Raw genomic sequence first — 54,967 nt, forward strand, 5'->3', positions numbered from 1 at the left:
TGTGGCTGTACGTCGAGCTGCTCCGCATCTTCGCGATCCTGCGCGGCAACAACTAGCACCACAGCAGGTCCCTGGCACAGCACCGCGGACCGGCAGCACGACGAAGGCCGCTCCCCTCGGGGAGCGGCCTTCGTCGTGTCAGCGCCGGAGCGCGAGCGGGAGGATCACTCCCACTCGATGGTGCCCGGCGGCTTGGACGTGACGTCGAGCACGACGCGGTTCACGCCGTCGACCTCGTTCGTGATGCGGTTCGAGATGCGCGCCAGCACGTCGTACGGCAGGCGGGTCCAGTCAGCGGTCATCGCGTCCTCGCTGGAGACGGGGCGCAGCACGATGGGGTGGCCGTAGGTGCGGCCGTCGCCCTGCACGCCGACCGAGCGCACATCCGCGAGCAGCACGACGGGGCACTGCCAGATCTCACTGTCGAGGCCCGCGGCGGTGAGCTCGGCGCGCGCGATGGCGTCCGCCTTGCGGAGCAGCTCGAGGCGCTCGGCCGTGACCTCGCCGACGATGCGGATGCCGAGGCCGGGCCCGGGGAACGGCTGGCGACCCACGATGACCTCGGGGAGGCCGAGCTCGCGGCCGATGGCGCGCACCTCGTCCTTGAACAGGGTGCGGAGCGGCTCGACGAGCTCGAACTTGAGGTCCTCGGGGAGGCCGCCGACGTTGTGGTGGCTCTTGATGTTCGCGGTGCCCGTGCCGCCGCCCGACTCCACCACGTCCGGGTAGAGCGTGCCCTGCACGAGGAACCGGATGGGCTCGCCGTCGGCCTTCGCCTCGAGCACGAGCGCCTCCGCGGCGCCCTCGAACGACCGGATGAACTCGCGGCCGATGATCTTGCGCTTGGCCTCAGGGTCCGTGACGCCCGCGAGTCCGTCGAGGAACTGGTCGGCCGCGTCGACCGTGACGAGGCGGACGCCCGTGGCGGCCACGTAGTCCTCCTCGACCTGGCGGCGCTCGTCCTGGCGGAGGAGGCCGTGGTCGACGAAGACGCAGGTGAGCTGGTCGCCGACCGCGCGGTGCACGATCGCCGCGGCGACCGCGGAGTCGACGCCGCCGGAGAGGCCGCAGATGACGCGGGCGTCGCCGACCTGGGCGCGGATCCGCTCGACCTGCTCGGCGATGACGTTGCCGCTGTTCCAGTCGCCGGGGATGCCGGCGGCGCGGTGCAGGAAGTTCTCGAGCACGGCCTGGCCGTGCGCGGAGTGCTTGACCTCGGGGTGCCACTGCACGCCGTAGAGGCGGCGCTCGTCGCTCGCGAAGGCGGCGACGGGCGTGGACGCGCTCGAGGCGAGGACCTCGAAGCCCTCGGGCGCCTTCGACACGGAGTCGCCGTGGCTCATCCACACGGTCTGGTCGTCGGGCTGGCCGTCGAGCAGGGTGCTGCCGGGCGTGAGCGTGACCGCGGTGGATCCGTACTCGCGCGCTCCCGTGTGCGCGACCTCGCCGCCGAGCGCGCGGGCCATGACCTGGAAGCCGTAGCAGATGCCGAGGACGGGGACGCCGAGCTCGAGGATCCCCTCGTCGAGGCCGGGCGAGCCCTCCTCGTAGACGCTGGACGGGCCGCCGCTGAGGACGATGCCGGACGGGTCCTTCGCGCGGATCTCCTCGGCCGTGATCGTGGACGGCACGATCTCCGAGTAGACGTTGGCCTCGCGGACGCGGCGGGCGATCAGCTGCGCGTACTGGGCGCCGAAGTCGACGACGAGGACGGGGCGCTGGTTCGTGGGGTTGTCGACGCTCAAGGGGTGGCCTCCGTGGTGGTGGTCGGGTCGATGGGTCGGGGGTCCGCGTCGTCGCGGTCGTCGCGGTCGTCGCGGTCGTCGCGGTCGTCGCGGTCGTCGCGGTCGTCGCGGTCGTCGGCGGACGTGCTCGCACGGCGGGGAGCCTCGAGCTTCGCGATGACCTCCCGCACCCGGCGGGCGATGCGCGCCTCGACGATGAAGGAGAGGAACGGCACGACGCCGCCCGCGGCGATGAGGATGAAGCGCGTGAACGACCAGCGCATCTTCTGCCAGAGCAGGAAGTCGCTGATGAGGTAGACCACGTAGATGTTGCCGTGGACGATCTGGATCAGGAGGCTGAGGTTGGTGCCCGTGAGCGTGTCCGCCGGGGACAGCGCGAGGAAGCCGGAGGGGCCGTTCAGCTCGAGCTCGTAGCCGGCGCCGGCCAGGTACTGCAGGGATCCGTCGACGAACTGGAAGCCGGGCAGGTACTTGATGCCCATCTCCACGACGAGGAGGAGGAGGAACGCGCCGGTGATGAACGCCATGACGCGGTAAAAGCCGAGCACCCTACGGATCTGCGGGACGTCGGAGCGCTTGAGTCCGTAGGCCATGCGTGGATCCTACCGGTCGGCGTCTGCGCGGCTCCCGCGCCCGGGAGCTCCGACGGGGTCGTCGCGGTCGCCCTCGGGGAGCGGATCCTCGTCGTCGTCCTCGTCCTCGTCCTCGCGGTAGCCCGGCTGCTCACGGGTCCAGGTGTCGCGGACGGTGCGGTACCAGATGACGATCGCGAAGATCGCGAACACCGCCCACTCCGCCGCGTAGAAGATGTTCAGCCAGTTGAGCTGCACGGCCTCGCTCGGCGGCGGCGAGTCGATCGTCGCGAGGCCTACGACCGGGGTCGACGCGACGATGAAGCCGTTGTAGACGTCGCCCACATCGCCCGGCCAGAGGTTGACGAGCGCGGCCGTGCTCAGCCGCGTCATGCGCTGGGGATCCTGGCCTTCACCCGCGGGCTCGGGCTGCTCGCTCGGGAGGAAGCGGCCGACGATCTCCTGGACCCCAGTCGGGGATCCGTCGCCCGCGTTCAGCTGCGCCGCGACGGCCGCCGCCTCCTGGTCGGTCGCGGCCCACCCGAGCGCGACCGGGACGCTGGCGGGCAGCGCGTCGGGTGCGGGATCCGCGGGGGCGCCGTCGTCCGTGATGGACAGGTGGCCGACGACCCAGGCGCCGGTGCGGCCGGCGTTGAGGCGGTCGGAGACGACGACGAAGTCGCCGGGGACGAGCGAGCCCGCGACGGTGACCATGTGCCCGGCGGACGTGTCGGTGACGTAGCCCTGCGGCTCGACCAGCGTGCCGAGCGGCAGCGCCGTCTCGGTGTCGCGCTCGATGACGACGCCCGACTCGACCGCGCGCGCCAGCTGCCACTGCCCCAGCGCGGCGAAGCCCGCGGCGATGACGAGCGCGAGCGCCAGCAGCGCGAGCGAGCGGGGGCGGCGGGCGACCTGGCCGATCGTGGGGCCGGGGGCGCCCGGCGCACCGGAGCCGCCCTGGCCGGAGACCGCGGGCTCGGAATCGGGACGCGCGGCGGCGTCGGAGCGGGGGTCGGATGCGTGCGTCATCAGTAGTCGGGTTCCCGTTCGCGGGTGGGTGGTGTCCAGGTGTCGTGGTCGGACTGCTGGCCGGCTTGCTCGGCGCGGCGGTCGGGGGCGGGACGCGGGCCCTCGGCGCCGCCGGCGTCTCCGTCGTCGTCCGCCCCGGGCCGCACGGGGCGCGCGCCATCGGCCTCGGGGCCGGTGCCCGGCGTCACGCCGCGCGCGACGGTGCCCGGGCGGGGCCCCGCCGCCGCGAGTCCGTCGTCGAAGGCGTCGCCGGGCGCCCGCTCGCCGCGCTCGGCGGCCTCGAACAGGGCGAGCGCGCCGGCGCGCTCCGCGTCGCGCCCGGCCTTCTCGGCCGCGCGCTTCGTGGCGGAGCGGTACCTCGTGGGCAGCACGGCCGTGCCGATGTGCACCGAGTTCGCGGCGAGGAGCGGCCCCATGATCGCCATCACCAGCACGTAGAGGCCCGCGAACGGCTGGATCCGCTCGTCGAGCCCCGCCGACAGCGACAGCGTCGCGAGGATGAGCGCGAACTCGCCGCGGTTCTGGAGGATGAACGCCGTGTTGATGCCGGCCTGCGCGCCGTGCCCGTTGAGCCAGGCGACGAACTGCCCGGCGATGATGTTGAGCACCACCGTCATGAGCACCGCGATGAGCACAGGGACGACCACGGTGGGGAACTCGCCCGGATCCAGCGCGAGGCCGAAGTTGAGGAAGAAGAACGCGCCGAACACGTCGCGCAGCGGGATGGCGATCTGCTCGATGCGGTTGCGCACCCGGGTCGCGCCGAGGACCAGCCCGATGAGGAAGGCGCCGATCGCGTCCGTGACGCCGAGCACCTCGCCGATGCCGCCGAACAGGATCGCGAGCCCGAAGAACAGGACGGTGAACAGCTCGACGTCGCGCGTGCGCATGAACCGCGACAGGAACGCGCCGCCCTTGCGCGCGACCGTGAACATGACGACGAGGAAGGCGAACGACACCGCCAGCTGGCCGACCACCGCCCACGGCTCGGTCTGCCCGCTCAGCACGACCGACACGATGGCGAGGTAGACGGCGATGAAGATGTCCTCGACCACGGTGACGCCCAGGATCATGGGCGTCTCGTCGTTGGCCAGGCGGTTCAGCTCGATGAGCAGCTTGGTGACGATGGCGCTCGAGGACGTCGCCGTCATGCCCGCGATGATGAGCGCCTCGCGGGTGCCCCAGCCGAGCGCGAACCCGAACGCGAACCCGACGCCCATGTTGATGAGCACGTACGAGCCGCCCGAGATGATGAGCTTGCCGGCGTTGCCGAAGAACTCGTCCTGGTCGAATTCCAGCCCGAGGTTGAACAGCAGGAGGATCAGGCCGAACACGGCGATCAGCTCGATGTCGCCCGAGGCGAAGTCGAGCGGGAACCAGTCGACGCTCGGGCTCGCGAGGAGCCCGACGAGCATGTAGATGGGGATCGCGGGCAGGCCGATGCGCTTGCCGAGCTGACCGAACGCGTAGGCGAGGACGAACAGCAGGCCGAGGACGATGAGGTCGAGGCCGTGGTGCACCCGCTACCCTCCGTCCGGCGCGGAGCCGGGCGCGGGGCGGTGCGGGAACTCGCCCGTCCGGTAGAACGCGAAGGCCTTGGCGACCTTCTCGGGGGAACCGGCGACGACGAGCGTGTCGCCCGGGTAGACGGTGAAGTCGTCGGATGGCGCCGGGTTGGCGGACTCCCCGCGGACGACCGCCACGACCGTGAGCCCGACGACGCCGCGCGACGCGAGGTTGCCGAGCGCCTGGCCGGCGATGTGGTCGTCGTAGTCGACCGTGAACCAGTCGATGCTGAGGCCGGGGATCTGGTCGAGCTTGTCGAGGGACTCCGTGATGCGCGTGCCGCCGAGCAGCTCGGCGAGCGTGTGCGCCTCGTCCTCGCTCAGGCGGAGCGAGACCTTCTGCGTGTCGGGACCGTCCTGCTCCTCGGAGAAGGTGATCAGGTCGCTGTGGCCGGAGCGGTGGGCGATGACGCCGACCTTGCCCCCGTCGTCGGTGATGAAGGTGTGCAGCACGCCGACACCCGGCAGCTTGACGCGACGGACCTCCGCCATGCGCGCACCTCCCTCTTCCTATGGTTCACAACGCGGGCCGCGCCCCGCATGTTCCCGGACCGCTCGACGCGGGACGGGCCCGGCCTGGAGGCCGGCGCGGACTACTTGCCGTACGGCGCGACGACGACCTCGACGCGCTGGAACTCCTTGAGGTCGGAGTAGCCGGTGGTCGCCATCGCCCGACGCAGCGCGCCGACGAGGTTGGCGCTGCCGTCGGCCGTGGTGGACGGGCCGTAGAGGATCTGCTCGAGCGGCGCGACCTGGTCGACCCGCACGCGGTGGCCGCGGGGCAGCTCGGAGTGGTGCGCCTCGGCGCCCCAGTGGAAGCCCTGGCCGGGCGCGTCGGTGGCGCGCGCGAGCGTGGATCCGAGCATGACCGCGTCGGCGCCGACGGCGATGGCCTTGACGATGTCGCCCGAGCTGCCGAGGCCGCCGTCGGCGATGACGTGCACGTAGCGGCCGCCGGACTCGTCCATGTAGTCGCGGCGGGCGCCCGCGACGTCGGAGAGCGCGGTGGCCATGGGCGCGTGGATCCCGAGGGTCGAGCGGGTTGTCGACGCCGCTCCCCCGCCGAACCCGACGAGCACGCCGGCCGCGCCCGTGCGCATGAGGTGCAGGGCCGCCGTGTAGGTGGCCGCGCCGCCGACGATGACCGGGACGTCGAGCTCGTAGATGAACTTCTTGAGGTTGAGGGGAGCCGCGCCCTTGGAGACGTGCTCCGCCGACACGGTGGTGCCGCGGATGACGAAGAGGTCGACGCCTGCCGCGACCACGGTCTCGTAGTGGTCGGCGGTGCGCTGGGGCGACAGGGCAGCGGCGACGACGACGCCGGCCGCGCGGATCTCCGCGATGCGCGCCGTGATGAGCTCCGGCTTGATCGGCTCGGCGTAGATCTGCTGCATGCGCGCGGTGGCCGACTCGGGCGGCAGCGAGCGGATCTCCTCGAGCAGGCGCTCCGGGTGCTCGTACCGGGTCCATAGGCCCTCGAGGTCGAGGACGCCGAGGCCGCCGAAGCGCCCCATCGCGATGGCCGTCGCCGGGGAGACCACGGAGTCCATGGGGGCAGCGAGGAACGGGATCTCGAACTGGTACGCGTCGATCGACCACGCGACCGACACGTCCTGCGGGTCGCGCGTGCGCCTCGACGGGACGATGGCGATGTCGTCGAACGCGTACACACGGCGGGCCCGCTTGGCGCGGCCGATCTCTACATCACTCACCCACACAGCCTAGCGGCGGGCTCCTGCGCGACCGGCCGAGGCCCGGATCCCCCCGCATCCCCGTGACGGGCGGCGCGGCACGCCGCTCGGGCTCGAGCCCCGCGTGCAGCAGGAGCGCACGGAGCCGCCCGGCGGCCAGCACGTCCCTCTCGGTCGCCTCGACGACGCGCCACTCCGCGCCCTCTTCCCCCTCCGCCGCGCAGGACCCGACGACGAGGGGATCCTCCGGGCCCGCCCCGCGGATCCGGAGCCCGACCCGCTGCCGCGGCCAGGCCAGCGCGAGCCGCCCGTGACCCGACACGAGCGAGCCGACGGCCGGCCGCGCCAGCCCCGTCTCCGCCGCGACACCGCGGGCGATCGACTCCACGGGGCCGCGCGCCGCCCCGTCCGCGGCCTCGACCAGGAGCTCGGCGCGCCTGCTCCACGGCCCCGGCCCCCGCAGCTCCCTCTCCGCGTGGAGCTCGGAGCGCGTCACGGGGACGAGGCGCGCGTGCGCGAGCGCGTCGTCGAGCGCGACCAGCCCGTGGGCGCACCAGCCCGGCCCGGGCGCCGCGGCTCCGCGCACGGCGGCCACGGCCGCGTCGTGCGAGGCGGCGAGCGCCGTCGCCGCGAGCGTGGGCAGCCGCACGCCACCCGGGCCTCGCGTGACCGGCGAGCGCCCGCAGGAGGGATCCCGCACGATGCGCGTGCCCGCCCGGCGCCCCGGCGGCAGGCCCGCCACGTCGAGCAGCGTCACGTGCAGCGGCCACGGCGCGAGGCGCGGCAGCCCGTGCACGGCGGCGGCGGATGCGCCGCCGAGCGCCACCGGTGCCGGGGAGACCCGGGCGAGCGCGCGGATCCGCAGCAGGTGCCGATCCCGCGCCGACACCGCCTCCCACGCCGCGCGCTCCACGTGCACGCCGGCCCGCAGCCGCACCAGCTCCCCGCGCGCCTCCGCTCGGGCGACGACGGCGGGATCCGCGCGCTCCTCCTCGCCCACCGGATCCGCCCCCGGCAGGGCCGTGCCCCCCGAGAGGAGCAGGACGACCCGGGGTGGCCCGAGCGTCGCGGCGTCGAGCGGACGGGCGTCGGGCGCGGGCGGGGTCGAGGGCATGCGGGCAGTGTCGCGGCCGACGAGGGCCGGGGATGCCTCCGGCCGCGACTCGCCGGACGCGGGATCGGAGCCGCGCCCTGTGAGGGAGCGCCCGGACGCACGAGGGGCCGGTGCGCACGGCACCGGCCCCTCGTCGTCACCGCGCGGGATCCGCGCGGCTCACCGCATCAGCGCCGGTAGTTGGGCGCCTCGACGACCATCTGCACGTCGTGCGGGTGCGACTCCTTGAGCCCGGCCGCCGTGATGCGCACGAAGCGCCCGCGGTCCTTGAGCTCGCCGACCGTGCGCGCGCCGACGTAGAACATGGACTGCCGGAGGCCGCCCGTGAGCTGGTACACGACGTTCGCGAGGGATCCGCGGTAGGGCACCTGGCCCTCGATGCCCTCGGGGATGAGCTTGTCGTCGTTCGGCACGTCCGACTGGAAGTAGCGGTCCTTCGAGTAGGAGGTCTTCGAGCCGCGCGTCTGCAGGGCGCCGAGCGATCCCATCCCGCGGTAGCTCTTGAACTGCTTGCCGCCCACGAACATGAGGTCGCCCGGGCTCTCGTCGCAGCCGGCGAGGAGGCTGCCGAGCATGACGGTGTCGGCGCCGGCGACGAGCGCCTTCGCGATGTCGCCCGAGTACTGCAGGCCGCCGTCCGCGATGACGGGGATGCCCGCCGCGCGCGCGGCGAGCGACGCCTCGTAGACCGCGGTGACCTGCGGCACGCCCACGCCCGCGACGACGCGCGTGGTGCAGATGGATCCGGGGCCGACACCCACCTTGATCGCGTCCGCGCCCGCATCGATGAGCGCCTGCGCGCCGGAGCGCGTGGCGACGTTGCCGCCGATCACGTCGACGTGCGAGGTGGCGGGGTCGGACTTCAGGCGACGGATGATGTCGAGCACGCCCTTGCTGTCGCCGTTGGCGGTGTCGACGACGAGCACGTCCACGCCGGCCTCGACGAGCGCGAGCGCGCGCTGCCAGGCGTCGCCGAAGAAGCCGATGGCCGCGCCGACGCGGAGGCGGCCCTCGGCGTCCTTCGTCGCGTCCGGGTACTGCTCCGACTTGTCGAAGTCCTTGACGGTGATGAGCCCGCGCAGCTTCCCCTGGTCGTCCACCAGCGGGAGCTTCTCGATCTTGTGCTCCGCGAAGATCGCGATCGCGTGGTCCGGGTCGATGCCGACCTGCCCCGTGATGAGCGGGGTGCGCGTCATGACGTCGCGCACGAGCGTGGTGGCGGCCTGCACGGGCGAGACGAAGCGCATGTCGCGGTTCGTGATGATGCCCACGAGCGTGCCGTCGGACTCGACGACCGGGAGGCCGGAGACGCGGAACTGGCCGCACAGGGCGTCCACCTCGGCGACCGTCGCGTCGGGGCGCGTGGTGACGGGGTTGGTGATCATGCCCGACTCGCTGCGCTTGACCTTGTCGACGAAGGCGGCCTGGTCCTCGATGGAGAGGTTGCGGTGGATCACGCCGAGACCGCCCTGGCGCGCCATCGCGATGGCCATGCGCGCCTCGGTGACGGTGTCCATCGCCGAGGAGAGGAGGGGTGCGGCGACGCTGATGTTGCGGGTCAGGCGGGAGGTGGTGTCCGCCTCGCTGGGGATGACGTCGGTGTGCCCCGGCAGGAGCATGACGTCGTCGTAGGTGAGGCCGATGACGCCGAACGGGTCGGACTGGTCCAAGTTCCCTCCAGGGGGATGAGAGGCGGATGAGATACCCGGGGGACCGCGTCGGCAACCGGTGTCTCAATGTTAACGGGACGGGCCGAGCGGCATTCCCGGCATATCACGCCTCCACGCCGTACGCGCCCGAAACATCCAGGACATAATCAGCACGTACTGTCAACCAACGTCGTCCTGACGGTAGTCGCGGTGCCTGTGCGGATGTACCCGTCCCACGGCTCCCCCTATGGAGGTCTAGTGATAGCCACTGGTTCGGCCGGAGCACGCGCGCAGCGCATGTGGGCCCTGATTCTCGCGGTGGCGTTCGCCTGCACCGCACTTCTCCTCACGGCCCCATCGGCTGCCCACGCGGATCCACGCGCGGCGCCCCAGGCGGTCGACCCGGCGTCCGCCGAGCAGTCGCTGCTCGTCTGGGTCCGGGCGGACGCCGACAAGACCGGCATCGCCGGGGTCACCGTGAAGGTGTCGGGCGGCGGCGTCGAGGCCACCGGTACGACCGGCACGGACGGCAAGGCCGAGGTCGGCCTCAGCGCACCGGGTTCCTTCACGGTCGAGGTCGACGAGTCCACCATCCCCCAGGGCGCCGGCGTCCCCCGCGCGGGCTCGAGCCCCCGCGAGGTCGACGTGGCCGCGGGCAACAAGAACGTCCCCGCCTTCTTCTTCATCTCGCCCGACGGAGCCGCGGCCGGAGCCGCGGGATCGACGCCGGCACCGAGCGCGAGCGCCGGCACGGGCACCTCCTCCGGCGGCGAGACCGCAGCGCCGGACACCGAGACCGGCACGGTCTCCGGCACCGCGGAGCCCGTGACCCAGAACAACTTCTGGAAGATCTTCTGGCCCAAGGTGGTGACGGGCCTCATCTTCGGCCTGCTTCTCGCCCTCGCGGCCATCGGCCTCTCCCTCATCTACGGGACCACGGGCCTCAACAACTTCGCGCACGGCGAGCTGGTGACCTTCGGGGCGCTCATGGCGTACCTCTTCAGCAACGTGCTCGGCCTCAACCCGGTGCTCGCGATCATCATCACGGTGATCCTCGGCGGGGCCTTCGGGTTCGTGCAGGACGCGGCCCTCTGGAAGCCCCTGCGGAAGCGGCGCCTCGGGCTGGTGCCGCTCATGATCGTCACCATCGGCCTGTCGCTCGCGCTGCGCTACATCTTCCAGTTCATCTTCGGCGCCGACCGCCTCACGCTCCCGAACAGCCCGGCGCCGTTCCTGGTCGTCGGCCCGGTGAGCCTCAAGTTCACCGACGTCGCCGGCGCGATCGTCTCGATCGTGCTGCTCCTGGCGGTCGCGTACGTGCTGCTCTACACGAAGATCGGCAAGGCCACCCGCGCCGTCTCCGACAACCGCTCGCTCGCCGCGGCGTCGGGCATCGACGTGGAGGGCGTGATCCGCGTGGTCTGGATCGGCGGCGCCGCGCTGGCCGCCCTGTCCGGCGTCTTCATCGCCTACTACCAGTCGCTGCGCTGGGACACGGGCGCGTCCATCCTGCTGCTCGTCTTCTCGGCCGTCGTCCTGGGCGGACTGGGAACGGCGTTCGGAGCGCTCATCGGCTCGATCGTGATCGGCGTCTTCATCAACGTCAGCACCATGGTCCTGCCCGAGAACATGAAGTACGTGGCCGCTCTCGTGGTCATGATCGTCATCCTGCTCGTCAGGCCCCAGGGCATCCTGGGTCGGAAAGATCGGATCGGTTAGCCGCGCATGAACTCCAACTTCATCTTCCTGGCGATCGGCGAGATCTTCTCGCCCACCACCGCGGCGTACGCGCTCGCGACCGTCGGCCTCGTGATCCACTTCGGGTTCACGGGCCTGCTCAACTTCGGACAGGCCGGCTTCATGGCCATCGGCGGCTACGCGTTCGCCATCACGGCGGTCATGTACGAGTGGCCGGTGTGGGCGTCGCTGCTCGCGGCGATCGTCGCCTCCACGGTGTTCGCGCTCATCCTCGGCATCCCGACGCTGCGGCTGAGGGCGGACTACCTGAGCATCGTGACCATCGCGGCCGCCGAGATCATCCGGCTGAGCGTCAAGACACCGGAGTTCTCCGACGTCACGGGCGGCTCCGAGGGCATCAACGGCGCGGCGAACGGCTTCAACGCGCTGAACCCGCTGCCCGAGGGCCGCTTCGGCTTCGGCGTGCTCACCTACTCCGCCGACCAGTGGTGGATCCGCATCGTCGGCTGGGGCCTCGTCGGCATCGCCTGCCTGCTGGTCTTCCTCCTCATGCGCAGCCCCTGGGGCCGCGTGCTGAAGGGCGTGCGCGAGGACGAGGACGCGGTCCGTGCTCTAGGCAAGAACGTGTACTCCTACAAGATGCAGGCGCTCGTGCTCGGCGGCGTGTTCGGCGGGCTCGCGGGCGTGGTCTTCATCCTCCCGAGGTCGCTGCAGCCCGACAACTACGGCACGCAGCTCACGTTCTTCCTCTACACGATCATGCTGCTGGGCGGTGCGGCCACGATCTTCGGGCCGGTCATCGGCTCGATCATCTTCTGGGTCACGCTGTCGCTCTCGGACGGCCTGCTCAGCCTCGCGGTGTCGAACGACTGGCTGCCCATCTCGAGCACCCAGCAGGGCCCGATCCGCTTCATCATCGTGGGCGTCGCGCTCATGCTGCTCGTGATCTTCCGACCACAGGGCATCTTCGGGAAGAAGAAGGAGACGCACTTTGCCTGACAAGACCCCGGTCTCGGCCATCCTCGACGGCGACGCCGCTCCGGGCTGCGCCAAGAAGGACCCCATCATCGTCGCCCACGGTGTCAGCCGGCAGTTCGGCGGCCTGAAGGCGGTCGACGTCGACCACCTCGAGATCCCCCGCGGCTCCATCACGGCCCTCATCGGCCCGAACGGCGCCGGCAAGACCACGTTCTTCAACCTGCTGACCGGCTTCGACAAGCCGAACACCGGCAGGTGGGAGTTCTCGGGCAAGGACCTCGCCGGGATGAGCGCGTTCCGCGTCGCCCGCCTCGGCATGGTGCGCACCTTCCAGCTCACGAAGGCGCTCGGCGGCATGACCGTCCTGGAGAACATGCGCCTCGGCGCCACCGGCCAGGGCGGCGAGAACTTCTTCTCCGCGCTGATCCGCCCCCTCTGGCGCAAGAAGGAGGACGAGATCACGGACCGCGCCCGCGGGCTCCTGAAGAAGTTCAAGCTCGACACCAAGGAGGAGGACTACGCGGACAGCCTCTCCGGCGGTCAGCGCAAGCTCCTCGAGATGGCGCGCGCGCTCATGACGAAGCCGGAGCTCGTGATGCTCGACGAGCCCATGGCCGGCGTCAACCCGGCGCTGACGCAGTCGCTGCTCCACCACATCCTCGACCTCAAGACCGAGGGCATGACCGTGCTGTTCGTCGAGCACGACATGCACATGGTCAACGAGATCGCCGACTGGGTGGTCGTGATGGCCGAGGGCCGCATCGTCGCCGAGGGTCCGCCCTCGACCGTGATGAGCGACCCCGCCGTCATCGACGCCTACCTCGGCGCCCACCACGACACCGACCTCGGCACCCTCACGGGCCAGCGCGAGGTGGCGAAGGACATGGACTCCGACCTCGTGAAGAGCGAGATCGAGAAGGAAGCGGCAGACAAGTGACGGTAGAGCGGGTCCTCCAGACCACCGACCTCCACGCGGGCTACCTGCCCGGGGTCAACATCCTCAACGGGTGCAACGTGCACGTCGACAAGGGCGAGCTCGTGGGCATCATCGGCCCGAACGGCGCCGGCAAGTCCACGCTGCTGAAGGCGATCTTCGGCCAGGTGAACGTGCGCGGCGGCAGCATCGAGCTGAACGGCCAGGACATCACCGGGCTCAAGGCCGACAAGCTCGTCTCCCGCGGCGTGGGGATGGTGCCGCAGAACAACAACGTCTTCCCCACGCTCACGATCGACGAGAACCTGCAGATGGGCGCGTACCAGAAGCCCAAGATGTACAAGGAGCGGCTGGCGTTCGTCACCGACCTGTTCCCGGAGCTCGGCAAGCGGCTGAAGCAGCGCGCCGGATCCCTCTCGGGCGGCGAGCGGCAGATGGTCGCCATGTCGCGCGCGCTCATGATGGACCCGACGGTGCTGCTCCTCGACGAGCCGTCGGCCGGGCTCTCCCCCGTCCGCCAGGACGAGACGTTCATCAACGTCGCGCAGATCAACCGCGCGGGCGTCTCCGTGATGATCGTGGAGCAGAACGCCCGGCGCGCGCTGCAGATCTGCGACCGCGGCTACGTGCTCGACCAGGGCAAGGACGCGTACGAGGGTCGCGGGCGCGAGCTCATGAACGACCCGAAGGTCATCGAGCTGTACCTCGGCACGCTGGCCGCCGACCAGGAGAAGGCGAAGGCGGCGCCCCAGCCCTGATCCCTCCTCGCACGACACGACGCGGCATCCCTCCGGGGGTGCCGCGTCGTCGTCTGCGGAGCGGGCGCGCGTCGCGGCGCGCTCACGGGGAGGCATCCGCTGACGGCGTACGGCGTGAAGGCGTCGCGTCGTGGCGGTCGCCGTATCGGTCGCGCCGCCGCCTCTCGGACGGTGACGCCCGGTCGCGGCATCCGCGTGGCAGGCCCCCGGATCCTGGAGCCGCAGCAGCCGTGAGGCGGGAGCGCGAGGCGGCGGCCGCGAGACGCGAACCTGCACCCGTGCACGCCGAAGGGCCCGGTCCATGCGGACCGGGCCCTCAGCCGTGCGTGGTGCGTGTGCTAGCTAGCTAGCTAGCTAGCTAGCTAGTCGAGCTTGCCGTAGACCTGCTCCTCGAAGGTCGTGGTGTTGCCCGTGCCGTACTTGTAGACGGAGACGTACGCCTCGGTCGGGTCGCCGTTCTCATCGAACGTGATCGGGCCGGAGAGGCCGTCGTAGTCGATGTCGGTGCCCGCCGCGATGAGCTTCGCGCAGTCCGCGAAGGTCGTGCACTTCTCGCCGTCCTCGGAGACGGACTGCAGGTTCTCCTTCAGCGTCGCGCCGTCGGTCGCCTTGCCCTGGAGCGCGGCGAGCGCGAGGAGCACGGTGCCGTCGTACGACTCGGCGGAGTAGCTGAACACCGTGAGGGCGGGGTCTCCCTTGGCCTTCACCATGTCCTGCAGGCGGCCCTGGAAGTCCTCCTTGGCCTCGACGCCGGGGTTCGTGAACTGCGCCCCCGCGATGTCGACGTTCGTGTCGGTCTCCTTGATCACGCCGTAGTTGCCGTCCGTGCCGTAGAACTTCGAGAAGTCGAAGCCCTTCGACGCCAGCTGGTCGGCGATGGTCTTGATCTCGTCGAACGAGATGACGACGAGCGCGTCCGGGTTCGGGGCGAGCACCGAGGTGATCGCGCTGTTGAAGTCCGTCGCGGACGGCTCGAAGACCTGCTCGGCGGCGATGGTGGCGCCGCCCGCCTCGAGCGTCTTCTTGATGTTCTCCTCGAGGCCCGTGCCGTAGGCGTCGTTCATGTAGAGGATCGAGACGTTGGTCTTGCCGTCCTGGAGGATCTTGTTGCCGAGGATGCGGCCCTGGAGCACGTCCGAGGGGGCGGTGCGCCAGTAGTAGCCGTCGTCCGCGTAGGTCGAGAAGTCGGGCGAGGTGTTCGCCGGCGAGAGCTGCACGACGCCGGCCTGGGTGACCTGGTCGATGAAGGTCTTCGAGACGCCCGAGGACGCGGCGCCGATGATGGCGCTGTTGCCGTCCGCGATGAGCGAGGTGGCGGACTGGCTGGCGATGTCGGTCGTGGTGTCGCCGGAGTCCTTGGCCGTGTTGGTCACCGTGATGCCGGCCTTGGCGTCGTTGATGTCCTTCACCGCGAGGTCGACGCCGGCGAACTCGGGCGGGCCGAGGACCGCGAGGGAGCCCGTCTGCGGCAGGATCGTGCCGATCTTGAGGTTCAGGCCGCCGTCGGCCGTGGTGCCCCCCTCGCCTCCGCCGCCGGAGCAGCCGGCGAGGACGAGGGCGCCGGCCACCGCGATGGTGACGGCGCTGAGGGCGGTGCGGGCGGATCGTGAGCGGGAGGCCGAAGCCCTGCCGAATGCGCTCATGGTGCTCCTTATGGATGTGTGTGGTGATGCTCGGGAATGTGTCGCATGAGGCACGCGAATGCGCGCCTCGCCTGGTGCGACCCTATGGCGCGGATGAGACGGACACAATGCATCGGCATTTCCGTCGTGTAACGCGACCGGATCGTTACCATTCGGGGAATGCGCGACGGGATCCGAATCAGATGCCGTCGACGACCGCCGGAACCTTCTGCGCGGGTGCCGCGACGGAAAGCGTGCGGCGGGACGCACGGATCATGTCGATCGTGAGCAGCGCGAGCGCCGCCCACACGATCGCGAATCCGGCCCACCGCTCGGGCGGCATGGCCTCCTGCATCACGAAGACGCCGAACGCGAATTGCAGCAGAGGCGCCAGGTACTGCGTGAGCCCGATCACCGAGAGCGGCAGGCGCCCGGCGGCGAATCCGAAGAGGAGGAGCGGGCCCGCGGTCACGACGCCCGTGCTGACCATCAGCAGCGTGTGCCCGAGCGACACCGTGCCGATGGTGAGGCCAGCGCCCGCGCCCGTGATCACGAGCATCGTCGTGGCGGCGGGCACCAGCCAGGCCGTCTCCAGCGCGAGGCCGGAGAGGGCGTCGGCTCCCCCGCTCACGCGCTTCTTCACCAGCCCGTAGAGCCCGAACGACCCGGCGAGCGCGAGCGACACCCACGGCAGCTGCCCGTAGCCGACGGCGATGACGGCCACCGCGACGGCGGACAGGCCCACGGCGGTCCACTGCAACGGGCGCAGGCGCTCGCGCAGGAGGATCACGCCGAGCAGCACCGTGACGATCGGGTTGATGAAGTAGCCGAGCGCGGTCTCGACGACGTGGCCGGAGAGCGTGCCGTAGACGTACACGGTCCAGTTGACCAGGATCAGGTGGCCCGCCAGGCCGAGCCCGAGGAGGATCCGCGGGCGGCGCACGATGGCGACCACGCGCGACCAGCGCCGGGCGGCCGTGATGACGATGGCGCAGACGACGAGCGAGAAGAGGATCCGCCAGCCGACGATCTCGAACGCCCCCGCCGGCACGAGCAGCAGGAAGAAGACGGGGAGGACGCCCCACAGGCCGTACGCGCCGACGGCGGCGAGGAGACCGGTGCGGGTCGAGGTCTCGGGGGCGGGGCGCGTCACCTCCCGAGGCTAGCGCCGCGGACGCACGATGACGCCCGCGGCGACGGGACCGCCGGCACGCGCGAGGGTACGCCCGGACGCACGAGAGCCCGGCCGAACGTGTCGGCCGGGCTCCCGGGTGAAGCGGTGATGCGTGGTGCGGTGTCGCTGAGGCGGAGCGTCAGCGCTCGATGACGGCGAGCACGTCGCGCGCGGAGAGGACGAGGAGGTCCTGGCCGTCGTACTTGACCTCGGTTCCGCCGTACTTGGAGTAGATGACCTTGTCGCCCACGGCGACGTCGAGCGGGACGCGGTTGCCGTTGTCGTCGATGCGGCCGGGGCCCACGGCCACGACCTCGCCCTCCTGGGGCTTCTCCTTGGCGGTGTCGGGGATGACCAGACCAGACGCGGTGGTCTGCTCGGCTTCGACCTGCTGGATGACGATGCGATCCTCGAGCGGCTTGATGGAGACCGACACGGTTGACCTCTTCCTTCGTGACTAAGGGACAAGACTGATTGGCAATCTCCCGGGGAGAGTGCCAGGTGAGATTCTACGGGCCGCGCTTGCACTCGCGCAACGCGAGTGCCAATCGGTGCAGAGGGGCCCCGGTACGGTGGGCGGATGGATCAGACCGACCTCCGCGAGGTGCTCTCGCTCGAGGGGCTCCGCCTGCTCGACTCCCTTCCCGCGCCCGCGCCGGGGGACGACATGGTGCGGATGGTGAGCGCGCTGCGCGGCGAGGGGCACTCCCCGGCGCTCGTGTCCGCCGTCCTCACGCAGTCGCGGCTGCGAGCGAAGGCCGGGGTCAAGTTCGGCGAGTTCGCCGCGCGCATGCTCTTCACGGAGGCCGGGCTCGAGCAGGCGACGCGGTTGCCCGTCGCCGCGCAGCACGCGGGGCGCTTCCAGCAGGCGGGCGTCGCGCACGTGGCCGACCTCGGCTGCGGGATCGGCGGGGACGCGATGGCGATGGCGGCCATCGGGATCCGCGTCACGGCCGTCGAGCGCGACGAGGTGACCGCGGCGGTCGCCGGCTGGAACCTCGCGCCGTTCCCCGAGGCCGAGGTCGAGCAGGGCACGGCCGAGGCGTTCGACGCCGGCCGCGTCGACGGCGTCTACCTCGACCCCGCGCGGCGCACGGACGGCCACTCGTCGACGCGCCGCATCTCGGATCCGGATGCGTACTCCCCCACGCTCTCCGCCGCGTTCGGGCTGGCCGCGGGCCGGGCCGCGGGCATCAAGCTCGGACCGGGCCTCGACCGCGACCTCATCCCCGCGGAGGCGGAGGCGCAGTGGGTCTCGGTCGATGGGCAGGCCGTGGAGATGGGCCTCTGGTTCGGGCCGACGCGGCGAGACGGGATCCGGCGGGCGGCCCTCGTGATCAGCGGCGGAGCCCAGGCGGAGCTCACGTCGGCGGCCGACAGCGAGGATGCCGAGCTCGGCGAGCTGGGCGCGCACCTGTACGAGCCGGACGGCGCCGTGATCCGCGCCCGCCTCATCGGCGACCTGGCGCGCTCGCTCGACGGGCGGATGGTCGGCGACGGCATCGCGTGGATCACGTCCGAGCGAGAGCAGGCGACGCCGTTCGCGCGCGGCTTCCGGGTGCGCGAGGTGCTGCCGCTCGACGAGCAGCGGCTGAAGCGCGAGCTGCGGGCGCGCGGGATCGGGACGCTGGAGATCAAGAAGCGCGGGGTCGACGTGGATCCGGCGCGGCTGCGCACGCGGCTGCAGCTGAAGGGCGACGGATCGGCGACGCTGATCGCGACCCGGGTCGGCGGGCGGCGGGTGGCGATCCTCGCGGACCGGCACGGGGTCGCCGCGGGCTGAGGTGGGGCCCTGGGCCCCCTCCCCGGACGCGATGACGCGGCCGCCCCCGAGGGGACGGCCGCGTCATCGTGCTGCGGGTGGCGCGTTACGGCGCGGTCGGGATCGGCGTGCCGTTGATCTCGCCGGTCTGGATCGCGGTGTTCACGAACACGACGACGACGAGGACCACGACGATGCTGACGAGCACGCCGACGATGCCGAGGATGATGCCGGTGAGCCAGAAGCCCTTGGTCCCGGGGTTGCGCTTGCGCGCGAGCACGCCCGTGATGATCGCCGCGATGCCCACGAAGAACGTGAGGAACCACAGTGGGAGCGACAGGACCACGGACACGATGCCGAGCACCATCGAGGTGATGGCGAGGCCCTTCTTGGGCGCACCGCCCTGGCCGGGCTGGTAGGGCGCCGCGTAGGGCGAGCCGGCGGCGGGAGCGGCCGGGTAGGCGGGCTGGCTCGGCGCGGGCGGGAAGCCGTCGTGGGAGCGGTCCGGGTTCTGCGGATCGGTCATTGTCGTTCCTTTCGTCCCTGGGAACATACCGTGATGCGTGCCCCGGGATTCTCCCGTTCGGGAAATAGCCGCGAAAGGTCCCCGCAATGGGGGCGTCGGGAGGGTCAGCCGACCTGGACGACGGTGACCGGCAGCGTCGAGTCGGCGCCGAACGCGAGCCCGGACGGGGCGCGGCCCGACTCGATGAGGCGCGCGCCGAGGGCCGCGATCATGGCGCCGTTGTCGGTGCAGAGCGACAGGGGCGGGATCCGCAGCTCGATGCCCGCCGCCCGGCACCGCTCCGCCGCCAGCTCCCGCACGCGCGCGTTCGCGACCACGCCGCCGCCCAGCAGCAGGCGCGGGATCCCGTGGTCGACGCACGCGGCGACGGCCTTGGTGAGCAGCACGTCGACGACGGCCTCGCGGAAGCTCGCGGCGACGTCCGCGACGGGCACGGGCTCGCCGGCGTCCTGCCGCTTCTCGACCCAGCGGGCGACCGCGGTCTTGAGACCCGAGAACGAGAAGTCGTAGCGGTGGCGCTCCATGTCCTTGGGGAGGGAGAGGCCGCGGGGGAAGCGGATCGCCTTCGGGTCGCCGTCGGCCGCGACCCGGTCGATGTGCGGGCCGCCGGGGTAGGGCAGGCCGAGCACGCGCGCGACCTTGTCGAAGGCCTCGCCCGCGGCGTCGTCGATGGTCTCGCCGAGGAGCTCGACGTCGTCCACGAGGTCGCGCACGAGGAGGAGCGAGGTGTGGCCGCCGGAGACCAGCAGCGCGATGCTCGGGGTCTCGAGCGGGATGCCCGGCCCGCCGTCGGTGCTGAGGAGATCCGCGCCCACGTGTCCGACGAGGTGGTTGACGCCGTGCAGCGGGATGTCGAGGGCCACCGCGAGCGCCTTCGCCGCGCCGACGCCGACCATGAGCGCGCCGGAGAGGCCGGGACCCGCGGTGACGGCGATCGCGTCGAGCTCGCGGAGGGTGACGCCCGCCTCGGCGAGGGCCGCATCGATGGCGGGGGTGAGCGCCTCGAGGTGGGCGCGGGCGGCGACCTCGGGCACGACGCCGCCGTAGCGCGCGTGCTCGTCCATGGAGCTGGAGATGACGTTGGCGAGGAGCGTCTGGCCGCGGACGATGCCGATGCCCGTCTCGTCGCATGAGGTCTCGATGCCGAGGACGAGGGGGCCGGCGTCGCCGCCCGCGGTCTCGTCGACGTGCGCCTCGGCGTCCGGTGCGGCGGATGCCGGGCGCTCGGCGGGCGCGTCCCGCGGCTCGGCGACCTCCGGCGGCGTCGCGGCGAGGGCGACGCGCATCACGACGGCGTCCACGTCGTCCGGCTGGTAGTAGTGCGGTCGCACTGCGATGGCGTCGAAGCCGAGCGAGGAGTACAGGGCCTGCGCGACCGGGTTGTCGGCGCGCACCTCGAGCAGGACCTCGCGGGCGCCGCGGGCGTGCGCTTCGGCGACGAGACGAGTGAGGAGGGCGCGTCCGATCCCCCGGCCCCGGCTGCCGTCGGCGACGGCGATGGTCTGGACGTCGGCGGCGTGCGCGCCGCGCGGGCAGGAGAGGCCCGCGTAGCCGAGGATCCCGCCGTCGGAGTCGTCGACGGCCACGACGTACCAGCCGTGGCGAGCCGTCAGCTCACCGCGCATCGCGTCGGCCGACCAGGCGTCGGAGACGAACGTGGTGGTCTCGAGGTGCATCAGCGCGGGCAGGTCGGCGACCTCGGCCGGACGGAACACGACGCTCACGACGTGACCCGCTTCGGGCCGGCGGAGACGGTGACGTCGGGCGAGCGGAGGTAGAGCGCCTCGTCGGCCGCGAGGGGCAGGCCGAGCTCGTCCATCCGGCGGGCGACCTGCGCGAGGGACGCCGCGCGGACGCCCGCCGCGTCGATGCGGTGGTCGGCGGTCGGCACGTCGTCGGGCTTGCTGAGGCCGGGGCCAGCCGTGCGCTCGGCGACGCCTCCGGCGACGGGCTCGCGGTAGACGGACCAGTACAGCTCGCGGCGACGCGCGTCGGTGACGACCACGAGGGATCCGGTGCCGCCCGCCGCGTAGTGGTCGTGGGCGACGGCGTCGTGGCTGACCACGGGGATCACGCGCACGTCGAGGCCGGTCGCGAACACGCGGGCCGCCGCGATGCCGACGCGGAGGCCGGTGAAGGGACCGGGGCCCATGCCCGCGACCACGGCGCGGACGTCGCAGCGCTCGATGCCGGACGCGGTGAGGCACTCGTCGAGCAGCGTGCCGATGACCTCGGCGTGCCGCATGGTGTCGGCCTCCTGGCGCTCGGCGAGCACGCGGCCGTCGGGGTCGATGACGGCGACGCCCGTGCCGGCGGAGGTGTCGATCGCGAGGAGCACTGGACGAGTCTAGGCGCGGGGCCGCGCGCGGAGCCGCCGGATGCGGACGGTGCGGGGCTCCTCGGGGGCGGCGTCGGCGTCGGCGTCCGGGTCCGCGTCGGCGCCGCCGTCCGCGGCGGCGTGGTCGGCCGCGGCAGGATCCGCGTCGCCCGCGCCCGTCGGCCGCGCGATGCGCAGATCCCACCACTCCTCCGCGACGCCGTCGAGCTTGCCCTCGCCCCACTCGACCACCACGACGGAGCGCGCGAAGTCGATGTCGAGGTCGTCGAGCTCGCGGGCGTCGGCCAGGCGGTAGGCGTCCACGTGCACGAGCGGCGGGCCGTCGACGAGGCTCGGATGCGTGCGCGCGAGCACGAAGGTGGGGCTCGCGACGGGACCGCGGACGCCGAGGCCCGCGCCGAGCCCGCGCGTGAACGTGGTCTTGCCCGCGCCGAGCGGCCCGGAGAGGACGACGAGGTCGCCCGCGCCCAGCTCGCCCGCGAGGGCGCGGCCGAGCTCCTCCATGTCGTCCGTGGTCGCGACGGGGACGAGCTCGTCGGAGAGGACCTCGGCGGCGGCGTCCTCGGCGTCCGCACCCTCGGCGCCCGCGTGCTCGTGCAGGTGCACCCGGTCGACGCGCGGTCCGACGCGGGTCACGATCTCGTCGCCGATGGTCTCGGCCCAGCCGGCCCACTCCTCGGCGGTGGGCTCGCCGCGGTCGCCGGGGCCGAGGACCACGGCGGTGTCGCCGACCTCGACGGGCATGTCGCCGACGTCGAGCACGAGCTGGTCCATGGCGATGCGGCCGGCGATCGGGAAGCGGCGGCCGTTCAGCAGCACGGAGGCGCGCGGGGCGGCGATGCGCGGGATGCCGTCGGCGTAGCCGAGCGGCACGAGCACGAGCGTCGACGGCCCGGCGGTGCGGTGATCCAGCCCGTAGGAGACGCCGTGCCCGGCCTCGACGCGCTTGACGGAGACGACGTCGGCCTCGAGCGTCATGGCCGGGATCAGGCCGAGGTCGCGGCCGGAGCGGTCGTCGAACGGCGAGATGCCGTAGACCGCGATGCCGAAGCGCACCATGTCGAAGCGGGCGGCGGGCAGGCGGATCCCCGCGGAGCTCGCCGCCAGGTGCTTCTCGACCGGGCGCGCGCCCAGCTCCTCGGCCACGCGCACGGCCTCGTGGAACCGGGCGAGCGCGGCGTCGTCATCCTCGGGCGAGGCATCGGCCAGGTGCGACCACAGCGCGTGCAGCGTCAGCTCGCCCGCTGCGTCGGCGGCGACGGCCGCGCGCACGAGATCCGGCCAGAGCTCCGGGGTGGCGCCGTTGCGGCTGAGTCCGGTGTCGGCCTTGAGGTGCACGCGGGCGCGGATCCCCGTGGCGCGCCCGGCGGCCGCGATGCGCTCCAGCTCCCACATCGCCGAGACGCCGAGGTCGAGCCCCTCCTCCACGGCGATCCGGAAATCGGTGTCGACGCCGTGCAGCCAGGCGAGGAGGCGGGCGGTGATGCCGGCCCGACGGAGCTCGACCGCCGACGCGACGTCGAGCACGGCGAGGCTCTCGGCGCCGGCCTCGAGGGCGGCGCGCGCGACCTGGAGCGCGCCGTGCCCGTAGGCGTCGGCCTTCACGGCGACCATCGTGCGCGCGGGGGCGGCGAGCGCCGCGAGCGTGCGGACGTTGTGGCGGATCGCGTCGAGGTCGACGACGGCGCGGCGGCCGGGCGAGACGGATCCCGCGGGCACGGGCACGGGCACGGGCACGGGCACGATGTCGGGCACGATGTCGCTCACGCGTCGGACCTCCGGGCCACTCGGCCGGCGACGCGCGCCACGATCTCGTAGCCGATGGTGCCGGTCGCCTCTGCCCACTCCTCCACCGAGGGCGCGCCCGTCGCGGGATCCCCGAACAGCACGGCGTCGTCGCCCACCGCCACCGGGATCCCGTCGACGACGCCGTCGCCCACGTCCACGACGAACTGGTCCATGGCGATCCGGCCGCTCACGCGGAAGCGCGCCCCGTGGATCGCGACGGGCGCGCGGTTGCTCGCGAGCCGCGGCACCCCGTCGGCGAACCCGAGCGAGACGAGCGCGAGGGTCGTGGCGCTCGTGGTGCGGTAGGTGTAGCCGTAGGAGACGCCCGTGTCGGCGGGCACGCGCTTGACCGCGACGACGCTGCCGACGAGGGTCATGGCGGGCACGAGGCCCAGGTCGGCGGACGTGACGCCGTCGAGCGGCGAGATGCCGTAGATCCCGATGCCGAGGCGCACCATGTCGAGGCGGGCCTCGGGCACGCGCAGGGCGCCCGCGGTCGCGGCGAGGTGGCGGATCCCGGGCTCGAGCCCCGCGGCCCGCACCACGTCGACCGCCCGGTGGAACGCGCGGACCTGCGCCCGGTCCTCCTCCTGCCCCGCGTTGGCGAGGTGGCTGAAGACTCCGCCGAGGTGTATCCGGCCCTCCGCGACGAGCGCGGCGACCTCGGCGACGACACCCGGCCACTCCGCCGGCGTCACGCCGTTGCGGCCGAGGCCGGTGTCGACCTTGAGGTGCACCTCGGCCGTGCGGCCGACGCGACGCGCCGCGTCCGCGACCTCGCGCACCTGTCGCAGGCTGTTGAGCCCGAGGTCGATGCCCGCCTCGATGCCGGTGGCGAAGTCGGCACCGGGCGCGTGCATCCAGGTGAGGATCGGCGCGTCGATCCCGGCCGCCCGCAGCGCGAGCGCCTCGCGGATGTCGACCACACCGAGCCGGTCCGCCCCGCCCGCGAGCGCCGCGCGCGCCGAGGCGACCGCGCCGTGCCCGTAGCCGTCGGCCTTGACGACGGCCATCACGAGCGGCGCGCCCGTGGTCGCCCGCAGCGCGCGCACGTTGGCTGAGATCGCGCCCGTGTCGATGCGCGCCTCCCGCCGGAGGGCGGCCGGCGCCTGGAGGGTCGCCTCGTCGGTCACAGGTCGTCCCCCTCGGTCACCACGAACGCGGTGGCGAGGCCGGCGTCGTGGCTCATGCTCAGGTGGATCCGCGTCACGCCCCGCGCGGCCGCCACCTCGGCGACGACGCCGCCCACGCGGAACGACGGGTCGCCGTGGTCGTCCCGGACGACCTCCATGTCCTGCCAGCTGATCCCGCCGGGACCGCCGAGCGCCTTGATGAGCGCCTCCTTCGCCGCGAACCGGGCGGCGAGCGAGCGCGCGGGCAGGGATCGCTCACCGGGCGCGAACAGGCGCGGCACGAGGCCCGGAGCGCGCTCGGCGCTCCGGGCGAACCGCGCGACGTCGACCACGTCGACGCCGATGCCCCTGATCACGCGCGGCCGGTCACTCGACCGTGACGGACTTCGCGAGGTTGCGCGGCTGGTCGACGTCGAGGCCCTTGGCCGCGGCGAGCTCCATCGCGAAGATCTGCAGCGGCGTGACGGCCAGCAGCGGCTCGAACAGCGGCGCGGCGAGCGGGATCGGGATGACCTCGTCGGCGTGCGGCAGGACGAACGCGTCGCCCTGCTCGGCGATGGCGATCACGCGGGCGCCGCGCGCGCGGATCTCCTCGATGTTGGAGATGACCTTCTTGTGCAGCGCGAGCTGGTGCACGGGGCTCGGCACGATGACGAACACGGGCTGCCCCGGCTCGATGAGCGCGATGGGCCCGTGCTTGAGCTCGCCCGCGGCGAAGCCCTCGGCGTGGATGTAGGCGAGCTCCTTGAGCTTCAGCGCGCCCTCGAGCGCGACCGGGAAGCCCACGTTGCGGCCGAGGAAGAGCACGGCGCGCGTGTCGGCCATCCACTTCGCGAGCTGGCTGATCTTCTCGCCCTGCTCCACGACGGTGGCGAGCTTCTCCGGCACGGCCAGCAGCTCCTCCGTGTTGGCGACGATCTCGTCGGCCGACAGCGTGCCGCGGATGCGCGCGAGGTGCAGGCCGAAGAGGTACAGGGCGGCGACCTGCGCGACGAACGCCTTCGTGGACGCGACCGCGACCTCGGGGCCCGCGTGCGTGTAGACGACCGCCTCGGACTCGCGCGGGATGGTGGCGCCCTGCGTGTTGCAGATGGAGAGCACGCGCGCCCCGGCCTCGCGGGCGTAGCGCACGGCCAGGAGCGTGTCCATGGTCTCGCCGGACTGGCTGATGGAGATCACGAGAGTCGTCGCGTCGAGCACGGGGTCGCGGTAGCGGAACTCGTGCGCGAGCTCGACCTCCACGGGGACGCGGGCCCACTTCTCGATGGCGTACTTGCCGAGGATCCCCGAGTAGGCGGCGGTGCCGCACGCGACGATGACGATGCGCGAGACCTCGGCGAGGTCGACCTCGCCGATCGCGTCGAGGTCGGGCAGCACGACGACGCCGTCGACGATGCGGCCGCGGAGCGTGTTGGCCACCGCGTCCGGGCCCTCGCTGATCTCCTTCGCCATGAAGCTCGACCAGCCGCCCTTCTCGGATGCGGAGGCGTCCCAGGCGATCTCGAACTCGTGCGTCTCGACGGGCGCGCCGTGGAAGTCTGTGACGGTGACGGAGTCGGGGCGGATGGCGACCATCTGGTCCTGGCCGATGGCGACCGCGCGGCGCGTGAACTCCACGAACGCGGCGACGTCGGATCCGAGGAAGTTCTCGCCGTCGCCCAGCCCGATGACGAGCGGCGAGTTGCGGCGGGCGCCGACCACGAGCCCCGGCTGGTCGCGGTGCACGGCGAGCAGCGTGAACGCGCCCTCGAGGCGGCTCACGGTGTTCCGGAAGGCCTGCTCGAGGTCGTGCGTGACCCCGTACTCGCGGCCGAGCAGCTGCGCGGCGACCTCGGTGTCGGTATCGCTCTCGAAGGTGTAGCCGTCCGCGAGGAGGTCGTCCTTGAGCTCCGCGAAGTTCTCGATGATCCCGTTGTGGATGAGGGCGAGCTTGCCGTCGTCGCCCAGGTGCGGGTGCGCGTTGCGGTCGGTGGGACCGCCGTGCGTGGCCCAGCGCGTGTGGCCGATGCCGGTGGATCCGTTCGGCAGCGGCGACGCCTCGAGGTCCTCCAGCAGGCGGTCGAGCTTGCCGGCGCGCTTGCGGACGCCGAGCGTCCCGTCCGCGTCGAGGACGGCCACGCCCGCGGAGTCGTATCCGCGGTACTCCAGCCTCCGCAGCCCTCCGAGGAGGACCTCGAGGCTCCTGGCCTCACCGACGTAACCCACGATTCCGCACATGGGGCAGGAGTTTACCGTCGCGGATCGAGGAACCACTGCGCGGCCCGTGGCCCGGGCGCGCCCCCGCCGAGCCGGTGGGCGGCGGCGGCCCGGTCGTAGGATGAGGGGCCATGCCAGACACCGCGACGGGACACCCGACGAGCCACGGCAACGTCTCCCCGTTCGTGGAGATCGCCCGTGCCGACTGGGCGGCCCTCGCGCCCGCCACGCACCTCCCGCTGCGGGAGACCGAGCTGGTGCAGCTGCGCGGCATCGGCGACCGGCTCGACATGCACGAGGTCGAGGACGTCTACCTCCCGCTCAGCCGCCTACTCAACCTCTACGTCACGGGCACGAAGAAGCTGCACCGGGACACGAGCGCGTTCCTCGGCGAGCGCGCCAAGAGCACGCCGTTCGTCATCGGCGTCGCGGGATCCGTGGCCGTCGGCAAGTCGACCGTCGCCCGCCTGCTCCGCGAGATGCTGGCGCGCTGGGACGACACCCCCCGCGTCGAGCTCGTGACCACCGACGGCTTCCTGCATCCCAACGCCGAGCTCGAGCGCCGCGGCCTCATGGAGCGGAAGGGCTTCCCCGAGTCCTACGACCGGCGGGCCCTGCTGCGGTTCGTCACGCAGGTCAAGAGCGGCGTGCCCGAGGTGCGCGCGCCGTTCTACTCGCACCTCGCCTACGACATCGTCCCGGGCGCCGAGGTGGTCGTCCGGCAACCGGACGTGCTGATCATCGAGGGCCTCAACGTGCTCCAGCCGGCGGCCTCCGGCGCGAAGCTCGCCGTCAGCGACCTCTTCGACTTCTCGATCTACGTGGACGCCCGCACCCACGACATCGCGCAGTGGTACGAGGAGCGGTTCCTGAGCCTCCAGCGCGGGGCCTTCAGCAACCCGCGCTCCTACTTCCACCGGTACGCGGAGCTCAGCCCGGCAGAGGCCGTGGCGCGCGCGCGCGGGATCTGGTCGGCCATCAACGAGCCGAACCTCGAGCAGAACATCCGCCCCACCCGCTCGCGCGCGACGCTCGTGCTGCGGAAGGACGCCGACCACTCGGTCGCGAACGTCCTGCTCCGCAAGCTCTGACGCCGGCCGCGACGAGGGGCGGGCGGGCTAGATGGCGAGGCGCTCCGTGACGAGGGCGGCGAGCTCCTGCGCGTGCCGCTCGGCGGTGGTCTGGTCGGCGGCCTCCACCATCACGCGGATCATCGGCTCGGTGCCCGACGCGCGCATGAGGATCCGGCCGGTGTCGCCGAGCTCGGCCTCCGCGCGCGCGACGGCCGCGTTCAGCTCGGCGTCGTCGCCCACGCGATCGCGGTCGACGCCGCGCACGTTGATCATCACCTGCGGGTAGGCGGTCATCACCGAGGCGAGCTCGTGCAGGCTCCTGCCGGTGGCCGCCATCTCGCCCAGCAGCTGGATCCCCGTGAGGATCCCGTCGCCGGTCGTCGCGTGCTCCGCGATGACGAGGTGGCCCGACTGCTCGCCGCCGAGGGAGTAGCCGCCCTCGTTCATGGCCTCGAGCACGTAGCGGTCGCCGACGCGGGTCTGCATCACCGTGATGTCGTTCTCGGCCATGGCGATGCGGAGGCCGAGGTTGCTCATGACGGTCGCGACGAGCGTGCGCTCCGCCAGCAGACCGCGACGGGCCATGGAGAGCGCGAGGACGGCCATGATCTGGTCGCCGTCGATGATCGCGCCCGTGTGGTCGACCGCGAGGCAGCGGTCGGCGTCGCCGTCGTGCGCGATGCCGACGTCGGCGCCGTGCGCGAGTACGGCCTCGGCGAGCAGGTCGAGGTGCGTGGACCCGACCCGGTCGTTGATGTTCATGCCGTCCGGGTCGTTGCCCATGACGGTGACGCGCGCGCCCGCGTCCGTGAAGACCTCGGGGCTGATGCCGGCGGCGGCGCCGTGCGCGCAGTCGAGGACGACGTGGATCCCGTCGAGCCGATGCTGCAGCGTGCCGAGCAGGTGGAGGACGTAGCGGTCCTCGGCGTCCGCGAAGCGGCGGATGCGGCCGACGTCGGCTCCCGTGGGGAGGAGGACGGGCTGGCTCAGCTGCGCCTCGATGCGGTCCTCGAGCTCGTCGGCGAGCTTCCGTCCGCCTGCGGCGAAGAACTTGATCCCGTTGTCGGGAGCGGGGTTGTGCGACGCGGAGATCATCACGCCGAAGTCGGCGTCGAAGTCCGCGATGAGGTACGCCGTGGCCGGCGTCGGGATGACCCCGGCGTCGAACACGTCGACGCCGGAGCTCGCGAGGCCGGCGGCCACGGCCGCCGCGATGAAGTCGCCGGACACCCGGGGATCCCGGGCGACGACCGCGATGGGTCGTCGCCCGGCATCCCGGGCGTCCTGGCCGAGCACGTGCGCGGCGGCCTGGGCCAGGCGCAGGGCGAGGTCCGCGGTGATGGTCTCGCCGTTGGCGAGTCCGCGGACGCCGTCCGTGCCGAAGAGCCGGGGCATGGGTGCCGGAGTACCGAGCGCCTTAGCGCTTCGAGAACTGGGGCGCCTTGCGGGCCTTCTTGAGTCCGGCCTTCTTGCGCTCCTTGACGCGCGCGTCGCGGCTGAGGAAGCCGTTCTTCTTCAGCACGGCGCGGTTGTTCTCCTCGTCGATCTCGTTGAGGGCGCGGGCGATGCCGAGGCGCAGGGCGCCGGCCTGGCCGGAGGGGCCGCCGCCGGAGATGCGCGCGACGACGTCGTAGCTGCCGAGGAGGTCGAGCACCTTGAACGGGTCGTTGACGAGCTGCTGGTGCAGCTTGTTGGGGAAGTAGTCCGCGAACTCACGGCCGTTGACCGTGATCGAGCCGGAGCCGGGGACGAGGCGCACGCGGGCGATGGCCTGCTTGCGTCGTCCGACGGCGCCGCCGGACACGTTGAGGACCGCGCGGGGGGCCTTGGGGGCCTCCTCGTTCGGGGTCTCGGTCGAGAAGCTCTCGGGAGCCACGTCGAGGGAGTCTGAGATCTGAGCCACTGGGTTCGATTCCTTCTGAGGTCTTTGGTCGTCGCTGTCGGCAGCCGGAGCTACTGAGCGACCTGGCCGAGGGTGTACGGGGTGGGCTGCTGAGCAGCGTGGGGGTGCTCGGGGCCTGCGTAGACCTTGAGCTTCTTCAGCTGCGCCGCACCCAGCGAGTTCTTCGGCAGCATGCCGCGGATGGCCTTCTCGACCGCGCGCGTGGGGTGCTTCTCGAGCATCTCGACGTAGGTGGTGGCCGTGAGGCCGCCCGGGTAGCCGGAGTGGCGGTAGGCCAGCTTCTTCTCGAGCTTCTGGCCCGTGAGCGCCACCTTCTCGGCGTTGACGATGATCACGAAGTCGCCCATGTCCATGTGGGGGGCGAACGTGGCCTTGTGCTTGCCGCGCAGGAGCGCGGCGGCGTGGCTGGCGAGACGGCCGAGGACGATGTCCGTGGCGTCGATGACGACCCAGTCGTGCTGGACCTCACTGGCCTTGGGGGAATAGGTGCGCGTCATTGATCTGACTGCCTTCTTTTCGAGGTGAGATGGTCGTGGATCCCGCTCCGTGGGCGTTCTGACGAGAACGCATCCGGTGGAGGGCTCAACCTTGTACGTCGCCGCGCGCATGCGTGCAGACAACCGGTTCAGAGTACGCGATCCGGGACGATCAGGCAATCCCGGGCGTGTCGGCCAGCCGGGCGAGGTCGCGCGCGGCCGTCGCGGCACCCTCGGCGATCGTGTCCACCTCGTGCGCGCCGCGCCTGGCGCGCGTGATCTCGTTCCGCGCTCGGAGCTCCGCGTCCGGCGGGTAGCCCACCCGCTCGAGCACCAGGCCGCGCGCGGGCATCACGGTGAACTCGCTCGTGCGCTCGCGCAGCTCCAGCAGCTCGCGGAGCCGCGCGACCCCGACGCGACCGGACGCCGCCGCGACGCACGCGCCCACGAGCGCGCGCACCATGCTGTGGCAGAACGCGTCGGCGCGGACCGCCGCCTCGAGCGCGCCGTCGGCCGCGCGGGTCCAGCTCAGCTCCTGCAGCGTGCGGATGGTTGAGGCCCCCTCGCGCGGCTTGCAGTACGCGGCGAAGTCGTGGAGGCCGAGGAGCGCGTCGGCCGCCTGCTGCAGCACGGCCGCGTCGAGCGCGACCGGCAGCTCGACGGTGCGATGCCGCTGGAGGGGGTCGCGGGGGCCGCCGACGTCGGAGATCCGGTAGCGGTACGCCCGCCAGGTCGCGGAGAAGCGCGCGTCGAACCCGTCGGGGGCGGGGGCGCAGGCGAGCACCACGACGTCGGACCTGCCGCCGAGCACGCCGTTCATCCGGCGCGCGAGGGCCGCCGCCGCGCGCTCGGCCGAGGGGATGTGCGGCCCCTCCCCCGCGTCCGCCGCGGCCGCGCGACCCCGCGGCGGGCGGTCGAGGGACGCGATCTGCGCCTCCGTGAGGTCGAGGTGCGCGACCTGACCGGTCGCGTGGACGCCCGCGTCGGTGCGCCCGGCGACGACGAGCGTCGGCGCGGGCGGCGTCCGGGCGAGCAGCTGCGCGAGCGCGTCCTCGAGGGCGCCCTGCACGGTGCGCAGCCCGGGCTGCTTCGCCCAGCCGGCGAACCCCGTGCCGTCGTACGCGATGTCGAGGCGGAGGCGCGTGCCGGCCTCCCCCGCCTCGGCATCCGCGCTCATCGGGCGGCGGATCCCCGCGGCGGCGTCATGCCGACCTCGCGCTCGTACACGGCCGAGCGGCTCGCCTGCGTGAAGCCGAGGTGCTCGTAGAGGTCGAGCGCGCCGGTGGGGCTGTCGGAGTCGACATCGAGCACGGCGCGCTGGACCCCCTCCGCGCGGGACCCCGCGAGGGCGGTGGACAGGAGCGCCTGCGCGAGGCGGCGGCCGCGGAACTCGCGCCGCACTCCGACGAGGGCGATGTAGGTGGACGTGTAGCCCGCGGCCTCCCAGTTGTCCGGGTAGACCTCGGCCATCGCGAACCCGGCGACCACGGCGTCCTCGCCGTCGCCCGTCACCGCGATGGCCGAGAGGTCGTGGCGCGCGGTGGGCAGCGACAGGTACGCGTCCCAGCGCTCGACGCTGACGGGCTCGGATCCCCAGTGGTCGCGGAACACCTCGTTCTTCGCGAGGCGCGTGCGCTCCCACCACTCGCGCGTGACGGGGATGAGTCGGAGGCCCTCGGGCGCAGGCACGTCGGGCAGCTCGGTCGCCAGGTCGCGGTGCATCTCGATGAAGTAGCGGCTCGGGGTGAACCCGCGCGACTCGAGGAGGGCGACATGGCCAGCGGAGTCGACCTGCACGTCCACCCCCATGAGCGTCGGCACGGGTTCCGTGATGTGCGGGGCGGGCTGCGCGACGGCCAGGGTCCGCGTCGCACGCGCGATCTGCCAGTCGAGCAGGCGCCCGCCGATGCCGCGTCGCCGCAGGTCGGGGCGGACCGAGCCGGACACGTTCGCGCGGACGGCGGTCTCGTCGTCCGGCTTGACGACGGCGACGCCCTCGGCGGCCAGGCGTCCGTCGGCGTCGACGGCCACGATCGTGTCCCGCGCGAGGTCGACGTAGGAGAAGCCCTGCGCCATCACGATCTCGTCGCGGGTCGCGCGGTGCTCCGGGTGGTCGGCGTCGGCCACGAGTCCCGAGAGCTCGACGAGCGCGTCGACGTCGCCAGCGGAGACGGGGCGCCACGTGATCCCCTCCGGCCCCTCGGGGAACGGGATCGACGCGGTGGAGGAGGGATCGTCCGGCATGGTCGTGCTGCTGTCGGTCATCCGTCCAGGGTACCGGGACCGCGTCGGCCGTCGCCGGGCCGCCCGGACGCACGAGAGCCCCCGACGCGCAGGGCGTCGGGGGCTCTCGGGTGGTGCGGTGCTACTTGTCGGACTTCTCCGCGGCGTCGGCCTCGACCTCGGCGGCGGCCTCGTCGGTCGTCTCCGCGGGGGTCTCATCGGTGTGCTCGACGGCGTCGGTCTCCTCGACCGGCACGTCGGACTCCTCCGCGGGCGCCTCGGCGACCGGGGCCGCGGCGGCCGGGGCCGTCGCGGTGGAGGTGCGCGAGGAGCGCACCTTCGGGGTCACGGGCTCGAGCACGAGCTCGATCTGCACCATGGGGGCGTTGTCGCCCTTGCGGAAGCCCAGCTTCGTGATGCGGGTGTAGCCGCCGTCGCGCTCGGCGACGAGGGGCGCGATCTCCGTGAAGAGCTCGTGGACGACGCTCTTCGAGGGGATGATCCCCATGACGCGGCGGCGGGCGTGCAGGTCGCCGCGCTTGGCGAACGTCACGAGGCGCTCGGCGACGGGACGCAGGCGCTTGGCCTTCGTCTCGGTCGTCTTGATGGACTTGTGCTCGAAGAGGCTCTGGGCCAGGTTCGCGAGCATGAGGCGCTCGTGCGCCGGGCCGCCTCCGAGGCGGGGACCCTTGGTGGGCTTGGGCATGGTCTTGTCTCCGTAAGTGTCGAAAGAAGGCGTACGGCCGAGGCCGGACGGATCAGTTGGTGGTGGTCTCGTCCTCGTCGTAGCTGTAGTAGTGCGCGCCGTCGAAGCCGGGGACGGCGTCCTTCAGCGACAGACCGAGCTCGACCAGCTTGTCCTTGACCTCATCCACCGACTTCTGTCCGAAGTTGCGGATGTTCATGAGCTGCGTCTCCGAGAGGGCGACGAGCTCGCTGACGTTGTTGATGCCCTCGCGCTTGAGGCAGTTGTACGACCGCACCGAGAGGTCGAGGTCCTCGATGGGCATCGACAGCTCGGAGCTGAGGACGGCGTCGACCGGCGCGGGGCCGATCTCGATGCCCTCTGCGGCCGAGTTGAGCTCGCGTGCCAGGCCGAACAGCTCGGTGAGCGTGCGGCCGGCGGACGCGATCGCGTCGCGCGGCGTGATGGCCGACTTGGTCTCGACGTCGACCACGAGGCGGTCGAAGTCGGTGCGCTCGCCGGCACGGGTGGCCTCGACGCGGTAGGTGACCTTGAGCACGGGCGAGTAGATCGAGTCGACCGGGATCTGGCCCGCCTCGCTGAACTCGCTGCGGTTCTGGGTCGCCGAGACGTAGCCGCGGCCGCGCTCGATCGTCAGCTCCAGCTCGAACTTCGCCTTCTCGTTGAGCGTGGCGATGACGAGCTCGGGGTTGTGGATCTCGACGCCGGCCGGAGCCGAGATGTCGGCGGCCGTGACCTGGCCCGCACCCTGCTTGCGCAGGTACGCGGTGATCGGCTCGTCGTGCTCGCTGGAGACGACGAGGCCCTTGATGTTGAGGATGATCTCGGTCACGTCCTCCTTCACGCCGGGGACGGTGCTGAACTCGTGCAGCACGCCGTCGATCCGGATGCTGGTGACGGCCGCGCCGGGGATGGACGAGAGGAGCGTGCGGCGGAGCGAGTTGCCGAGCGTGTAGCCGAAGCCGGGTTCGAGCGGCTCGATGACGAACCGCGAGCGGAACTCCGAGATGGACTCCTCGGTGAGGGTGGGGCGCTGCGCAATGAGCACTGTGTTGTTTCCTTTCGGCGAGGCGTCCGCTATATGACGCCTGCGATGCCCCCCGGGTGGCGGCCCGGGCGGGTAGTGAATTGGTCGATCGGACACACGGCGGATCGGCCGACGCCGTCCCCTCCTGGTGGAGCGGGACGGCAGCGGCCGATCAGCGCGAGCTAGACGCGGCGGCGCTTGGGCGGGCGGCAGCCGTTGTGCGCCTGCGGGGTGACGTCGTTGATCGAGCCCACCTCGAGGCCTGCGGCCTGGAGCGAGCGGATCGCGGTCTCGCGGCCGGAGCCGGGTCCCTTGACGAACACGTCGACCTTCTTCATGCCGTGCTCCTGCGCCTGGCGGGCGGCCGACTCGGCGGCGAGCTGCGCGGCGAACGGCGTCGACTTGCGCGAGCCGTTGTAGCCGACGACGCCCGAGGACGCCCAGCTGATGACGGCACCGGTCGGGTCCGTGATCGAGACGATGGTGTTGTTGAAGGTGCTCTTGATGTGGGCCTGGCCCACGGCGATGTTCTTCTTGTCCTTGCGGCGCGGCTTGCGAACAGCCGACTTGGGTGCTGCCATGGAATTCTCCTGTGTCTACGGGTGGCGAGGCGCGGGCCGAAGGCCTAGCGCGCCTTCTTCTTGCCGGCTACGGTGCGCTTCGGGCCCTTGCGGGTGCGAGCGTTGGTCTTCGTGCGCTGCCCGTGGACAGGGAGGCCGCGGCGGTGGCGGATGCCCTCGTAGCTGCCGATCTCGACCTTGCGTCGGATGTCGGCGGCCACCTCGCGGCGGAGGTCGCCCTCCACCTTGAAGTTCCCGTCGATGTAGTCGCGGAGGGCGATGAGCTGGTCGTCGCTCAGGTCCTTGACGCGGATGTTCTTGTCGATGCCGGTGTCCTCGAGGGTCTTGACGCTCGAGGTGCGGCCGACGCCGTAGATGTACGTGAGTGCGATCTCGACGCGCTTGTCGCGCGGGAGGTCGACGCCTGCTAGACGTGCCATTGAGGCTTCTCCTGGTGATGGGTGGAGGTCTGCAGCAGAGCCTGTGCATCGGCCTCCGACCGATGGTGTCCCCCGGATCCCTCAGGACCCCGGCTTCCGGCGCTGCTGTCGTTCTTCTTCAGGTGGTGCGGTGGTGCCGTGCGATCGTGCTCGTTAGCCCTGGACCTGCTTGTGTCGCGGGTTCTCGCAGATGATGCGCACGCGGCCGTTGCGTCGGATGACCTTGCACTTCTCGCAGATCCTCTTGACGCTGGGGTTGACCTTCATGATGCTTCCTTGCTTTCGTTCTCGCTGGCCTCGTGCCGCCGCGGATGCGGGGCCGTTCCTTGTGCAGCAGGCCTACTTGTAGCGGTAGACGATCCGGCCGCGGGTGAGGTCGTACGGGCTCAGCTCCACGATCACGCGGTCCTCGGGGAGGATGCGGATGTAGTGCTGACGCATCTTGCCCGAGATGTGGGCGAGGACCTTGTGCCCGTTGCTCAGCTCAACGCGGAACATCGCGTTCGGCAGAGCTTCGACAACTCCGCCTTCGATCTCGATGACGCCGTCTTTCTTGGCCATATACTCACTGTCGCTAGAGGTGGTGTCTGCTGTTCGTGCGGATGCGCATCATGGTGAGACGCAGATGCCGGGCACGCCGGGAGGCGGCCGAGCACCAAGGGTCGAGAGTACGGCATCCCCGGGCGTGTCGCAATTCTCCCCGCGTGTCGCGGCCGGATCCGTGGATCCTGCGCTAGCGGACGCACGACGGGCCGGACGGTCTCCCGTCCGGCCCGTGCCCGTGCTGCTGGCGCCGTGCCCGCTACGCGCGGTGGCGCGGGGCGCTGCGGCGGTCGGCCTGCGCGGCGTCGACGACGGCGACGAGGTCGGGCGTCAGCGGGTGCTGGTCCTCGAGGCCCGTCACGCGGCGCACGAGGTCGGCGGGCGTGTCGGTCGCGAGCAGCCCCTGCAGCTCGAGCGCCTGCGGGTCGCCCGCGGGATCGAAGCGGAGCGCCTGCCCCATCGCGCGCACGAGGGCGTCATGCGGGAGCCCGCGCTCGGCGAGCTGCGACGCGGGACCCACGAAGCGCTCCTCGCGGGAGAGCTTGCGCAGCGGCTGGCGGCCGACGCGCTCGACGGTGTCCGCGAGGGCCGCGTTGGCGAAGCGCGCGAGGTTCTTCGCGCGGTACGCCGCCTGCTCCCCCTCGTCGAGCCCGTGCTTCGCGACGAGCAGCGCGCTCGTCTCCTCGAGCACCTGGCGCACCTCGTCGGCGACCTCGGGGATCGCCATCGCGTCCGACTGGCTCACGGCGCCGCGCGCGTAGCCGTGGTACGCGACGGTGGCGTGACCGGTGTTCACCGTGAAGAGCTTCCGCTCGATGTAGGGCGCGAGGTCGTCGACGAACGTGGCGCCCGCGATCTCGGGCACGGCATCGCCGAACGGCGTGCGCTCCACGACCCACTCGGAGAAGTCCTCGACGGTGACGTCGAGGCCCGCGGCCGGATCCTGGTTCGGCACGATGCGGTCGACGGCCGTGTTCGCGAAGACCGCGCGTCCGAGGGCGTCGGTCTCGTCGCCGAGCGCCTTCGCGATCTCGTCGCGGAGGGTGTCCGTCGCGTTGATCGCGTTCTCGCACGCCATGACGGCGACGGGGCCGAGTTCGGCCGAGCGCGCGCGGAGGCCTGCGGCGATCGCGGGGGCGACGAAGCGGAGGATGTTGGGGCCCACGGCCGTCGTCACGACGTCGGCCGTCGCGATCTCGGCGATGAGCGCCTCGCCGTCAGCCGCGCTGTCGATCGCCCGGAACCCGGTGACCGTCCAGTCGCGCGCGTGCGGGCCGACCTCGGTGACGCGGTAGGAGTCGGCGGACGCGAGGTGCCCGATGAGCTCGGCGTTGACGTCGGCGAAGACGACCTCGTATCCGGCCTCGTGCAGGATCAGCCCGACGAAGCCGCGCCCGATGTTGCCGGCGCCGAAGTGGACGGCCTTCACGCCTCGTTCACCTCGGCCAGGAGGGCGTAGAGCGCCTCGGCGTCGGGGGCGTCGACGAGCTTCTGCACCTCGTCGTCGTCGCTGAAGATGATCGCGATCTTGCTGAGGATGTCGAGGTGGCCGTTGTCCTTGCCGGCGATCCCGACGACGAAGCGCACCTCGTTGCCCGCCCAGTCGATGGGGGCGTCGTAGCGCACGAAGGACAGCGCGGAGTCGAGGATCGTGTCCTTGCCCTCGTTGGTGCCGTGCGGGATCGCGAGCAGGTTGCCCATGTAGGTCGAGACGCTCTTCTCGCGCTCGAGCATGAACCCCTGGTACTCGGGGGTGACGGCGCCCGCGGCGACGAGGATGCCCGCCGCCTCGGCGATGGCCTCCTCCACGCTCGACGCGGTGCCGCCGACGCGGATCTGGGCGGGTTCGAGGACGTTCGACATGGTGCTCCTGACGTGAGTGCGTGGTGCGGGGGCCGGGGGCCGGGTGCCTTCCAGCATGGCCCGGCCCCCGCGGTGCGGTGGTGCGGGGTCCGCCGCGAGGGCGGACCCCGGGTGATCAGCTGTCCGAGCGCTGCTTCTGGACCAGCTCCACGATCTCGTCGTAGCGCGGCGAGTTCATGAAGTTGTCGACGGAGACGTGCTCGGAGGACGGGCTCTTCTCGCGGGCCCGGTCGGTGAGCTCGCGCTGCGTGATCACGAGGTCGGCCGTGCCGTCGAGTGCCGCGATCGCCTTGTTGACGACCGTGACGTCGGTGACGCCGGCCTTCTTCATCTTGTTGCGGAGCACCGAGGCGCCCATGGCGGACGAGCCCATGCCGGCGTCGCAGGCGAACACGATGTCGGTGATGCGCGTCGTCGTGGCGGTGCCGGTGCCGGTCGCGCTCGCGCCGTCGGCGAGGCCGCCGACCGTGCCCGCGGTGCCGGTCTCGGCGCCGAGGCCGGAGAGGATCGAGGACTCCTTGCCCTTGTTGGCCTGCGTCGCCTGGACCGCGGCGCCGAAGTCGCCGTCGGTCTTCTTGCCGGTGCGGAGGATGACCGCCGCGATGACGAAGGTGACGGCCGCGGAGATGATGACCGAGAGGATCACGCCGGGGAAGCTGTTGCGCTCGGTCTGGCCGAGCACCGCGATGATGCTGCCGGGCGATGCCGGGCCGCGGAGGCCGGAGCCGAACGCGACGTTGGTCGCGACGCCCGAGGCGCCACCCGCGATGACCGCGAGGAACAGGAGCGGCTTGGACAGCACGTACGGGAAGTAGATCTCGTGGATGCCGCCGACGAACTGGATGAGGATCGCACCGGGGGCCGTGCTGCGGGCCACGCCCGCGCCGAAGATCGTGAACGCGAGGAGCACGCCGAGGCCGGGGCCGGGGTTCGCCTCGAGCAGGAACAGGATGCTCTTGCCCGTGCGGGTCGCCTCCTCGGTCCCGAGCGGCGTGAGGATGCCCTGGTTGATGGCGTTGTTGAGGAACAGCACCTTCGCGGGCTCGATCACGATGCTCGTCAGGGGCAGCAGGCCGTTGTCGACGAGGAAGCCGACGCCGCCGCCGAGGACCGACGTGATGCCGCGGATCACCGGGGTGAGGCCGAAGAAGGCGCCGATCGCGAAGATCGCGCCGAGGATTCCGGCGGAGAAGTTGTTGACCAGCATCTCGAAGCCGGGGCGGATCCGGTCGATCCAGAGCCGCTCGATGACCTTGAGCAGGTAGGCCGCGAGCGGGCCCGTGATCATGGCGCCGAGGAACATCGGGCTGCCGCCCTCGAAGTAGGGCTCGCCGATGGTGCCGACGATGACGCCCATGGTGGCGATGCTCGCGACGACGCCGCCGCGCGCGTCGTAGACCATGCGGCCTCCGGTGTTCGCGATCAGCAGCGGGAGGAGGAAGTACAGCACGGGCGCGACGAGGCCGGCGAGCTGCTCGTTGGGCAGGTAGCCGTCCGGGATGAAGAGGGCCGTGAGCAGGCCCCAGGCGATGAACGCCGCGATGTTCGGCATGATCATGCCGCTGAGGAACGTGCCGAACTTCTGCACGCCGAGCCGCACGGACTGTCCCGTGCTGCGGGTGGGTGACGTCGTCGTCATGGGGGTGGTGCTCCTGTCGTGGTGGTGGCGGGCCTGCTGCGGCCCGCCGTGCTGCGGGTGAGGGATGTGCGATGCGGTGGAGAGGGCCGTGCGGGTGGGTCGGTGGTGCGGGTCAGACGGTGGCGGGCGCCGATGCCGCGGTGACCGCGGCGCGCGCCTCGACGGCGCTGTCGGCGGCGAGGGCGACGGCGGCCAGGGCCTCCGCCTCCTCGCGCGTGTGGAGGGCGAGCTCGGCGCGCACGTCGGCGAGGGCCGCGGGCGACATCGAGAGGCTGGTGGCGCCGAGGCCGACGAGCACGACGGCGAGCAGCGGGTCCGCCGCGGCCTCGCCGCAGATGCCCACGGGCTTGCCGAGCGCGCGGCCCGCGGTGCCGACCTCCTGCACGAGGCGGAGGACGGCGGGGTGCCACGGGTCCTGGAACGCGGCCACGGATCCCAGCAGCCGGTCGGCCGCGAGCGTGTACTGCGTCAGGTCGTTGGTGCCGATGCTCGCGAAGTCGGCGTTGGCGAGGATCCGGTCGGCCAGCAGCGCCGAGGACGGCACCTCCACCATCACGCCGACCGTCTTCAGGCCGAGCTCGCGGCCGAGCGCCGTGAAGTAGCGCGCCTCCTCGACGGTCGAGACCATGGGCGCCATGACCCACAGGTCGGCCTCGGTGGCGGCGTCGGCCTGCGCCAGCGCGGTGAGCTGGTCGCGGAGGATCTGCTCGTTGGCCCGCAGCGCGCGGAGGCCGCGCAGCCCGAGGGCCGGGTTCTCCTCGTCGGCGTCGTTGAGGAAGCTCAGCGGCTTGTCGGCGCCGGCGTCGAGCGCGCGGACGACGACCTTCTGCCCCGGGAACGCCTCGAGCAGGCGCGTGTAGTGCGCGCGCTGCTCGTCGACGGTCGGCGCGCTCGTGGCGTCGAGGAAGAGGAACTCGGTGCGGAAGAGGCCGACGCCCTCTGCGCCCTTCTCGACCGCGTCGGCCGCGCCGTCGGCCGAGCCGAGGTTGGCGAGCAGCGGGATCGCGGTGCCGTCGGAGAGCGCGCCGGGGCCTGTGGGCACGTCGACCCGCGCCTTCCGTGCGGCGATGGCGTCGCGCGCGGCGGCCTCCTCCTCCGGCGTCGGGGCGACCGTGACGGCGCCCGTGAGCGCGTCGACCACGACGGTCTCGCCGTCGGCGAGGTCGTTCGCGGCCGCGACGCCGACGACCGCGACGATCGCCTTCTCGCGGGCGAGGATCGCGGTGTGCGAGGTCGGGCCGCCGTCGGTCGTGATGAGGGCGAGGACCTTGTCGAGGTCGAGGAGCGCGGTGTCGGCCGGCGCGAGGTCGCGGGCGACGAGCACGAAGGCGTGGTCGGGATCCGGCACGCCGGGGGCGGCCACTCCCTGCAGGTGCGCGACGACGCGCTGCGAGACGTCGTCGAGGTCGGTGGCGCGCTCGCCCATGTAGCCGCCCATGCTGAGCAGCAGGTCGCGGAACCCGGCGAAGGCCTCGTGCACGGCGCGCTCGGCGGTGCGCCCCGTGGCGAGGCGCGCGGTGATGTCGTCGACGAGCGTGGGGTCCTCGGCCATGAATGCCTGCGCCTCGAGCACGTCCTTGGCGGCGCCGCCGGCCTTCTCCCCGCGGATGCGGATGTCGGCGGCCGTCGCGGCGAGCGACGCGCTCACGCGGATCCGCTCCTCGTCGGCGGTCAGGGTGCTCGCGGTGTCGGCGGGCTCGGGCAGCGGGTCGGGCATGCGGATGACGGGCCCGACGGCGGATCCCCGGCCGATGCCGATGCCGTTCAGGATGCGGGAGCTCATGCGGCGTCCAGGTCGGACTCGAGGAGCGTCGCGAGGTCGGTGACGACCTGCTCGGCGTTCTCGCCCTCTGCGGAGACGACGACCTCGTCGCCCGTGTCGACGCCCAGCGAGATCACGCCGAGGATGCTGGCGGCGTTGACGCTGCGGTCGCCCTTGGCGAGCTGCACGGGGATGCCGGCCTTCGCGGCGGCCTGCGTGAACAGCGAGGCGGGGCGGGCGTGCAGCCCGTGCGACGAGGCGATGGTGACGGTGCGTTCTGCCATGGTGGCTCCTTCGGTCGGCCCCGGCGGTGGGGCCCTGGTGGGCGGGCGTCGTGCGGTGCTGCGGGTCGTGCGGTGTCGGCGCGGGGCCGGTGGTCAGGCGACGGGCGGGGATCCCCCGACGGGGCGGCCGTGCAGCCCCGGGGCGAGGCGGAGAGAGCGGGCGCCCTGGCGCATGGCCGCGAGCGCTCGGTCGAGCGCGGCGCGCGCGCCCTCGGGACGCGCGGCGTCGGCGTCGAGGAGGACGGCGGTCGCGCCCTCGTCGGCGGCGGCCGCGCGCACGGCGTCGAGGCGGTCGGCGAGATGGGCGCCGAGGAGGACGACGTCCATGCCGGCGGCGTCGAGGCGCACCTGGGCGATGGATCCGGCGACGGCCTCGATCTCGAGCCCGTCGGCCTCGGCGAGGGCCCGGAGGCGCTGGGCGAGGAAGGTGCTGGATGCGCCGGAGCTGCAGACGACGAGGATCCTCCCGGTCATGCTGTGCCTCCTCGCGTCGTCGCTGGTCGTCCCATCGTGCTCCCGGGACGCGCCGCGTGCCAGCAGATCCGCTTCCGCGGGGTAGGAAGACGAGGCCGGCGGAAGCTCCGGCGGGCATCCCGGGCAGGAGCGGATGGTTGACTCGTCTCCGAGAGCGGCGCTCTCCGTCCGCCGCCCGAGGGGACGCGAGCCGCCGCGCAGGGAGACGGACATGCTGAGCGAGAACCACGAGAGGCTGCTGGACTACCTGTCCACCGCCGACCGGTGGGTCGAGGCCGGCGAGCTCGCGGACCGCCTCGGGGTCACCACGCGGAGCGTCCGCACCTACGTCCAGGCGGTGCGCGAGCGCTCTGGCGTCTCGATCGCCTCCTCCCCCGACGGCTACCGGATCGACGCCGGCAGCTACGCCCGCCACCTCGGCACCCGCACGGGCGGCGACCCGCAGGGCACGCCCCGCGACCGCCTGCACGCGCTCGTCCGCCGCCTCGGCGACGCGCCCGACGGCCTCGACGCATTCGCGCTCGCAGGCGAGCTGCACGTGAGCGAGTCCACCGTCGAGGCGGACCTCCGCAAGGTGCGCGCGCTCGTCGAGGACGCCGGTCTCGCCCTCCGCCGCACCGGTTCCACCGTCGTGCTCGAGGGCTCCGAGCGCGACTTCCGCCGGCTGCTGTCGCGCATGTTCCGCGACGAGAGCGCGCAGGGCTTCCTGCCGCTCGAGACGGTGCAGCGGGAGTTCGCGTCCGACTCGCTGCGCGCGTTCAAGACGGATCTCGTCCGCGAGCTCACGGAGGGCGGCTTCTTCGTGAACGAGTACGGCGTCGACAACGTGCTGCTGCACGTGGCGATCGCCGTCGACCGGCTGGCCCGGTCGCCGCGGCGGACGGGCTCGGGCGCGGACACGGATCCCGCCGACGACGGCACGCCGGGCGCCGGGCACCCGACGGCCGACGACGCGTCGACGGCGGCCCCCTCCGCCGACCCCACCGCCCTCGCGATCCGCGCCGTGCTCGCCCGCCTGCTCGCCGCCCACTTCGACGTGCCGGTGCCGGCCGGCGACGTCGCCTACCTCGCGCTCCTCGTGCGCACCCGCGTCGTCACCCCCGGCAACGAGCAGTCGCTCGCCACCGTGATGCGCGAGCACGTCGTCGAGAGCGACCTCGACGTGGTGCGCGCGATCGTCCGCCGCGTGAAGCAGGAGTACCTGGTGGACCTCGAGGACGAGGACTTCACGGTCCGCTTCTCGCTGCACCTCGGCAACCTCGTCGCCCGCGCGGCCGACCGCTCCTTCTCCCGCAACCCGCTCGCCCGGTCCATCAAGACCTCGTACCCGATGACCTACGAGATCGCCGTGTTCATCGCGAGCGAGGTGCAGCGACGGCGCGGGATCGCGATCAACGACGACGAGATCGCGTACATCGCGCTGCACGTGGGGTCGCACCGGGAGCGCGTGGCCCGCCGCGACGACCGGGTCGCGTGCGCGCTCGTCTGCCCGAACTACTACGACCTGCACCAGATCATGCGGCAGCGCATCGAGCAGACGCTCGGCGCCGACATCAGCGTGGACGCCGTCGTGACGCGAACCGACGTCGACGCGGATGCCCTCGGGGTGCAGCTCGTGATCGACGCGACCGGATCCCGTCCGCCCGCGGACAACGTCGTGGTGGTCCAGCCGCTGCCGACGCCCGACGACATCGAGTCGATCCGCCGGGCCGTCGCGCGCGTCCGTCGGCACGCGCGCCGCAGCTCCATGAAGCACGACCTCCTGCGCTTCCTCGACGAGTCGCTGTTCTTCCGCGACCTGCACGCGCCCGACGAGGAGGCGATGATCCGCCTGCTCGGTCAGCGGATGGTGGAGCAGGGCATCATCGAGCCCGAGTACATCGACGGCGCCATCGAACGCGAGCGCCTGTCGTCGACGGCGTTCACCGACACCCTCGCGGTGCCCCACTCGCTCGCGATGACGGCGCACCGCACGGCCATCGCCATCGTGGTCAACGACGAGGCGATGCAGTGGGGCGGCAACCGCGTGCACGTGGTCGCGCTCGTGGCCTTCAGCGCGAGCGGCCGCACGAGCTTCCAGCACGTGTTCGACCAGTTCGTCGAGGTCTTCTCCGACCACCGCGACGTGCAGTCGATCATGCGGGCGTCGGGATCCCACGGCTCCTTCATCGAGGAGCTCGTGCACGTCATGGACACCTGACCGGCCGACCCCCAGCCGCCCCGCGTGTCAGGCGGCCGCGAGGATCAGGGCGCGACGGGCGTGACGCCGAGCGGCACGAGGCGCGACGCCCCGCCGTCGGCGAGCGTGAGCACCCAGATGCCGCGCGCGTGCACCGCGACGGAGTGCTCCCAGTGCGAGGCCATGCTGCCGTCGACCGTGGCGACGGTCCAGTCGTCGTCGAGGACGCGCGTCTCCGCCTCGCCGTCGGTGATCATGGGCTCGATCGCGACGACGAGCCCGGGCTTCACCGCGGGACCCCTGCCGCGCACGCGGTAGTTGAACACCGGCGGATCCTCGTGCATGCTCCGGCCGATCCCGTGGCCCGTGTAGTCCATGACGATGCCGAAGGCGCCTGCCGCCTCGACGCTCTCCTCGACGGCCTCGCCCACCTCGTTGAGGTGCGACGCGGTCGCGAGCCGGGCGATGCCGGCCCAGAGCGAGTCCTCGGTGACGCGGGACAGCCGCTCGCGGGCCTCGACGACGTCGGGGCGCGCGGGATCCGGCACCACGACGGTCATGGCCGAGTCGCCGTTCCAGCCGTCGATCTCCGCGCCGCTGTCCACCGAGACGATGTCGCCCGGCTGCAGCACGCGGTCGCCCGGGATGCCGTGGACGACCTCGTCGTTGACGGAGACGCACACCGTGTGGCGGTACCCCGGCACGAGCTGGAAGTTGGAGTGGCCGCCGAGCGCGCGGATGGCGGCGTCCGCGGCGGCGTCGAGCTCGCCCGTCGTGACGCCCGGGGCGATGAGCCCGCGGACGGCGTCGAGCGACGCGGCGGTCGCGAGGCCGGGCGCGACCATGCGGCGGATCTCGTCCGGGGTCTTGTAGATCCCCGGAGTGCGGCGGAGCGCGCCCACGCCGCTACGCGCGGCCGGCGTCGGAGGAGGGGCGCACGCCGCGACCGGCGAGGGCCGCGCGGATGCGCTCGGCGACCTCGTCGACCTCGCCCAGCCCATCGACCTCGAGGAGCAGGCCGCGCTCGCGGTAGACGTCGATGAGGGGGCTCGTCTCGCGGACGTAGACCTCCTGGCGGTGGCGGATCTCCTCCTCGCCGTCGTCGGCGCGACCCTGCTCGGCCGCGCGGCGGGTCAGCCGGGCCACGACCTCGTCCTGGTCGGCGACGAGCTGGATCACGGCGTCGAGCTCCTGGCCCCACCCCTGCAGCAGCTCCTCCAGGTACGCGACCTGGGCGAGCGTGCGCGGGTAGCCGTCGAGCAGGAAGCCCGCCTGCGCGTCCTCCTCCTGGAGGCGCGCGGTGACGAGCCGGTTGGTGAGCTCGTCGGGGACGTAGTTGCCCGCGTCGACGAGCGCCTGCACCTGCTGGCCGAGCTCCGTGCGGTCCTTGATGTTCTGGCGGAAGATGTCGCCGGTGGACACGTCCGGGATGCCGAACTCGTCCGAGATGCGCGTCGCCTGCGTGCCCTTGCCCGCGCCGGGAGGGCCGACGATCAGGAGCCGGGTCACTTGAGCAGCCCCTCGTAGTGCCGCTGCTGCAGCTGCGAGTCGATCTGCTTCACCGTCTCGAGGCCGACGCCGACGACGATCAGGATGCTCGCGCCGCCGAACGGGAAGTTCTGGTTGGCGCCGACGAGCGACAGGGCGATGAGCGGCAGGAGCGCGATGAGCCCGAGGTACAGCGAGCCCGGCAGCGTGATGCGCGTGAGCACGTAGTCGAGGTACTCGGCCGTCGGGCGGCCCGCGCGGATGCCGGGGATGAAGCCGCCGTACTTCTTCATGTTGTCGGCGACCTCCTCCGGGTTGAAGGTGATGGCGACGTAGAAGTACGTGAAACCGACGATGAGCAGGAAGTACATCGCCATGTAGAGCGGGTGGTCGCCCGTGGTGAGGTTGTCGGTGATCCACTGCACCCACGCCGCCGGCGCCTGGCCGACGGCGGGCTGGTTGAACTGCGCGACGAGCGCGGGCAGGTACAGCAGCGACGACGCGAAGATGACGGGCACGACGCCGGCCATGTTCACCTTGATCGGGATGTAGGTGTTGTTGCCGCCGTAGGTGCGGCGGCCGACCATGCGCTTGGCGTACTGCACCGGGATCCGGCGCTGCGACTGCTCGACGTAGACGACGGCGGCGACGACGAGGAGCCCGACCAGGATGACGAGGGCGAAGACCTCCCAGCCGCGGCTCTGCTGGATGGCGATGAGCGACGTCGGGAACGCCGCGGCGACCGACGTGAAGATGAGGAGCGACATGCCGTTGCCGATGCCGCGCTCGGTGATGAGCTCGCCCATCCACATGATGAGGCCGGTGCCGGCGGTCATCGTGATGACCATGAGCATGATCGCGTACCAGGCGTCGTTCGTGACGAGCTGCGTGCAGGCGCTGACGTTGGTCTGGCCGAACAGCGCACCGCTGCGCGCGACCGTGATGAGGGTCGTGGACTGGAGGACCGCGAGGGCGATCGTGAGGTAGCGCGTGTACTGCGTGAGCTTGGCCTGGCCGGACTGGCCCTCCTTGTAGAGGGTGTCGAAGTGCGGGATGACCACGCGGAGCAGCTGGACGATGATCGACGCCGTGATGTACGGCATGATGCCCAGCGCGAAGATGGAGAGCTTCAGCAGCGCCCCGCCGCTGAAGAGGTTGACGAGCTCGTAGAGGCCCGAGGTGCCCTGGTTGGCCGCGAGGCACGACTGCACGTTGGCGAAGTCGACGAACGGCGCCGGGATGAAGGATCCGAGGCGGAAGAGGGCGATGATGCCCAGCGTGAACCCGATCTTGCGACGTAGATCGGGGGTGCGGAAGATCCTGACGACGGCGCTCAACACGGAGGGTGTCCTGCTTTCTGTGGGAGGTCCGCCGGGAGGCGGGGGTCGGGCCGACCCGATGCGGCCCCAGGTGCCGGTAGGGGCGGTCGGTTGCCCGACCGCCCCTTCCGTTGCGTCCTGTGGTGCTACTTGACGGAGCCGCCTGCTGCGACGATCTTCTCCGCTGCGGAGCCGGAGACCTTGTCGACCGCAACGGTCAGCTTAACCGAGATGTCGCCGTCACCGAGGACCTTGACCTTCTCGTTCTTGCGCACGGCACCCTTGGCGACCAGGTCGCTCGTGGTGACGTCGCCGCCGTCGGGGTAGAGCACGGCGAGCTTCTCCAGGTTCACGACCTGGTACTCGACGCGGAACGGGTTCTTGAACCCGCGGAGCTTCGGGGTGCGCATGTGCAGCGGCATCTGCCCACCCTCGAAGCCGACGCGGACCGTGTAGCGGGCCTTCGTGCCCTTGGTGCCACGACCCGCGGTCTTGCCCTTCGAGCCCTCACCGCGGCCGACACGCTGGCGTGCCTTCTTGGCCCCGGCGGCGGGACGGAGGTGGTGGACCTTGAGGACCTGCTCGCGCTTGACCGTCTCCGTCGAGCCGACCGTGGTCGTCTCGGCCGAAGCAGCCGCAGCGGCGGCGGGCGCCTTCGCGGTCTTCTTGGGTGCGGCCTTGGTCGCCTTCACGGGCGCCTCGGCCGACTCGTTCTTCTCAGCCATCAGTCGATCTCCTCCACCTTCACCAGGTGCGCCACGGTGTTCACGTACCCGCGGTTCTGGGCGTTGTCCTCACGGACCACCACGGCACCGATGCGACGGAGCCCGAGGCTCCGCAGGGTGTCGCGCTGGTTCTGCTTCTCGCTGATCTTGGACTTGATCTGCGTCACTCGGAGCTGAGCCATCAGACACCTGCCTTCGCGTCGGCCTCGGCACGCTGGGCGCGGAGGATGCGGGCCGGGACGACCTGCTCCAGCTCGAGCCCACGACGGGCTGCGACGGCGCGCGGCTCCTCGAGCTGCTTGAGCGCCTCGACCGTGGCGTGCACGATGTTGATCGTGTTCGACGATCCGAGCGACTTGCTCAGCACGTCGTGGATGCCGGCGCACTCGAGCACCGCGCGGACGGGGCCACCGGCGATGACGCCGGTACCCGCGGACGCGGGGCGCAGGAGGACGACTCCCGCGGATGCCTCACCCTGCACGGCGTGCGGGATGGTCAGGCCGATGCGGGGGACGCGGAAGAAGTTCTTCTTCGCCTCCTCGACGCCCTTGGAGATGGCGGTCGGGACCTCGCGGGCCTTGCCGTAGCCGACGCCGACCAGTCCGTTGCCGTCTCCGACGATCACGAGCGCGGTGAAGCTGAAGCGACGACCGCCCTTGACGACCTTGGACACGCGGTTGATGGTGACGACGCGCTCCAGGAACTGGCTCTTGTCGGCATCACGGCCACCGCGGCTGTCGCGGCCGCCCTGGTTGCGATCGCGTCCGCCACGACGGCCCTCACGGCCCTCGTTCTGCGCGGGTGCGGTGGACGCCGCGGTCTCGACGGGCGTCTCCGCCACTGCCACGACCTCGGGCTCCTTGTTGTTGTTCTCGGCTGCGCTCACAGGCTCAGACCACCCTCTCGAGCTCCTTCGGCGATGGCCGCGACGCGTCCTGCGTAGCGGTTGCCACCACGATCGAATACGACGCTCTCCACGCCGGCCGCCTTGGCGCGCTCGGCGACGAGCTCGCCGACCTTGCGCGACTTGGCGGTCTTGTCGCCGTCGAACGTGCGCATGTCGGCCTCGAGGGTCGACGCGGACGCGACGGTGTGACCACGGCTGTCATCGACGACCTGCACGAAGACGTGACGGGCCGAACGGGTGACGACCAGGCGCGGACGCAGCTCGGTGCCCTCGACCTTCTTGCGCAGGCGTGCGTGCCTGCGGCCGCGGGCGGCGGACTTGCTTTTTCCTCTAACTCCGAGAGCCATGATCACTTACCACTCTTTCCGGCCTTGCGGCGAACGTTCTCGCCGGCGTAGCGGACGCCCTTGCCCTTGTAGGGCTCGGGCTTGCGAATCTTGCGGATGTTGGCGGCCGTCTCGCCGACGAGCTGCTTGTCGATGCCGACGACGGTCATCTTGTTGACGCCCTCGACGGTGAAGCTGATGCCCGCGGGCGCCTCGACGTACACGGGGTGGGAGAAGCCGAGCGCGAACTCGACGCCCTTGTCCTTGAGCGCGACGCGGTAACCCGTGCCGACGATCTCGAGGCCCTTGGTGTAGCCGGTGGTGACGCCGACGATGTTGTTCGCGATGAGGCTGCGCGTGAGGCCGTGGAGCGAACGCGACTCGCGCTCGTCGTCGGGACGGGTGACGAGCACCTGTCCGTCCTGGACCTCGGCGCGGATGGGCTGCGCGATGGTGAGGCTCAGCTCGCCCTTCGGGCCCTTGACCGTGACGTGCTGGCCGTCCACGGCGACGTCGACCCCTGCGGGGACGTCGATGGGGAGTCTTCCGATGCGTGACATGGCGTTACCACACGTAGGCGAGGACTTCCCCACCCACGCCCTTCTTCGCAGCCTGGCGGTCCGTGAGGAGCCCCGAGGAGGTGGACAGGATGGCGACCCCGAGGCCGCCGAGGACCTGGGGGATCTCCGCGGACTTCGCGTACACGCGCAGTCCGGGCTTCGACACGCGCTTGATGCCCCGGATGGAGCGCTCGCGGTCGGGTCCGAACTTGAGGCTGAGCGTCAGCGTCTGTCCGACGCGGGCGTCCGCGACGTCCCAGCCGGCGATGAAGCCCTCGGACTTGAGGATGTCGGCGATGTGCGACTTGAGCTTGGAGTGCGGCATGGAGACCGTGTCGTGGTGCGCGGAGTTCGCGTTCCGGAGTCGGGTCAGCATGTCAGCGACCGGGTCGGTCATTGTCATATCTGGTGGTGCCTCTCTCGCCTGGTTTCGTTCATCCGGACACGGATGACGACCTGTGGTGGTGGCGGCGCCGGGCGGAGGTGCCCGGCGCCGATCGTGCGGTCGTGCTGGTCGTGCTGGTCGTGCGGGTGGAGCGTGTTACGGCGTGTTCTCGGGCGTCTGGAACGGGAAGCCGAGCGCCTTGAGCAGCGCGCGTCCCTCGTCGTCCGTCCGAGCGGTCGTGACGACCGTGATGTCCATGCCGCGGACCCGGTCGATGCGGTCCTGGTCGATCTCGTGGAACATGGACTGCTCGTTGAGACCGAACGTGTAGTTGCCGTTGCCGTCGAACTGCTTCGGGCTCAGCCCGCGGAAGTCGCGGATGCGGGGCAGGGCGAGGGACAGCAGGCGGTCGAGGAACTCCCACATGCGGTCGCCGCGCAGCGTCACGTGGGTGCCGATGGCCTGGCCCTCACGCAGCTTGAACTGGGCGATCGACTTGCGGGCCTTCGTGACCTGCGGCTTCTGGCCCGTGATCTTGGTGAGGTCGGCGACCGCGCCGTCGATGATCTTGCCGTCACGAGCGGCGTCGCCGACGCCCATGTTCACGACGATCTTCGTGAGCCCGGGCACCTGGTGCACGTTCGTGAAGCCGAGATCAGCGGTCAGCTGGCTGACGATCTCGGTGCGGTACTTCTGCTTCAGGCGCGGGAGCGTGGTGCCCTCGGCCGTGCCAGCGGTTGCGGTGTCGGTCATTGCTAGAGGTCCTTACCTGACTTCTTGGCGTAGCGGACGCGGACGGTCTTGGAGACCCCGTCCTTCTCGACCTGCTCGGTCCGGAAGCCGACTCGCGTGGGCTTCTTGGACTCGGGGTCGACGAGCGCGACGTTGGAGATGTGGATGGGCGCCTCGACGGTCTCGATGCCGCCGGTCTTGGAGCCGCGCTGCGTCTGGCCGACGCGGACGTGCTTCGTGACGAAGTTCACGCCCTCGACGACGACGCGGTTGCGCTCGACCAGGACGGACAGGACGCGGCCCTGCTTGCCCCGGTCGCCGCCCTTGGCCTGCGTGCGACCCGTGATGACCTGCACGAGGTCACCCTTCTTGATGTTCGCCATGACTAAATGACCTCCGGTGCCAGCGAGATGATCTTCATGAACTTCTTGTCCCGGAGCTCGCGGCCCACCGGTCCGAAGATGCGGGTGCCGCGGGGCTCCCCGTTGCTGTTCAGGATGACGGCGGCGTTCTCGTCGAACTTGATGTACGAGCCGTCGGGACGGCGCGTCTCCTTCTTGGTCCGGACGATGACGGCCTTGACGACCTCGCCCTTCTTGACGTTTCCGCCGGGGATCGCGTCCTTGACGGTCGCGACGATGACGTCACCGAGACCGGCGTAGCGGCGACCCGAGCCACCGAGCACGCGGATGGTCAAGATCTCCTTGGCACCCGTGTTGTCCGCGATCTTGAGGCGGGATTCCTGCTGAATCACTGTTGCTCCTTATCCAAGCAGCCGGGGCTACTTGGCCTTCTCGAGGATCTCGACCAGGCGCCAGCGCTTGGAGGCGCTGAGGGGACGGGTCTCGTTGATCAGGACCAGGTCGCCGATGCCGGCGGTGTTCGCCTCGTCGTGCGCCTTGACCTTGGAGGTGCGGCGGATGACCTTGCCGTACAGCGGGTGCTTCACGCGGTCCTCGACCTCGACGACGATGGTCTTGTCCATCTTGTCGCTGGTGACGTAGCCACGGCGGGACTTGCGGTAGCCGCGGTCGGCCGTCGCGGTGTCAGCCGTGTTCTTCTCTTCGGCGTTCGCCATGATCAAGCCTCCTCAGCCTTCTCGGTGACGGCGGCGTCGTCGGCCTTCGCGGCCTTCTTCGTCGCCTTCTTCTTCTCGGGCTTCTCGGGGACCTCGACGGGGGCGGGCGTGGCACGGATGCCCAGCTCGCGCTCGCGGATGACCGTGTAGATCCGAGCGATGTCGCGCTTGACCGCGCGGAGGCGGCCGTGGCTGTCGAGCTGACCGGTGGCCGACTGGAAGCGCAGGTTGAACAGCTCCTCCTTGGCCTTCTTCAGCTCTTCGACGAGTCGCTCGTCCTCGAAAGTGTCCAGCTCGACGGGGGCGAGCTCCTTGGAACCGATCGCCATTATGCGTCGCCTTCCTCGCGCTTGATGATGCGTGCCTTGAGGGGCAGCTTGTGGATGGCCCGGGTGAGCGCCGCACGCGCGGTCTCCTCGTCGACGCCGGAGAGCTCGAAGAGCACACGACCCGGCTTGACGTTCGCGACCCACCACTCGACCGAGCCCTTGCCGGAACCCATGCGGGTCTCGGCGGGCTTCTTGGTGAGCGGACGGTCCGGGAAGATGTTGATGTAGACGTTGCCGCCGCGCTTGACGTATCGCGTCATGGCGATTCGAGCGGACTCGATCTGGCGGTTCGTCACATAGGCGGGCGTGAGGGCCTGGATGCCGTACTCGCCGAACGAGACGACGGTGCCGCCGGTCGCGTGGCCGGTACGACCCGGGTGGTGCTGCTTGCGGTGCTTGACCTTGCGGGGGATCAACATGGTTACGCCTCAACTCCTGCTGCGGCGACCGGCGCTGCCTCGGCGGCCGGCGCGGTGCGCGGCGCGTTGGTGCGGCGATCTCCGGTTCGACCGTCGGAACGGTCGTTACGACGCTCCGGGCGCGACGACTTCTGGTTCGCCTGCTCCCGAGCGAGATCCTTGTTGGTGATGTCGCCCTTGTAGACCCAGACCTTCACGCCGATGCGGCCGAAGGACGTGCGGGCCTCGTAGAAGCCGTAGTCGATGTTCGCGCGGAGGGTGTGCAGGGGCACGCGGCCCTCGCGGTAGAACTCCGAGCGGCTCATCTCGGCGCCGCCGAGGCGGCCCGACACCTGGATGCGGACGCCCTTGGCGCCGGCGCGCTGCGCGCCCTGCAGGCCCTTGCGCATCGCGCGGCGGAACGCCACACGACCCGCGAGCTGCTCGGCGATGCCCTGGGCGACCAGCTGGGCCTCGGCCTCGGGGTTCTTCACCTCGAGGATGTTCAGCTGGATCTGCTTGCCCGTGAGCTTCTCGAGGTCGGCGCGGATGCGCTCGGCCTCGACGCCGCGGCGGCCGATGACGATGCCGGGACGCGCCGTGTAGATGTCCACGCGGACACGGTCACGGGTGCGCTCGATCTCGATGCGCGCCACACCGGCGCGGTCGAGGCTCGTCTTGAGCATGGTGCGGATGCGCACGTCCTCGGCGACGTAGTCGCTGTAACGCTGCCCCTTCTTCGTGCTGTCCGAGAACCAACGCGACACGTGGTCGGTCGTGATCCCGAGACGGAACCCGTACGGGTTGACCTTCTGTCCCATTACTTGCTCGCCTTCTTCGTGGTCGTCGCCACGTCCGCCTCATCCGGCGTCGCGAGGACGACCGTGATGTGGCTGGTGCGCTTGTTGATACGGAATGCGCGACCCTGTGCGCGCGGCTGGAACCGCTTGAGGGTGGTGCCCTCGTCCACGAACGCCTTGGCGATGTAGAGGTCCTGCTCCGCGAGGAAGCTGTTGGACGCGTCGGCCTTGACCCGCGCGTTCGCCATGGCCGAGGCCACCAGCTTGTAGATCGGCTCGCTCGCGCCCTGCGGCGCGAACTTCAGGATGGCCAGGGCCTCCTCGGCCTGCTTGCCACGGATCATGTCCACGACGCGACGGGCCTTCTGGGGGGTGACGCGGATGTGACGCACGCGTGCGATCGACTCCACCATTTCTCTCCTCCTTCTCGTCGCCGCGTTAGCGGCGACGACCCTTCTTGTCGTCCTTCACGTGGCCGCGGAAGGTGCGCGTGAGCGCGAACTCGCCGAGCTTGTGTCCGACCATGGACTCCGTGACGAACACGGGGACGTGCTTGCGACCGTCGTGCACCGCGATGGTGTGACCCAGCATCGCCGGGATGATCATCGAGCGGCGCGACCAGGTCTTGATCACGTTCTTGCTGCTGGCCTCGTTCGCCGAGATCACCTTGCGGAGCAGGTGGTCGTCGACGAAGGGGCCCTTCTTCAGACTGCGTGGCATCTTCTACAACTCCTACTTGCGCTTCTTGCCGGCGTTGCGGCGGCGAACGATGAGCTTGTCGCTGGGCTTGTTGATGTGGCGCGTGCGGCCTTCCTTCTGGCCCCACGGGCTGACCGGGTGGCGACCACCGGAGGTCTTGCCCTCACCACCACCGTGCGGGTGGTCGACCGGGTTCATGGCGACACCACGGACGGTCGGGCGGACGCCCTTCCAGCGCATGCGGCCGGCCTTGCCCCAGTTGATGTTCGACTGCTCGGCGTTGCCGACCTCGCCGATGGTCGCGCGGCAGCGCGCATCGACGTTGCGGATCTCGCCGGAGGGCAGGCGCAGCTGTGCGTAGGGGCCGTCCTTCGCCACCAGGCGCACGGAGGCGCCGGCGGAGCGGGCCATCTTCGCGCCGCCGCCGGGTCGGAGCTCGATGGCGTGGATGACGGTACCCGTCGGGATGTTGCGCAGCGGCAGGTTGTTGCCGGGCTTGATGTCGGCCTGGGCGCCCGACTCGATCTTGTCGCCCTGCTTCAGCTTGTTCGGCGCGAGGATGTAGCGCTTCGTGCCGTCGATGAAGTGCAGGAGCGCGATGCGCGCCGTGCGGTTGGGGTCGTACTCGATGTGGGCGACGGTCGCGATGACGCCGTCCTTGTCGTTGCGCTTGAAGTCGATCACGCGGTACTGGCGCTTGTGGCCACCACCGATGTGACGGGTCGTGATCCGACCCTGGTTGTTGCGGCCACCGGTCTTGGAGAGCGGGCGGAGCAGCGACTTCTCGGGCGTCGAGCGCGTGATCTCCACGAAGTCGGCGACGGACGAACCGCGACGACCCGGGGTCGTGGGCTTGTACTTGCGAATAGCCATTGGTGTTTTCCTAGTCCCGGTCTCAGCCGACAGTCGTGAAGATGTCGATGGAGCCCGACTTGAGGGAGACGATGGCGCGCTTGGTGTCCTTGCGCTTGCCCATCCCGAACTTGGTCCGGCGGGTCTTGCCCTGCTTGTTGAGCGTGTTGACCGACGCGACCTGCACGCCGAAGATCTTCTCGATCGCGAGCTTGATCTCGGTCTTGTTCGAACGGGGGTCCACGATGAACGTGTACTTGCCCTGGTCGATCAGGCCGTAGCTCTTCTCGGAGACGACCGGCGCGATGATGATGTCGCGGGGATCCTTCTGGGTGGCGCTCATGCGGCAACCTCTTCCTTGGCCGTCTTCGACTCGACGAACGCGTCGAACGCGCCCTTCGTGAAGACGATGTCGTCGCTCACGAGCACGTCGTACGCGTTGAGCTGGTCGTAGGACAGCACGTGGACCGTCGGGATGTTGCGCACGCTGCGGAGGCTGACCTCGTCGGTGCGCTCCAGGACGATGAGGACGTGCTTGCTCGTGGCGATGCCCTCGAGCAACGCGACCACGGTCTTCGTCGAGGGGACGTCTCCGGCGGAGAGGCTCTCGATGACGTGGAGGCGGGCGCCGCGCGCGCGGTCGGAGAGGGCGCCGAGCAGAGCCGCGGCGATCATCTTCTTGGGGGTGCGCTGCGAGTAGCTGCGGGGCGTGGGCCCGTGGACGATGCCACCGCCGGTCATCTGGGGGGCGCGGATCGAGCCCTGACGAGCGCGACCGGTTCCCTTCTGCTTGAACGGCTTGCGGCCGGCGCCGGAGACCTCGCCGCGACCCTTGGTCTTGTGCGTCCCCTGGCGCGCCGCGGCGAGCTGGGCGACGACGACCTGGTGGATGAGCGGGACGTTGGTCTGCACGTCGAACAGCGACGCGGGCAGGTCGACGGAGCC

The 54,967-nt window shown here is 71.4% G+C and carries 63 protein-coding genes (1 of these 63 cut by a window edge); 7 read left to right on the plus strand and 56 right to left on the minus strand.

The features are described 5' to 3' along the window. Positions 1-164: 164 nt before the first annotated feature. From guaA to guaB, 8 genes are all read right to left on the minus strand, one after another. Positions 165-1,745: a glutamine-hydrolyzing GMP synthase gene (gene guaA, locus FGD68_RS00005; RefSeq protein ID WP_119373325.1), complete on the minus strand. Its 1,581-nt coding sequence runs from the start codon at positions 1,743-1,745 to the stop codon at positions 165-167. After that, positions 1,742-2,338 (minus strand): DUF3817 domain-containing protein, encoded by a 597-nt coding sequence (locus FGD68_RS00010; RefSeq protein WP_119373324.1) that lies wholly within the window; start codon positions 2,336-2,338, stop codon positions 1,742-1,744. Before FGD68_RS00010 ends, guaA begins: the two co-directional genes overlap by 4 nt. Positions 2,339-2,347: 9 nt before the next feature. Continuing rightward, positions 2,348-3,346 (minus strand): SURF1 family cytochrome oxidase biogenesis protein, encoded by a 999-nt coding sequence (locus tag FGD68_RS00015; protein ID WP_119373323.1) that lies wholly within the window; start codon positions 3,344-3,346, stop codon positions 2,348-2,350. Continuing rightward, the gene (locus FGD68_RS00020) at positions 3,346-4,866 is read right to left on the minus strand and encodes a cation:proton antiporter (RefSeq protein WP_237609628.1); all 1,521 of its coding nucleotides are present in this window, start codon (positions 4,864-4,866) and stop codon (positions 3,346-3,348) included. Before FGD68_RS00020 ends, FGD68_RS00015 begins: the two co-directional genes overlap by 1 nt. Before the next feature lie 3 nt (positions 4,867-4,869). Further along, positions 4,870-5,403: a cation:proton antiporter regulatory subunit gene (locus FGD68_RS00025; RefSeq protein ID WP_012039247.1), complete on the minus strand. Its 534-nt coding sequence runs from the start codon at positions 5,401-5,403 to the stop codon at positions 4,870-4,872. 101 nt (positions 5,404-5,504) lie between these two features. Further along, positions 5,505-6,623 (minus strand): GuaB3 family IMP dehydrogenase-related protein, encoded by a 1,119-nt coding sequence (locus FGD68_RS00030; RefSeq protein WP_104236002.1) that lies wholly within the window; start codon positions 6,621-6,623, stop codon positions 5,505-5,507. Further along, positions 6,616-7,716, minus strand: a complete 1,101-nt coding sequence (locus FGD68_RS00035) for a hypothetical protein (RefSeq protein ID WP_237609629.1) — start codon at positions 7,714-7,716, stop codon at positions 6,616-6,618. Before FGD68_RS00035 ends, FGD68_RS00030 begins: the two co-directional genes overlap by 8 nt. Before the next feature lie 167 nt (positions 7,717-7,883). Beyond that, positions 7,884-9,386, minus strand: a complete 1,503-nt coding sequence (gene guaB, locus FGD68_RS00040) for an IMP dehydrogenase (RefSeq protein ID WP_104236000.1) — start codon at positions 9,384-9,386, stop codon at positions 7,884-7,886. Between the two features lie 276 nt (positions 9,387-9,662). Between guaB and FGD68_RS00045 the strand changes: the two genes are divergently transcribed. From FGD68_RS00045 to FGD68_RS00060, 4 genes are read left to right on the plus strand one after another with little or no spacing between them, the layout of a single operon-like run. After that, the gene (locus FGD68_RS00045) at positions 9,663-11,084 is read left to right on the plus strand and encodes an ABC transporter permease subunit (RefSeq protein WP_104235999.1); all 1,422 of its coding nucleotides are present in this window, start codon (positions 9,663-9,665) and stop codon (positions 11,082-11,084) included. Between the two features lie 6 nt (positions 11,085-11,090). Next, positions 11,091-12,062 (plus strand): branched-chain amino acid ABC transporter permease, encoded by a 972-nt coding sequence (locus tag FGD68_RS00050; protein WP_104235998.1) that lies wholly within the window; start codon positions 11,091-11,093, stop codon positions 12,060-12,062. Beyond that, complete coding sequence (locus FGD68_RS00055) at positions 12,055-12,978, plus strand: ABC transporter ATP-binding protein (RefSeq protein WP_119372712.1); 924 nt, start codon at positions 12,055-12,057, stop codon at positions 12,976-12,978. The genes FGD68_RS00050 and FGD68_RS00055 overlap by 8 nt, the downstream gene beginning before the upstream one ends. Further along, complete coding sequence (locus FGD68_RS00060) at positions 12,975-13,733, plus strand: ABC transporter ATP-binding protein (RefSeq protein WP_104235996.1); 759 nt, start codon at positions 12,975-12,977, stop codon at positions 13,731-13,733. Before FGD68_RS00055 ends, FGD68_RS00060 begins: the two co-directional genes overlap by 4 nt. Before the next feature lie 362 nt (positions 13,734-14,095). On the opposite strand, the gene FGD68_RS00065 is transcribed toward FGD68_RS00060, so the two are convergent. The 3 genes from FGD68_RS00065 to groES all read right to left on the minus strand — a co-directional run bounded on the left by FGD68_RS00065 (position 14,096) and on the right by groES (position 16,965). After that, entirely contained in the window at positions 14,096-15,376 is a 1,281-nt protein-coding gene (locus FGD68_RS00065; protein WP_104235995.1) for an ABC transporter substrate-binding protein, read from the minus strand. A gap of 178 nt (positions 15,377-15,554) precedes the next feature. Beyond that, positions 15,555-16,508, minus strand: a complete 954-nt coding sequence (rarD, locus tag FGD68_RS00070) for an EamA family transporter RarD (RefSeq protein ID WP_119372711.1) — start codon at positions 16,506-16,508, stop codon at positions 15,555-15,557. A 160-nt stretch (positions 16,509-16,668) separates the two neighbouring features. Next, positions 16,669-16,965, minus strand: coding sequence for a co-chaperone GroES (gene groES / locus FGD68_RS00075; protein WP_012039257.1), 297 nt, complete (start codon positions 16,963-16,965; stop codon positions 16,669-16,671). A 144-nt stretch (positions 16,966-17,109) separates the two neighbouring features. Here groES and FGD68_RS00080 point away from each other — a divergent pair, with 144 nt between their 5' ends. Continuing rightward, a complete protein-coding gene (locus FGD68_RS00080; protein WP_119372710.1) occupies positions 17,110-18,312 on the plus strand; it encodes a class I SAM-dependent methyltransferase in 1,203 nt (400 codons plus the stop codon). A gap of 85 nt (positions 18,313-18,397) precedes the next feature. Here the strand turns inward: FGD68_RS00080 and FGD68_RS00085 are convergent, their stop codons facing one another. From FGD68_RS00085 to glmS, 7 genes are all read right to left on the minus strand, one after another. After that, positions 18,398-18,817 carry a DUF4190 domain-containing protein gene (locus FGD68_RS00085; RefSeq protein ID WP_119372709.1) on the minus strand — a complete coding sequence of 140 codons (420 nt, stop codon included), beginning with the start codon at positions 18,815-18,817 and terminating at the stop codon, positions 18,398-18,400. Between the two features lie 104 nt (positions 18,818-18,921). Further along, the gene (gene tsaD / locus FGD68_RS00090; RefSeq protein WP_237609630.1) at positions 18,922-20,541 is read right to left on the minus strand and encodes a tRNA (adenosine(37)-N6)-threonylcarbamoyltransferase complex transferase subunit TsaD; all 1,620 of its coding nucleotides are present in this window, start codon (positions 20,539-20,541) and stop codon (positions 18,922-18,924) included. Beyond that, entirely contained in the window at positions 20,538-21,155 is a 618-nt protein-coding gene (gene tsaB, locus FGD68_RS00095; protein WP_237609631.1) for a tRNA (adenosine(37)-N6)-threonylcarbamoyltransferase complex dimerization subunit type 1 TsaB, read from the minus strand. Before tsaB ends, tsaD begins: the two co-directional genes overlap by 4 nt. A gap of 9 nt (positions 21,156-21,164) precedes the next feature. After that, the gene (alr, locus tag FGD68_RS00100) at positions 21,165-22,922 is read right to left on the minus strand and encodes an alanine racemase (RefSeq protein ID WP_237609632.1); all 1,758 of its coding nucleotides are present in this window, start codon (positions 22,920-22,922) and stop codon (positions 21,165-21,167) included. Next, on the minus strand, positions 22,919-24,076 hold the full coding sequence (gene alr / locus FGD68_RS00105) for an alanine racemase (RefSeq protein ID WP_119372974.1): 1,158 nt from the start codon (positions 24,074-24,076) through the stop codon (positions 22,919-22,921). Before alr (FGD68_RS00105) ends, alr (FGD68_RS00100) begins: the two co-directional genes overlap by 4 nt. Further along, positions 24,073-24,432 carry a holo-ACP synthase gene (locus tag FGD68_RS00110; protein WP_119372975.1) on the minus strand — a complete coding sequence of 120 codons (360 nt, stop codon included), beginning with the start codon at positions 24,430-24,432 and terminating at the stop codon, positions 24,073-24,075. Before FGD68_RS00110 ends, alr (FGD68_RS00105) begins: the two co-directional genes overlap by 4 nt. A gap of 10 nt (positions 24,433-24,442) precedes the next feature. Next, positions 24,443-26,293 (minus strand): glutamine--fructose-6-phosphate transaminase (isomerizing), encoded by a 1,851-nt coding sequence (glmS, locus tag FGD68_RS00115; protein ID WP_119372976.1) that lies wholly within the window; start codon positions 26,291-26,293, stop codon positions 24,443-24,445. A 110-nt stretch (positions 26,294-26,403) separates the two neighbouring features. Between glmS and coaA the strand changes: the two genes are divergently transcribed. Beyond that, positions 26,404-27,363, plus strand: a complete 960-nt coding sequence (gene coaA / locus FGD68_RS00120; RefSeq protein ID WP_043584302.1) for a type I pantothenate kinase — start codon at positions 26,404-26,406, stop codon at positions 27,361-27,363. Positions 27,364-27,390: 27 nt separating this feature from the next. Here coaA and glmM read toward each other — a convergent pair whose 3' ends face one another. From glmM to FGD68_RS00205, 17 genes are all read right to left on the minus strand, one after another. After that, positions 27,391-28,740, minus strand: a complete 1,350-nt coding sequence (gene glmM, locus FGD68_RS00125; protein ID WP_119372977.1) for a phosphoglucosamine mutase — start codon at positions 28,738-28,740, stop codon at positions 27,391-27,393. A 22-nt stretch (positions 28,741-28,762) separates the two neighbouring features. After that, positions 28,763-29,248: a 30S ribosomal protein S9 gene (gene rpsI, locus FGD68_RS00130; RefSeq protein ID WP_012039268.1), complete on the minus strand. Its 486-nt coding sequence runs from the start codon at positions 29,246-29,248 to the stop codon at positions 28,763-28,765. 50 nt (positions 29,249-29,298) lie between these two features. After that, positions 29,299-29,745 carry a 50S ribosomal protein L13 gene (rplM, locus tag FGD68_RS00135; RefSeq protein WP_012039269.1) on the minus strand — a complete coding sequence of 149 codons (447 nt, stop codon included), beginning with the start codon at positions 29,743-29,745 and terminating at the stop codon, positions 29,299-29,301. Positions 29,746-29,896: 151 nt separating this feature from the next. Continuing rightward, positions 29,897-30,901 carry a tRNA pseudouridine synthase A gene (locus FGD68_RS00140; RefSeq protein WP_237609633.1) on the minus strand — a complete coding sequence of 335 codons (1,005 nt, stop codon included), beginning with the start codon at positions 30,899-30,901 and terminating at the stop codon, positions 29,897-29,899. Further along, positions 30,898-31,989: a GNAT family N-acetyltransferase gene (locus FGD68_RS00145; protein ID WP_237609634.1), complete on the minus strand. Its 1,092-nt coding sequence runs from the start codon at positions 31,987-31,989 to the stop codon at positions 30,898-30,900. Before FGD68_RS00145 ends, FGD68_RS00140 begins: the two co-directional genes overlap by 4 nt. Before the next feature lie 100 nt (positions 31,990-32,089). Continuing rightward, complete coding sequence (gene rplQ, locus FGD68_RS00150) at positions 32,090-32,653, minus strand: 50S ribosomal protein L17 (RefSeq protein ID WP_104235984.1); 564 nt, start codon at positions 32,651-32,653, stop codon at positions 32,090-32,092. A 52-nt stretch (positions 32,654-32,705) separates the two neighbouring features. Further along, positions 32,706-33,701, minus strand: a complete 996-nt coding sequence (locus tag FGD68_RS00155; protein WP_012039273.1) for a DNA-directed RNA polymerase subunit alpha — start codon at positions 33,699-33,701, stop codon at positions 32,706-32,708. A 161-nt stretch (positions 33,702-33,862) separates the two neighbouring features. Beyond that, complete coding sequence (rpsK, locus tag FGD68_RS00160) at positions 33,863-34,261, minus strand: 30S ribosomal protein S11 (protein WP_012039274.1); 399 nt, start codon at positions 34,259-34,261, stop codon at positions 33,863-33,865. Between the two features lie 44 nt (positions 34,262-34,305). Further along, entirely contained in the window at positions 34,306-34,680 is a 375-nt protein-coding gene (rpsM, locus tag FGD68_RS00165; protein WP_015491172.1) for a 30S ribosomal protein S13, read from the minus strand. 153 nt (positions 34,681-34,833) lie between these two features. Further along, positions 34,834-34,947 carry a 50S ribosomal protein L36 gene (gene rpmJ / locus FGD68_RS00170; RefSeq protein ID WP_086515377.1) on the minus strand — a complete coding sequence of 38 codons (114 nt, stop codon included), beginning with the start codon at positions 34,945-34,947 and terminating at the stop codon, positions 34,834-34,836. Positions 34,948-35,019: 72 nt separating this feature from the next. Beyond that, entirely contained in the window at positions 35,020-35,241 is a 222-nt protein-coding gene (gene infA / locus FGD68_RS00175; protein WP_012039277.1) for a translation initiation factor IF-1, read from the minus strand. A gap of 241 nt (positions 35,242-35,482) precedes the next feature. Next, a complete protein-coding gene (locus tag FGD68_RS00180; protein ID WP_119373009.1) occupies positions 35,483-36,652 on the minus strand; it encodes a mannitol-1-phosphate 5-dehydrogenase in 1,170 nt (389 codons plus the stop codon). Further along, on the minus strand, positions 36,649-37,086 hold the full coding sequence (locus tag FGD68_RS00185) for a PTS sugar transporter subunit IIA (RefSeq protein WP_012039279.1): 438 nt from the start codon (positions 37,084-37,086) through the stop codon (positions 36,649-36,651). The genes FGD68_RS00180 and FGD68_RS00185 overlap by 4 nt, the downstream gene beginning before the upstream one ends. A gap of 115 nt (positions 37,087-37,201) precedes the next feature. Further along, on the minus strand, positions 37,202-38,725 hold the full coding sequence (locus FGD68_RS00190; RefSeq protein WP_104235982.1) for a PTS mannitol transporter subunit IICB: 1,524 nt from the start codon (positions 38,723-38,725) through the stop codon (positions 37,202-37,204). 112 nt (positions 38,726-38,837) lie between these two features. Then, positions 38,838-40,508, minus strand: a complete 1,671-nt coding sequence (ptsP, locus tag FGD68_RS00195) for a phosphoenolpyruvate--protein phosphotransferase (RefSeq protein ID WP_237609635.1) — start codon at positions 40,506-40,508, stop codon at positions 38,838-38,840. Continuing rightward, entirely contained in the window at positions 40,505-40,771 is a 267-nt protein-coding gene (locus tag FGD68_RS00200; RefSeq protein WP_012039282.1) for an HPr family phosphocarrier protein, read from the minus strand. Before FGD68_RS00200 ends, ptsP begins: the two co-directional genes overlap by 4 nt. 93 nt (positions 40,772-40,864) lie before the next feature. After that, positions 40,865-41,245: a PTS sugar transporter subunit IIB gene (locus tag FGD68_RS00205; RefSeq protein WP_237609636.1), complete on the minus strand. Its 381-nt coding sequence runs from the start codon at positions 41,243-41,245 to the stop codon at positions 40,865-40,867. 211 nt (positions 41,246-41,456) lie between these two features. On the opposite strand from FGD68_RS00205, the gene FGD68_RS00210 reads away from it, so the two are divergent. Beyond that, positions 41,457-43,445, plus strand: coding sequence for a BglG family transcription antiterminator (locus FGD68_RS00210; protein WP_237609637.1), 1,989 nt, complete (start codon positions 41,457-41,459; stop codon positions 43,443-43,445). Between the two features lie 44 nt (positions 43,446-43,489). On the opposite strand, the gene map is transcribed toward FGD68_RS00210, so the two are convergent. The 21 genes from map to rplD form a co-directional block, all read right to left on the minus strand. Next, complete coding sequence (gene map / locus FGD68_RS00215) at positions 43,490-44,326, minus strand: type I methionyl aminopeptidase (protein ID WP_043584311.1); 837 nt, start codon at positions 44,324-44,326, stop codon at positions 43,490-43,492. 4 nt (positions 44,327-44,330) lie between these two features. After that, positions 44,331-44,933 (minus strand): adenylate kinase, encoded by a 603-nt coding sequence (locus tag FGD68_RS00220; RefSeq protein ID WP_104235978.1) that lies wholly within the window; start codon positions 44,931-44,933, stop codon positions 44,331-44,333. Further along, positions 44,930-46,252, minus strand: coding sequence for a preprotein translocase subunit SecY (gene secY / locus FGD68_RS00225; RefSeq protein WP_119372180.1), 1,323 nt, complete (start codon positions 46,250-46,252; stop codon positions 44,930-44,932). The genes FGD68_RS00220 and secY overlap by 4 nt, the downstream gene beginning before the upstream one ends. 125 nt (positions 46,253-46,377) lie before the next feature. Next, positions 46,378-46,956 carry a 50S ribosomal protein L15 gene (rplO, locus tag FGD68_RS00230; protein ID WP_104235976.1) on the minus strand — a complete coding sequence of 193 codons (579 nt, stop codon included), beginning with the start codon at positions 46,954-46,956 and terminating at the stop codon, positions 46,378-46,380. Further along, positions 46,956-47,138, minus strand: a complete 183-nt coding sequence (gene rpmD / locus FGD68_RS00235) for a 50S ribosomal protein L30 (RefSeq protein ID WP_012039289.1) — start codon at positions 47,136-47,138, stop codon at positions 46,956-46,958. Before rpmD ends, rplO begins: the two co-directional genes overlap by 1 nt. After that, positions 47,138-47,803: a 30S ribosomal protein S5 gene (gene rpsE / locus FGD68_RS00240; RefSeq protein ID WP_012039290.1), complete on the minus strand. Its 666-nt coding sequence runs from the start codon at positions 47,801-47,803 to the stop codon at positions 47,138-47,140. Before rpsE ends, rpmD begins: the two co-directional genes overlap by 1 nt. Positions 47,804-47,838: 35 nt before the next feature. Next, on the minus strand, positions 47,839-48,210 hold the full coding sequence (rplR, locus tag FGD68_RS00245) for a 50S ribosomal protein L18 (RefSeq protein ID WP_012039291.1): 372 nt from the start codon (positions 48,208-48,210) through the stop codon (positions 47,839-47,841). Between the two features lie 2 nt (positions 48,211-48,212). Next, positions 48,213-48,749, minus strand: a complete 537-nt coding sequence (gene rplF, locus FGD68_RS00250) for a 50S ribosomal protein L6 (RefSeq protein ID WP_043584315.1) — start codon at positions 48,747-48,749, stop codon at positions 48,213-48,215. A 4-nt stretch (positions 48,750-48,753) separates the two neighbouring features. Continuing rightward, positions 48,754-49,152 (minus strand): 30S ribosomal protein S8, encoded by a 399-nt coding sequence (gene rpsH / locus FGD68_RS00255; RefSeq protein ID WP_012039293.1) that lies wholly within the window; start codon positions 49,150-49,152, stop codon positions 48,754-48,756. Between the two features lie 138 nt (positions 49,153-49,290). Continuing rightward, the gene (rplE, locus tag FGD68_RS00260; RefSeq protein WP_012039294.1) at positions 49,291-49,887 is read right to left on the minus strand and encodes a 50S ribosomal protein L5; all 597 of its coding nucleotides are present in this window, start codon (positions 49,885-49,887) and stop codon (positions 49,291-49,293) included. Between the two features lie 2 nt (positions 49,888-49,889). Further along, positions 49,890-50,249, minus strand: coding sequence for a 50S ribosomal protein L24 (rplX, locus tag FGD68_RS00265; protein ID WP_015491186.1), 360 nt, complete (start codon positions 50,247-50,249; stop codon positions 49,890-49,892). A 2-nt stretch (positions 50,250-50,251) separates the two neighbouring features. Further along, the gene (gene rplN / locus FGD68_RS00270; RefSeq protein ID WP_012039296.1) at positions 50,252-50,620 is read right to left on the minus strand and encodes a 50S ribosomal protein L14; all 369 of its coding nucleotides are present in this window, start codon (positions 50,618-50,620) and stop codon (positions 50,252-50,254) included. 27 nt (positions 50,621-50,647) lie between these two features. Beyond that, entirely contained in the window at positions 50,648-50,944 is a 297-nt protein-coding gene (gene rpsQ, locus FGD68_RS00275; RefSeq protein ID WP_012039297.1) for a 30S ribosomal protein S17, read from the minus strand. Positions 50,945-50,946: 2 nt separating this feature from the next. Beyond that, positions 50,947-51,273: a 50S ribosomal protein L29 gene (gene rpmC / locus FGD68_RS00280; protein ID WP_012039298.1), complete on the minus strand. Its 327-nt coding sequence runs from the start codon at positions 51,271-51,273 to the stop codon at positions 50,947-50,949. Then, entirely contained in the window at positions 51,273-51,692 is a 420-nt protein-coding gene (gene rplP, locus FGD68_RS00285; protein WP_043584321.1) for a 50S ribosomal protein L16, read from the minus strand. Before rplP ends, rpmC begins: the two co-directional genes overlap by 1 nt. A 2-nt stretch (positions 51,693-51,694) precedes the next feature. Further along, positions 51,695-52,492: a 30S ribosomal protein S3 gene (gene rpsC / locus FGD68_RS00290; RefSeq protein WP_012039300.1), complete on the minus strand. Its 798-nt coding sequence runs from the start codon at positions 52,490-52,492 to the stop codon at positions 51,695-51,697. Next, complete coding sequence (gene rplV / locus FGD68_RS00295; protein ID WP_012039301.1) at positions 52,492-52,884, minus strand: 50S ribosomal protein L22; 393 nt, start codon at positions 52,882-52,884, stop codon at positions 52,492-52,494. Before rplV ends, rpsC begins: the two co-directional genes overlap by 1 nt. 25 nt (positions 52,885-52,909) lie before the next feature. Beyond that, on the minus strand, positions 52,910-53,191 hold the full coding sequence (rpsS, locus tag FGD68_RS00300) for a 30S ribosomal protein S19 (protein WP_012039302.1): 282 nt from the start codon (positions 53,189-53,191) through the stop codon (positions 52,910-52,912). A 12-nt stretch (positions 53,192-53,203) separates the two neighbouring features. Further along, positions 53,204-54,043 carry a 50S ribosomal protein L2 gene (gene rplB / locus FGD68_RS00305; RefSeq protein WP_053775257.1) on the minus strand — a complete coding sequence of 280 codons (840 nt, stop codon included), beginning with the start codon at positions 54,041-54,043 and terminating at the stop codon, positions 53,204-53,206. A 22-nt stretch (positions 54,044-54,065) separates the two neighbouring features. Then, positions 54,066-54,365, minus strand: a complete 300-nt coding sequence (gene rplW, locus FGD68_RS00310) for a 50S ribosomal protein L23 (RefSeq protein WP_012039304.1) — start codon at positions 54,363-54,365, stop codon at positions 54,066-54,068. Then, a protein-coding gene (gene rplD / locus FGD68_RS00315) for a 50S ribosomal protein L4 (protein ID WP_119372179.1) crosses the window boundary here: on the minus strand, positions 54,362-54,967 show its 3' portion. Its footprint extends 51 nt past the window's final position; 606 of the gene's 657 nt are visible here — the last part of the coding sequence; the start codon falls outside the window, past its right edge; the stop codon is at positions 54,362-54,364. Before rplD ends, rplW begins: the two co-directional genes overlap by 4 nt.

Origin of the sequence: Clavibacter californiensis (genome assembly GCF_021952865.1) — a bacterium.
Lineage (GTDB): Bacteria > Actinomycetota > Actinomycetes > Actinomycetales > Microbacteriaceae > Clavibacter > Clavibacter californiensis.

Coding starts and splice junctions, on each gene's coding strand:
- FGD68_RS00010 (WP_119373324.1), bottom strand. CDS start 2,338: ATGGCCTACGGACTCAAGCGCTCCGACGTCCCGCAGATCCGTAGGGTG.
- FGD68_RS00015 (WP_119373323.1), bottom strand. CDS start 3,346: ATGACGCACGCATCCGACCCCCGCTCCGACGCCGCCGCGCGTCCCGAT.
- FGD68_RS00025 (WP_012039247.1), bottom strand. CDS start 5,403: ATGGCGGAGGTCCGTCGCGTCAAGCTGCCGGGTGTCGGCGTGCTGCAC.
- FGD68_RS00035 (WP_237609629.1), bottom strand. CDS start 7,716: ATGCCCTCGACCCCGCCCGCGCCCGACGCCCGTCCGCTCGACGCCGCG.
- FGD68_RS00045 (WP_104235999.1), top strand. CDS start 9,663: ATGTGGGCCCTGATTCTCGCGGTGGCGTTCGCCTGCACCGCACTTCTC.
- FGD68_RS00050 (WP_104235998.1), top strand. CDS start 11,091: ATGAACTCCAACTTCATCTTCCTGGCGATCGGCGAGATCTTCTCGCCC.
- FGD68_RS00065 (WP_104235995.1), bottom strand. CDS start 15,376: ATGAGCGCATTCGGCAGGGCTTCGGCCTCCCGCTCACGATCCGCCCGC.
- FGD68_RS00080 (WP_119372710.1), top strand. CDS start 17,110: ATGGATCAGACCGACCTCCGCGAGGTGCTCTCGCTCGAGGGGCTCCGC.
- FGD68_RS00085 (WP_119372709.1), bottom strand. CDS start 18,817: ATGACCGATCCGCAGAACCCGGACCGCTCCCACGACGGCTTCCCGCCC.
- glmS (WP_119372976.1), bottom strand. CDS start 26,293: ATGTGCGGAATCGTGGGTTACGTCGGTGAGGCCAGGAGCCTCGAGGTC.
- coaA (WP_043584302.1), top strand. CDS start 26,404: ATGCCAGACACCGCGACGGGACACCCGACGAGCCACGGCAACGTCTCC.
- glmM (WP_119372977.1), bottom strand. CDS start 28,740: ATGCCCCGGCTCTTCGGCACGGACGGCGTCCGCGGACTCGCCAACGGC.
- rplM (WP_012039269.1), bottom strand. CDS start 29,745: ATGACGCGCACCTATTCCCCCAAGGCCAGTGAGGTCCAGCACGACTGG.
- FGD68_RS00140 (WP_237609633.1), bottom strand. CDS start 30,901: ATGAGCGCGGATGCCGAGGCGGGGGAGGCCGGCACGCGCCTCCGCCTC.
- FGD68_RS00145 (WP_237609634.1), bottom strand. CDS start 31,989: ATGACCGACAGCAGCACGACCATGCCGGACGATCCCTCCTCCACCGCG.
- rplQ (WP_104235984.1), bottom strand. CDS start 32,653: ATGCCCAAGCCCACCAAGGGTCCCCGCCTCGGAGGCGGCCCGGCGCAC.
- rpsK (WP_012039274.1), bottom strand. CDS start 34,261: ATGGCAGCACCCAAGTCGGCTGTTCGCAAGCCGCGCCGCAAGGACAAG.
- rpsM (WP_015491172.1), bottom strand. CDS start 34,680: ATGGCACGTCTAGCAGGCGTCGACCTCCCGCGCGACAAGCGCGTCGAG.
- rpmJ (WP_086515377.1), bottom strand. CDS start 34,947: ATGAAGGTCAACCCCAGCGTCAAGAGGATCTGCGAGAAGTGCAAGGTC.
- infA (WP_012039277.1), bottom strand. CDS start 35,241: ATGGCCAAGAAAGACGGCGTCATCGAGATCGAAGGCGGAGTTGTCGAA.
- FGD68_RS00185 (WP_012039279.1), bottom strand. CDS start 37,086: ATGTCGAACGTCCTCGAACCCGCCCAGATCCGCGTCGGCGGCACCGCG.
- FGD68_RS00190 (WP_104235982.1), bottom strand. CDS start 38,725: ATGACGACGACGTCACCCACCCGCAGCACGGGACAGTCCGTGCGGCTC.
- ptsP (WP_237609635.1), bottom strand. CDS start 40,508: ATGAGCTCCCGCATCCTGAACGGCATCGGCATCGGCCGGGGATCCGCC.
- FGD68_RS00200 (WP_012039282.1), bottom strand. CDS start 40,771: ATGGCAGAACGCACCGTCACCATCGCCTCGTCGCACGGGCTGCACGCC.
- FGD68_RS00205 (WP_237609636.1), bottom strand. CDS start 41,245: ATGACCGGGAGGATCCTCGTCGTCTGCAGCTCCGGCGCATCCAGCACC.
- FGD68_RS00210 (WP_237609637.1), top strand. CDS start 41,457: ATGCTGAGCGAGAACCACGAGAGGCTGCTGGACTACCTGTCCACCGCC.
- rplO (WP_104235976.1), bottom strand. CDS start 46,956: ATGGCTGAGAAGAACGAGTCGGCCGAGGCGCCCGTGAAGGCGACCAAG.
- rpmD (WP_012039289.1), bottom strand. CDS start 47,138: ATGGCTCAGCTCCGAGTGACGCAGATCAAGTCCAAGATCAGCGAGAAG.
- rplR (WP_012039291.1), bottom strand. CDS start 48,210: ATGGCTCTCGGAGTTAGAGGAAAAAGCAAGTCCGCCGCCCGCGGCCGC.
- rplF (WP_043584315.1), bottom strand. CDS start 48,749: ATGTCACGCATCGGAAGACTCCCCATCGACGTCCCCGCAGGGGTCGAC.
- rpsH (WP_012039293.1), bottom strand. CDS start 49,152: ATGACAATGACCGACCCGGTCGCTGACATGCTGACCCGACTCCGGAAC.
- rplE (WP_012039294.1), bottom strand. CDS start 49,887: ATGACCGACACCGCAACCGCTGGCACGGCCGAGGGCACCACGCTCCCG.
- rplX (WP_015491186.1), bottom strand. CDS start 50,249: ATGGCGAACATCAAGAAGGGTGACCTCGTGCAGGTCATCACGGGTCGC.
- rpsQ (WP_012039297.1), bottom strand. CDS start 50,944: ATGGCGAACGCCGAAGAGAAGAACACGGCTGACACCGCGACGGCCGAC.
- rpmC (WP_012039298.1), bottom strand. CDS start 51,273: ATGGCGATCGGTTCCAAGGAGCTCGCCCCCGTCGAGCTGGACACTTTC.
- rplP (WP_043584321.1), bottom strand. CDS start 51,692: ATGTTGATCCCCCGCAAGGTCAAGCACCGCAAGCAGCACCACCCGGGT.
- rpsC (WP_012039300.1), bottom strand. CDS start 52,492: ATGGGACAGAAGGTCAACCCGTACGGGTTCCGTCTCGGGATCACGACC.
- rplV (WP_012039301.1), bottom strand. CDS start 52,884: ATGGTGGAGTCGATCGCACGCGTGCGTCACATCCGCGTCACCCCCCAG.
- rpsS (WP_012039302.1), bottom strand. CDS start 53,191: ATGCCACGCAGTCTGAAGAAGGGCCCCTTCGTCGACGACCACCTGCTC.
- rplB (WP_053775257.1), bottom strand. CDS start 54,043: ATGGCTATTCGCAAGTACAAGCCCACGACCCCGGGTCGTCGCGGTTCG.
- rplW (WP_012039304.1), bottom strand. CDS start 54,365: ATGAGCGCCACCCAGAAGGATCCCCGCGACATCATCATCGCGCCGGTC.